Source organism: Bacillus sp. PK3-067, from assembly GCF_056738645.1.
Window position 1 is genome coordinate 4309433 of sequence record NZ_CP096490.1, and the last position, 57671, is coordinate 4367103.

Annotated in this window: 62 protein-coding genes and 2 other annotated features (2 of these 64 running past the window's edge); of the genes, 14 read left to right on the plus strand and 48 right to left on the minus strand. The window is 35.8% G+C overall.

Translation table 11 applies throughout. The features are described from left to right. The 10 genes from prmA to gpr form a co-directional block, all read right to left on the minus strand. Positions 1–677: the 5' portion of a 50S ribosomal protein L11 methyltransferase gene (gene prmA / locus M1D73_RS22180; RefSeq protein WP_000872097.1), read on the minus strand. It extends 262 nt beyond the left edge of the window; 677 of the gene's 939 nt are visible here — the first part of the coding sequence; it begins with the start codon at positions 675–677; its stop codon lies beyond the left edge, outside the window. 28 nt (positions 678–705) lie between these two features. Further along, positions 706–1821 carry a chaperone protein DnaJ gene (gene dnaJ / locus M1D73_RS22185; protein WP_000043946.1) on the minus strand — a complete coding sequence of 372 codons (1116 nt, stop codon included), beginning with the start codon at positions 1819–1821 and terminating at the stop codon, positions 706–708. Between the two features lie 204 nt (positions 1822–2025). Further along, positions 2026–3861: a chaperone protein DnaK gene (gene dnaK / locus M1D73_RS22190; RefSeq protein WP_000034700.1), complete on the minus strand. Its 1836-nt coding sequence runs from the start codon at positions 3859–3861 to the stop codon at positions 2026–2028. A 26-nt stretch (positions 3862–3887) separates the two neighbouring features. Continuing rightward, positions 3888–4454, minus strand: coding sequence for a nucleotide exchange factor GrpE (gene grpE / locus M1D73_RS22195; protein WP_000392711.1), 567 nt, complete (start codon positions 4452–4454; stop codon positions 3888–3890). Positions 4455–4568: 114 nt separating this feature from the next. Further along, on the minus strand, positions 4569–5585 hold the full coding sequence (hrcA, locus tag M1D73_RS22200; protein WP_000954941.1) for a heat-inducible transcriptional repressor HrcA: 1017 nt from the start codon (positions 5583–5585) through the stop codon (positions 4569–4571). Positions 5586–5718: 133 nt separating this feature from the next. Beyond that, positions 5719–6858, minus strand: a complete 1140-nt coding sequence (gene hemW, locus M1D73_RS22205; RefSeq protein WP_000249431.1) for a radical SAM family heme chaperone HemW — start codon at positions 6856–6858, stop codon at positions 5719–5721. A 51-nt stretch (positions 6859–6909) separates the two neighbouring features. Further along, the gene (locus M1D73_RS22210; protein ID WP_001293539.1) at positions 6910–7284 is read right to left on the minus strand and encodes a winged helix-turn-helix transcriptional regulator; all 375 of its coding nucleotides are present in this window, start codon (positions 7282–7284) and stop codon (positions 6910–6912) included. A 130-nt stretch (positions 7285–7414) separates the two neighbouring features. Continuing rightward, positions 7415–9238 (minus strand): elongation factor 4, encoded by a 1824-nt coding sequence (gene lepA / locus M1D73_RS22215; RefSeq protein ID WP_001030951.1) that lies wholly within the window; start codon positions 9236–9238, stop codon positions 7415–7417. A gap of 210 nt (positions 9239–9448) precedes the next feature. Next, positions 9449–9814: a YqxA family protein gene (locus M1D73_RS22220; RefSeq protein ID WP_001215037.1), complete on the minus strand. Its 366-nt coding sequence runs from the start codon at positions 9812–9814 to the stop codon at positions 9449–9451. After that, positions 9811–10914, minus strand: coding sequence for a GPR endopeptidase (gene gpr, locus M1D73_RS22225; RefSeq protein WP_000662620.1), 1104 nt, complete (start codon positions 10912–10914; stop codon positions 9811–9813). Before gpr ends, M1D73_RS22220 begins: the two co-directional genes overlap by 4 nt. Before the next feature lie 180 nt (positions 10915–11094). On the opposite strand from gpr, the gene rpsT reads away from it, so the two are divergent. Then, positions 11095–11352: a 30S ribosomal protein S20 gene (gene rpsT, locus M1D73_RS22230; RefSeq protein ID WP_001274011.1), complete on the plus strand. Its 258-nt coding sequence runs from the start codon at positions 11095–11097 to the stop codon at positions 11350–11352. Between the two features lie 83 nt (positions 11353–11435). On the opposite strand, the gene holA is transcribed toward rpsT, so the two are convergent. Next, the gene (holA, locus tag M1D73_RS22235) at positions 11436–12446 is read right to left on the minus strand and encodes a DNA polymerase III subunit delta (protein WP_001279916.1); all 1011 of its coding nucleotides are present in this window, start codon (positions 12444–12446) and stop codon (positions 11436–11438) included. Positions 12447–12792: 346 nt separating this feature from the next. Here holA and M1D73_RS22240 point away from each other — a divergent pair, with 346 nt between their 5' ends. Then, positions 12793–12927, plus strand: a complete 135-nt coding sequence (locus M1D73_RS22240) for a YqzM family protein (RefSeq protein WP_000997609.1) — start codon at positions 12793–12795, stop codon at positions 12925–12927. Positions 12928–12958: 31 nt separating this feature from the next. Here the strand turns inward: M1D73_RS22240 and M1D73_RS22245 are convergent, their stop codons facing one another. The 3 genes from M1D73_RS22245 to M1D73_RS22255 all read right to left on the minus strand — a co-directional run bounded on the left by M1D73_RS22245 (position 12959) and on the right by M1D73_RS22255 (position 16515). Continuing rightward, on the minus strand, positions 12959–15280 hold the full coding sequence (locus M1D73_RS22245; protein WP_121868075.1) for a DNA internalization-related competence protein ComEC/Rec2: 2322 nt from the start codon (positions 15278–15280) through the stop codon (positions 12959–12961). A gap of 14 nt (positions 15281–15294) precedes the next feature. Continuing rightward, positions 15295–15852 (minus strand): ComE operon protein 2, encoded by a 558-nt coding sequence (locus M1D73_RS22250; protein ID WP_000439770.1) that lies wholly within the window; start codon positions 15850–15852, stop codon positions 15295–15297. Between the two features lie 63 nt (positions 15853–15915). Continuing rightward, the gene (locus M1D73_RS22255; protein ID WP_121868076.1) at positions 15916–16515 is read right to left on the minus strand and encodes a helix-hairpin-helix domain-containing protein; all 600 of its coding nucleotides are present in this window, start codon (positions 16513–16515) and stop codon (positions 15916–15918) included. A 77-nt stretch (positions 16516–16592) separates the two neighbouring features. On the opposite strand from M1D73_RS22255, the gene comER reads away from it, so the two are divergent. Next, positions 16593–17420 carry a late competence protein ComER gene (gene comER, locus M1D73_RS22260; protein ID WP_001020554.1) on the plus strand — a complete coding sequence of 276 codons (828 nt, stop codon included), beginning with the start codon at positions 16593–16595 and terminating at the stop codon, positions 17418–17420. Positions 17421–17591: 171 nt separating this feature from the next. Here comER and M1D73_RS22265 read toward each other — a convergent pair whose 3' ends face one another. From M1D73_RS22265 to M1D73_RS22300, 8 genes are all read right to left on the minus strand, one after another. Next, the gene (locus tag M1D73_RS22265) at positions 17592–18341 is read right to left on the minus strand and encodes a class I SAM-dependent methyltransferase (RefSeq protein WP_000873069.1); all 750 of its coding nucleotides are present in this window, start codon (positions 18339–18341) and stop codon (positions 17592–17594) included. After that, entirely contained in the window at positions 18338–18694 is a 357-nt protein-coding gene (rsfS, locus tag M1D73_RS22270; protein WP_000998173.1) for a ribosome silencing factor, read from the minus strand. The genes M1D73_RS22265 and rsfS overlap by 4 nt, the downstream gene beginning before the upstream one ends. Then, the gene (yqeK, locus tag M1D73_RS22275; RefSeq protein WP_001078477.1) at positions 18691–19260 is read right to left on the minus strand and encodes a bis(5'-nucleosyl)-tetraphosphatase (symmetrical) YqeK; all 570 of its coding nucleotides are present in this window, start codon (positions 19258–19260) and stop codon (positions 18691–18693) included. The genes rsfS and yqeK overlap by 4 nt, the downstream gene beginning before the upstream one ends. Continuing rightward, the gene (gene nadD, locus M1D73_RS22280) at positions 19250–19819 is read right to left on the minus strand and encodes a nicotinate-nucleotide adenylyltransferase (protein WP_001226046.1); all 570 of its coding nucleotides are present in this window, start codon (positions 19817–19819) and stop codon (positions 19250–19252) included. Before nadD ends, yqeK begins: the two co-directional genes overlap by 11 nt. A 137-nt stretch (positions 19820–19956) precedes the next feature. After that, on the minus strand, positions 19957–20250 hold the full coding sequence (yhbY, locus tag M1D73_RS22285; protein ID WP_000955224.1) for a ribosome assembly RNA-binding protein YhbY: 294 nt from the start codon (positions 20248–20250) through the stop codon (positions 19957–19959). A gap of 5 nt (positions 20251–20255) precedes the next feature. Beyond that, positions 20256–21089 carry a shikimate dehydrogenase gene (aroE, locus tag M1D73_RS22290; RefSeq protein WP_121868077.1) on the minus strand — a complete coding sequence of 278 codons (834 nt, stop codon included), beginning with the start codon at positions 21087–21089 and terminating at the stop codon, positions 20256–20258. A gap of 15 nt (positions 21090–21104) precedes the next feature. Beyond that, the gene (yqeH, locus tag M1D73_RS22295) at positions 21105–22211 is read right to left on the minus strand and encodes a ribosome biogenesis GTPase YqeH (RefSeq protein WP_000140799.1); all 1107 of its coding nucleotides are present in this window, start codon (positions 22209–22211) and stop codon (positions 21105–21107) included. Positions 22212–22214: 3 nt separating this feature from the next. Continuing rightward, the gene (locus M1D73_RS22300; RefSeq protein ID WP_000765314.1) at positions 22215–22727 is read right to left on the minus strand and encodes a YqeG family HAD IIIA-type phosphatase; all 513 of its coding nucleotides are present in this window, start codon (positions 22725–22727) and stop codon (positions 22215–22217) included. A gap of 246 nt (positions 22728–22973) precedes the next feature. On the opposite strand from M1D73_RS22300, the gene sda reads away from it, so the two are divergent. After that, positions 22974–23129 (plus strand): sporulation histidine kinase inhibitor Sda, encoded by a 156-nt coding sequence (sda, locus tag M1D73_RS22305; protein ID WP_000850094.1) that lies wholly within the window; start codon positions 22974–22976, stop codon positions 23127–23129. Positions 23130–23314: 185 nt separating this feature from the next. Here sda and M1D73_RS22310 read toward each other — a convergent pair whose 3' ends face one another. Then, a complete protein-coding gene (locus M1D73_RS22310) occupies positions 23315–24103 on the minus strand; it encodes a phosphatidylserine decarboxylase (RefSeq protein WP_001255003.1) in 789 nt (262 codons plus the stop codon). A 289-nt stretch (positions 24104–24392) separates the two neighbouring features. Further along, positions 24393–25106 (minus strand): RNA polymerase sporulation sigma factor SigK, encoded by a 714-nt coding sequence (sigK, locus tag M1D73_RS22315; RefSeq protein WP_000051382.1) that lies wholly within the window; start codon positions 25104–25106, stop codon positions 24393–24395. 152 nt (positions 25107–25258) lie between these two features. On the opposite strand from sigK, the gene M1D73_RS22320 reads away from it, so the two are divergent. Beyond that, complete coding sequence (locus M1D73_RS22320) at positions 25259–26179, plus strand: hypothetical protein (protein WP_002041824.1); 921 nt, start codon at positions 25259–25261, stop codon at positions 26177–26179. Between the two features lie 43 nt (positions 26180–26222). Here M1D73_RS22320 and M1D73_RS22325 read toward each other — a convergent pair whose 3' ends face one another. The 3 genes from M1D73_RS22325 to M1D73_RS22335 all read right to left on the minus strand — a co-directional run bounded on the left by M1D73_RS22325 (position 26223) and on the right by M1D73_RS22335 (position 28776). Further along, on the minus strand, positions 26223–27719 hold the full coding sequence (locus M1D73_RS22325; protein ID WP_121868078.1) for a YcdB/YcdC domain-containing protein: 1497 nt from the start codon (positions 27717–27719) through the stop codon (positions 26223–26225). Positions 27720–27804: 85 nt separating this feature from the next. Then, the gene (gene rpmG, locus M1D73_RS22330; protein ID WP_001265617.1) at positions 27805–27954 is read right to left on the minus strand and encodes a 50S ribosomal protein L33; all 150 of its coding nucleotides are present in this window, start codon (positions 27952–27954) and stop codon (positions 27805–27807) included. A 195-nt stretch (positions 27955–28149) separates the two neighbouring features. Next, positions 28150–28776, minus strand: coding sequence for a nitroreductase family protein (locus M1D73_RS22335; protein WP_121868079.1), 627 nt, complete (start codon positions 28774–28776; stop codon positions 28150–28152). A gap of 349 nt (positions 28777–29125) precedes the next feature. Between M1D73_RS22335 and M1D73_RS22340 the strand changes: the two genes are divergently transcribed. Next, positions 29126–29776, plus strand: coding sequence for a GTP pyrophosphokinase (locus M1D73_RS22340; protein ID WP_000456230.1), 651 nt, complete (start codon positions 29126–29128; stop codon positions 29774–29776). A 77-nt stretch (positions 29777–29853) separates the two neighbouring features. Here M1D73_RS22340 and M1D73_RS22345 read toward each other — a convergent pair whose 3' ends face one another. Both M1D73_RS22345 and M1D73_RS22350 read right to left on the minus strand, forming a co-directional pair. Beyond that, positions 29854–30321: a hypothetical protein gene (locus M1D73_RS22345; protein WP_000792894.1), complete on the minus strand. Its 468-nt coding sequence runs from the start codon at positions 30319–30321 to the stop codon at positions 29854–29856. Positions 30322–30375: 54 nt separating this feature from the next. Further along, positions 30376–31761 carry an alkaline phosphatase gene (locus tag M1D73_RS22350; protein ID WP_000714912.1) on the minus strand — a complete coding sequence of 462 codons (1386 nt, stop codon included), beginning with the start codon at positions 31759–31761 and terminating at the stop codon, positions 30376–30378. A 261-nt stretch (positions 31762–32022) separates the two neighbouring features. Here M1D73_RS22350 and M1D73_RS22355 point away from each other — a divergent pair, with 261 nt between their 5' ends. Beyond that, positions 32023–32856: a GNAT family N-acetyltransferase gene (locus M1D73_RS22355; protein ID WP_000706687.1), complete on the plus strand. Its 834-nt coding sequence runs from the start codon at positions 32023–32025 to the stop codon at positions 32854–32856. A 15-nt stretch (positions 32857–32871) separates the two neighbouring features. After that, a complete protein-coding gene (locus M1D73_RS22360; protein ID WP_000819813.1) occupies positions 32872–33756 on the plus strand; it encodes an alpha/beta fold hydrolase in 885 nt (294 codons plus the stop codon). A gap of 41 nt (positions 33757–33797) precedes the next feature. Here M1D73_RS22360 and M1D73_RS22365 read toward each other — a convergent pair whose 3' ends face one another. The 3 genes from M1D73_RS22365 to M1D73_RS22375 form a co-directional block, all read right to left on the minus strand. Beyond that, positions 33798–34298, minus strand: a complete 501-nt coding sequence (locus tag M1D73_RS22365) for a DoxX family protein (protein ID WP_000236608.1) — start codon at positions 34296–34298, stop codon at positions 33798–33800. A gap of 264 nt (positions 34299–34562) precedes the next feature. Beyond that, positions 34563–35099 carry a hypothetical protein gene (locus M1D73_RS22370; RefSeq protein ID WP_000931925.1) on the minus strand — a complete coding sequence of 179 codons (537 nt, stop codon included), beginning with the start codon at positions 35097–35099 and terminating at the stop codon, positions 34563–34565. Positions 35100–35117: 18 nt separating this feature from the next. Then, a complete protein-coding gene (locus M1D73_RS22375; protein ID WP_000706238.1) occupies positions 35118–35720 on the minus strand; it encodes a histidine phosphatase family protein in 603 nt (200 codons plus the stop codon). A gap of 168 nt (positions 35721–35888) precedes the next feature. Between M1D73_RS22375 and M1D73_RS22380 the strand changes: the two genes are divergently transcribed. Both M1D73_RS22380 and M1D73_RS22385 read left to right on the plus strand, forming a co-directional pair. Next, positions 35889–36227: a hypothetical protein gene (locus M1D73_RS22380; RefSeq protein WP_000871150.1), complete on the plus strand. Its 339-nt coding sequence runs from the start codon at positions 35889–35891 to the stop codon at positions 36225–36227. 69 nt (positions 36228–36296) lie between these two features. Then, on the plus strand, positions 36297–36419 hold the full coding sequence (locus M1D73_RS22385; RefSeq protein WP_000071866.1) for a DUF4023 domain-containing protein: 123 nt from the start codon (positions 36297–36299) through the stop codon (positions 36417–36419). Between the two features lie 39 nt (positions 36420–36458). Here the strand turns inward: M1D73_RS22385 and M1D73_RS22390 are convergent, their stop codons facing one another. Further along, a complete protein-coding gene (locus M1D73_RS22390) occupies positions 36459–37697 on the minus strand; it encodes a TolB family protein (protein WP_000825730.1) in 1239 nt (412 codons plus the stop codon). A 228-nt stretch (positions 37698–37925) separates the two neighbouring features. Between M1D73_RS22390 and M1D73_RS22395 the strand changes: the two genes are divergently transcribed. From M1D73_RS22395 to M1D73_RS22405, 3 genes are all read left to right on the plus strand, one after another. Beyond that, on the plus strand, positions 37926–40679 hold the full coding sequence (locus tag M1D73_RS22395; protein WP_481157964.1) for a S8 family serine peptidase: 2754 nt from the start codon (positions 37926–37928) through the stop codon (positions 40677–40679). A 220-nt stretch (positions 40680–40899) separates the two neighbouring features. Beyond that, positions 40900–41128, plus strand: a binding site (T-box leader). A gap of 50 nt (positions 41129–41178) precedes the next feature. Beyond that, positions 41179–41406, plus strand: a binding site (T-box leader). A gap of 162 nt (positions 41407–41568) precedes the next feature. Further along, positions 41569–43323, plus strand: a complete 1755-nt coding sequence (locus tag M1D73_RS22400; RefSeq protein WP_000163213.1) for an aromatic amino acid hydroxylase — start codon at positions 41569–41571, stop codon at positions 43321–43323. Further along, complete coding sequence (locus M1D73_RS22405; RefSeq protein ID WP_000979537.1) at positions 43304–43618, plus strand: 4a-hydroxytetrahydrobiopterin dehydratase; 315 nt, start codon at positions 43304–43306, stop codon at positions 43616–43618. The genes M1D73_RS22400 and M1D73_RS22405 overlap by 20 nt, the downstream gene beginning before the upstream one ends. A 14-nt stretch (positions 43619–43632) precedes the next feature. Here M1D73_RS22405 and M1D73_RS22410 read toward each other — a convergent pair whose 3' ends face one another. Further along, positions 43633–44490 carry a VOC family protein gene (locus M1D73_RS22410; RefSeq protein ID WP_121868082.1) on the minus strand — a complete coding sequence of 286 codons (858 nt, stop codon included), beginning with the start codon at positions 44488–44490 and terminating at the stop codon, positions 43633–43635. A 22-nt stretch (positions 44491–44512) separates the two neighbouring features. Next, a complete protein-coding gene (locus M1D73_RS22415) occupies positions 44513–44917 on the minus strand; it encodes a DoxX family protein (protein ID WP_001071553.1) in 405 nt (134 codons plus the stop codon). Between the two features lie 156 nt (positions 44918–45073). Here M1D73_RS22415 and M1D73_RS22420 point away from each other — a divergent pair, with 156 nt between their 5' ends. Next, entirely contained in the window at positions 45074–45619 is a 546-nt protein-coding gene (locus tag M1D73_RS22420) for a helix-turn-helix domain-containing protein (protein WP_001020693.1), read from the plus strand. A gap of 38 nt (positions 45620–45657) precedes the next feature. Here M1D73_RS22420 and M1D73_RS22425 read toward each other — a convergent pair whose 3' ends face one another. The 13 genes from M1D73_RS22425 to M1D73_RS22485 all read right to left on the minus strand — a co-directional run. Then, positions 45658–46035, minus strand: a complete 378-nt coding sequence (locus M1D73_RS22425; RefSeq protein WP_000111564.1) for a hotdog family protein — start codon at positions 46033–46035, stop codon at positions 45658–45660. Between the two features lie 121 nt (positions 46036–46156). Further along, on the minus strand, positions 46157–46615 hold the full coding sequence (locus M1D73_RS22430) for a GNAT family N-acetyltransferase (RefSeq protein WP_000276126.1): 459 nt from the start codon (positions 46613–46615) through the stop codon (positions 46157–46159). A gap of 70 nt (positions 46616–46685) precedes the next feature. Then, positions 46686–47225, minus strand: a complete 540-nt coding sequence (locus tag M1D73_RS22435; protein ID WP_004408018.1) for a GNAT family N-acetyltransferase — start codon at positions 47223–47225, stop codon at positions 46686–46688. A 427-nt stretch (positions 47226–47652) separates the two neighbouring features. Further along, the gene (locus tag M1D73_RS22440) at positions 47653–48048 is read right to left on the minus strand and encodes an ankyrin repeat domain-containing protein (protein WP_001192766.1); all 396 of its coding nucleotides are present in this window, start codon (positions 48046–48048) and stop codon (positions 47653–47655) included. After that, entirely contained in the window at positions 48015–48833 is an 819-nt protein-coding gene (locus M1D73_RS22445) for an ABC transporter ATP-binding protein (protein ID WP_000626552.1), read from the minus strand. The genes M1D73_RS22440 and M1D73_RS22445 overlap by 34 nt, the downstream gene beginning before the upstream one ends. After that, positions 48820–49848: a FecCD family ABC transporter permease gene (locus tag M1D73_RS22450; protein WP_002026345.1), complete on the minus strand. Its 1029-nt coding sequence runs from the start codon at positions 49846–49848 to the stop codon at positions 48820–48822. Before M1D73_RS22450 ends, M1D73_RS22445 begins: the two co-directional genes overlap by 14 nt. Before the next feature lie 5 nt (positions 49849–49853). Further along, on the minus strand, positions 49854–50801 hold the full coding sequence (locus tag M1D73_RS22455; RefSeq protein WP_000748458.1) for an ABC transporter substrate-binding protein: 948 nt from the start codon (positions 50799–50801) through the stop codon (positions 49854–49856). A 157-nt stretch (positions 50802–50958) separates the two neighbouring features. After that, a complete protein-coding gene (locus M1D73_RS22460; RefSeq protein WP_000661263.1) occupies positions 50959–51186 on the minus strand; it encodes a YrhC family protein in 228 nt (75 codons plus the stop codon). A 126-nt stretch (positions 51187–51312) separates the two neighbouring features. After that, entirely contained in the window at positions 51313–53916 is a 2604-nt protein-coding gene (adhE, locus tag M1D73_RS22465) for a bifunctional acetaldehyde-CoA/alcohol dehydrogenase (protein ID WP_000260494.1), read from the minus strand. Positions 53917–54180: 264 nt separating this feature from the next. Next, positions 54181–55314 (minus strand): bifunctional cystathionine gamma-lyase/homocysteine desulfhydrase, encoded by a 1134-nt coding sequence (locus M1D73_RS22470; protein WP_001201917.1) that lies wholly within the window; start codon positions 55312–55314, stop codon positions 54181–54183. Positions 55315–55317: 3 nt separating this feature from the next. Beyond that, positions 55318–56241 (minus strand): O-acetylserine dependent cystathionine beta-synthase, encoded by a 924-nt coding sequence (locus M1D73_RS22475; protein ID WP_001103874.1) that lies wholly within the window; start codon positions 56239–56241, stop codon positions 55318–55320. A gap of 82 nt (positions 56242–56323) precedes the next feature. Further along, on the minus strand, positions 56324–57019 hold the full coding sequence (mtnN, locus tag M1D73_RS22480; protein ID WP_001217024.1) for a 5'-methylthioadenosine/S-adenosylhomocysteine nucleosidase: 696 nt from the start codon (positions 57017–57019) through the stop codon (positions 56324–56326). A gap of 14 nt (positions 57020–57033) precedes the next feature. Beyond that, positions 57034–57671: the 3' portion of a class I SAM-dependent DNA methyltransferase gene (locus M1D73_RS22485; protein WP_000536320.1), read on the minus strand. Its footprint extends 1 nt past the window's final position; only the last 638 of its 639 coding nucleotides appear in the window; its start codon straddles the right edge of the window (only 2 of its three bases are visible, at positions 57670–57671); it ends in the stop codon at positions 57034–57036.

Genomic DNA, 57671 nt, shown 5'->3' on the forward strand with positions numbered 1-57671 from the left:
ATATCATCTGTTTTATTTAAACGTACATTCATTTCTGCACTTTCAACCGCAACCGGATCTAAATCATACGCTTGAACAGAAGACGCACCTAATTTTGCTGCTGCAATACTAAGTACACCAGAACCTGTTCCTACATCAATAATAGCGTCACCTGGCTGTACTGTTTTTTCTAAAGCACGGATACACATCGTTGTTGTTGGATGAGTTCCTGTACCAAACGCCATACCCGGGTCTAATTCAATGATTTTTTCATCAGGAGAAGATGGTGTATATTCTTCCCAAGTCGGTACGATTGTGAATGTATCAGAAATTTGTACTGGATGGTAATATTTTTTCCAAGCAGTAGCCCAATCTTCTTCATTGACTTCGTTAACGGTAATATTTCCAGTACCAATTTCGATGTCGTAAGATGGAAGCACATCAATAGATGATTTTACACCTGCAATCGTTTCATGTAAAGAATCGGTTTGCGGGAAATATGCTTTTATTAATACACCTTCCGCCGGATATTCATCTGGATTCAATGCATAAATTTCACCATATTGTTGCTCGCGCTCTTTCGTTAACTCCGCTGGATCCTCAATCGCAACTCCGCTAGCACCAGCTTCATGTAAAATATGAGAGACAGCTTCTACTGCTTCTTCTGTTGTATGAATACTAATTTCTGACCATTTCACAATTTACCAACTCCATTTTTTATTTCCATTATTCCCCTTTGAAAGCACGTTTAAGCTTTCCGAATAAACTATCATCCTGCTCTTCTTGTCCTGCAAATTCACGTAATAAATCTTTTTGCTGTGAAGTCAATTTCGTCGGTACAACAACACGAACGACTACATATTGATCTCCTTGACCGTATCCACGTACGTTCGGAGCACCTTTTCCTTTTAAGCGGAACTCTGTTCCAGTTTGTGTTCCTGCTGGGATTTTCAGCTTCACTTTACCATGAACAGTAGGAACTTCCACTTCAGCACCAAGTGCCATTTGTGCAAATGTTAATGGCATTTCGCAAATAATGTGGTCTCCTTCACGCTCGAAGAATTCATGATTTCTTACATGAACAACAACATATAAGTCTCCTGCTGGTCCGCCATTTACGCCGGCTTCACCTTTTCCAGACACACGAATTTGTTGACCATTATCAATACCCGCTGGAATTTTAACATTAATTTTTTTACGTTTACGAACTTTACCTGAACCGTGACATGTCGTACATTTTTCTTTAATAATTTGTCCAGTTCCTGAACAATGACCACAAGCTTGACGGTTTACGATACGACCAAACGGTGTGTTTTGTTCAACACTCACTTGACCAGAACCTGAACAATGTTTACATGTTTCTTTTGAAGTTCCTGGTTTTGCTCCACTACCTTTACAAGTATCACATGGATCTTCTACTGGAATTTCCACATTTAATTCCTTACCAAAAATAGCTTCTTCAAAATCTAAAGTGACTTGATATTGTAAGTCAGCGCCTTGGCGCGGAGCATTTGGATCACGACGTCTGCCGCCGCCACCGCCAAAGAAAGAACTAAATATATCTTCAAAACCGAAGCCACCACCGAAGTCTCCTCCGCCGCCAAATCCACCGAATCCTTGATTTGCACCAGCATGACCAAATTGATCGTACTGCGCACGCTTTTGATCATCACTTAACACTTCGTATGCTTCTTGTACTTCTTTAAACTTTTCAATTGCATTTTCTTCTTTGCTTACGTCTGGATGGTATTTTTTAGCCAAACGACGATACGCTTTTTTTATTTCATCTGTTGAAGCGCCCTTGCTAAGTCCAAGGACCTCATAATAGTCTCGTTTACTCATAAATTTACAACCCCCGAATCTTTCACATAAACGTAATTTTAACACCGAAAGAAAGTGCTTTGCAACAAAGTTTCCTCACTTACAGTATGCAAAGCGAAAAACTTAAGATCCTCACACATCGCTTCTCATTCGTGAAAAAAGCCAAAGTCAAGGCACGCTTGACTTTGACTTTTTGTCATCTTACTTATTATGTTTACAGTTGAATTACTTGTCTTCTTTTACTTCTTCAAACTCAGCGTCAACTACATTGTCTTTCTTCGCGCCAGCGTCTTGTGCACCTTGCGCACCTTCTGCTTGACCAGCAGCTGCTTGAGCTTGCTCGTATAATTTAACAGTTAATTGTTGTACGATTTCTTGTAAAGCATCTTTTTTCGCACGAATTTCTTCAAGCTCGTTTTTCTCGATTGCAGCTTGTAATGCTTCTTTCGCTTCTGTTGCTTTTGCAACTTCAGCTGCATCTACTTTACCTTCTAAATCTTTTACAACTTTGTCTGTTTGGAATACAAGTTGGTCAGCTTCATTACGAAGTTCAACTTCTTCCTTACGTTTTTGGTCAGCGTCAGCATTTGCTTCCGCTTCTTGTACCATACGTTCTACTTCTTCATCAGAAAGACCTGAAGAAGATTGGATTGTAATAGCTTGCTCTTTGCTTGTTCCTAAGTCTTTCGCACGTACGTTAACGATACCGTTCGCATCAATATCGAATGTTACTTCGATTTGTGGAATACCACGTGGTGCTGGTGGAAGGTCAGTTAATTGGAAACGACCTAACGTTTTGTTGTCAGCTGACATCGGACGCTCACCTTGTAATACGTGAATGTCTACTGCTGGTTGATTATCAGCAGCTGTCGAGAATACTTGTGACTTACTTGTTGGAATTGTAGTGTTACGCTCGATTAATTTCGTGAACACGCCACCCATAGTTTCAATACCTAAAGAAAGTGGAGTTACGTCTAATAATAGAACGCCTTCTACATCACCAGTAAGTACGCCACCTTGAACTGCAGCACCTAATGCTACAACTTCATCAGGGTTTACACCTTTATATGGCTCTTTACCAGTTTCACGTTTAATAGCTTCTTGTACAGCTGGGATACGAGTAGATCCACCAACAAGAATAACTTTATCTAATTCGCTTGGAGCAAAACCAGCGTCTTTTAATGCACGACGAGTTGGCTCTAATGTTCTTTCAACAAGACCTGCTGAAAGCTCTTCGAATTTCGCTCTTGTTAACGTTAATTCTAAGTGTAATGGACCAGCAGCTCCCGCACTAATGAATGGTAATGAAATTTGAGTTTGTGTTACACCAGAAAGATCTTTTTTCGCTTTTTCAGCTGCATCTTTCAAGCGTTGAAGCGCCATTTTATCTTGGCTTAAATCAATGTTATTTTCTTTTTTGAACTCAGCTACTAAGTGATCGATGATAACTTGGTCAAAGTCATCGCCACCAAGACGGTTGTCACCAGCAGTTGAAATAACTTCGAATGTGCCGTCTGCTAACTCAAGGATAGATACGTCAAATGTACCGCCACCTAAGTCATATACTAAGATTTTTTGTTCTTCGTCTTGTTTTTCTAAACCGTAAGCAAGTGCTGCTGCTGTTGGCTCGTTAATGATACGCTCAACTTCTAAACCAGCGATACGACCAGCATCTTTCGTTGCTTGACGCTCTGCATCGTTGAAGTATGCAGGTACTGTAATAACAGCTTTCGTTACTGTTTCACCTAAGTATGCTTCAGCAGAAGCTTTTAAATTTTGTAAAATGATTGCAGAAATTTCTTGAGGTGTATAATCTTTACCTTCAACTTCTACTTTGTAGTCTGTACCCATATGACGTTTAACAGACATGATTGTATTTGGGTTTGTAATTGCTTGGCGCTTTGCAACTTCCCCAACTTGACGTTCTTCATTTTTGAAAGCTACAACAGAAGGTGTTGTACGGTTCCCTTCTGGATTTGGGATAACCTTTGGTTCTCCACCTTCCATAACAGCTACACAAGAGTTTGTTGTACCTAAGTCAATACCGATAATTTTACTCATGGCGAATCCTCCTAGTTTTATGTAAATTATTGATTTACTTTTACCATTGATGGGCGAATCACACGGTCTTTTAATTTATAACCTTTTTGGAATTCTTCCACAACCGCGTTTGATTCAAATTCACTATCTTCCACTTGCATAATAGCTTGGTGTTCATTAGGATCAAACTGTTTACCAACAGCTTCAATCACTTCCACACCTTCTTTAGTCAGCGCTTCTAACAATTGACGATGCACCATCTCCATACCTTGTAACAATGATTTCGTTTGCTCATCAGTCGCTTCCACTTGCATTGCTCTTTCAAAATTATCAAGAGCTGGCAAGATGTCTGAAACTAGACTTTGTGCTCTATATTTTTCAGCAGCCTGTTTATCCATTTGGACACGGCGCTTATAATTTTCAAAATCAGCTTGTAGACGTAATGTGCGACCTTCCGTTTCCGTTAGTTTCGCTTGTAACTCATCTACTTTTTCTTGTAAAAGAGCAGCCTCACTTTTTTCTTCTACAGTTTCTTCACTGTTTTCTGGCGTGACAGCTTCTTCAACTTGCGCTTCTTTTACTTCTTCTACCACTTGTTCGTTACGCTCTTCCACAATATTCACCTCCTTAAAAGGTATTAGGTATCATGCATAGCATGATTACCTAATCATTATATATTACACACAGCAATGAAAATTTCATCACTTGAGCGAATGTATTACTCTCATTTACTTTTTAAGCCCATCAGTAAATTGTCTCGTAAATAACTGTAACAAACTAATTACACGAGAATATTGCATTCTCGTAGGACCTAAAATAGCAATTGTTCCAAGTTGCTCTTCGCCGATCGAATATGTTGCAGAAATTAAACTACAATCCTCCATAGCCGTCGAAGAGTTTTCCCTACCAATTTTCACTTGAATCCCGACTTGTTTATGACGCAAAATGTCATAAAATTCGGCTTCATTATCAATCATGGTAAGTAAAGATCTAACCTTTTGAATGTCATGGAACTCTGGCTGCGAAAGCATATTTGCTTTTCCTCCAAAGTATATCTTTTCCGATAACGGAACTTGAAATGTACCATCCAACATTTTTATTGCACTATCGTAATTATGAACATACCCACGTAAAACTGTAACAATTTCCTTAAAGATTTTATTATGAAGTTCTTCCATCGGTACGCCAGATAGCTTTTCATTTAAAATATTAACCATTTTTTCTAAATCTGATAAATCAACAGATTCCGGAACGGTAATCGTTTTACTTTGTACATGCCCTGTATCGGTTACAATAATAGCGACTGCAGTTTGACGATCAAGCGGCACAATTTGTACATTTTTAAGTTTATTTGTACTTAACTTCGGTCCAAGAACAATTGCCGTATAATTCGTAAGTTCTGATAAAATTTGAGCAGATTGCTGTGCAATTTTTTCCGCTTCAAAAATTCTTTCAGCAAATAAATCTTTAATTTGTACAATTTCAGCGTTCGGTAAGTTTTGCGGCGCTAAAAGATGGTCTACATAAAATCGGTAGCCTTTCTCAGAAGGAACACGTCCAGAAGAACTGTGCGTTTTTTCAATAAAACCTAATTCTTCTAAGTCCGCCATTTCATTTCGAATAGTAGCTGAACTAAATGTGATTTCATCTTTTTTAGCCAACGTTCTAGACCCAACGGGCTGCGCTGATCCAATAAAGTCATCAATAATTGTTTGTAAAATTAAGAGCTGACGTTCCGTAAGCATCTCATCATCACCTCTGTTAGCACTCTTTGTCTTTGAGTGCTAAATCTATTAATAACTTACCAAAATTGACATTCAATTGTCAACGGAAACGTCACGAAATAATGAAACTTTTTCACGCCTATGGAACATTTAATTAGTCAATCAAAAATGATTGGAATACTTCATTCCCTAATAATTTTCCTTTTCGCGTTAAACGCACATGTCCATCTTCCTCTTCAAGCAATCCCTGCTCTTGGTTGCTTTGTAACTGCTTCGCGAAAACTTGATCCATCTCTATATTAAATTTATTGTGGAACGCCGTTTTAGAAACACCTTTTGTTTTTCGAAGCCCTAAGAACAGCTCTTCTTCCATTCTTTCTTTCTCCGTCACTTTGTGAACATCTAAATACGGAAATCCTGTTTCATCAATTTTATTAAAATATTGCTTCAGAGGACCAACATTTTGAATACGTTCTCCGTTCACATAACTATGAGCTCCAGCTCCAAATCCATAATACTCTTCATTATTCCAGTATGTGAGATTATGTCTACTTTTATTGTCACCTTTTGAGAAATTACTAATTTCATACTGGTTATAACCGTGTTTCTCCATTTCATCCATTACTATTTCATACATTTTCGCTTCATGGTCTTCACCCGGAAGACGTAATTTTCCTTTGTTCATTAAGTTATAAAACACTGTTTTTGGCTCCACAATTAATGAATATGCCGAGAAATGTTGTACACCAAGCGTAAAAGCAATATCTAATGTTTCTTTTACATCTTCTATCGTCTGTCCTGGCAAAGCATAAATAATATCTACATTAATATTTTTAAAGCCTACTTCCTGTGCCTCTCGAATCGCGAGGAATGCATCTTCCCTCGTATGCTTGCGCCCGATCTTCTCAAGAAGTTCATCACGGAACGTTTGCACACCAAAACTAATTCGATTTACTCCACCTTCTAGCAGTACATTTAGCTTCTCTTTCGGTAAATCTCCTGGATTCGCTTCAAATGTTAATTCACAATTCGGGGCGAACGGACGCAAATGACGATTAATAATCTCGAGTAATTTTTTTGTCTGTTCCATATTTAACGCTGTCGGAGTTCCCCCACCCACAAAAATCGTTTTCATACTATCAAATGGAACTTTTTGAACCGTATTTATTATTTCCTTCTCTAAATAATCTAAATATTGATCAACCGGTTGGCGTTCAATAAACACTTTATTAAAATCACAATAGTGACAAATGTGCTGACAAAACGGAATATGAATGTATGCAGCTTGTACCAAATATAACTCCTACCTTTCTAAAAAGAAAACCTCCGCACTCCGGAGGGTTCTCTACTTCTCTAACGTATTACGAATTTGTTCCATTCGCATTTTTCCCCAATCATACATCATTTCAACGATCGGTAAAAGTGACATGCCTAGTTCCGTCATATAATACTCAACGCGAGGAGGAATTTCGGGATATACTGTCCGATCAACAATCCCATCTTCCATTAACTCTTTTAATTGGTTCGACAAAACTTTATGAGAAATGCTTGGGAATAACCGTTGTAATTCACTGAAACGATGCGGCCCTTCCACACCAAGATGCCACAGTATCACAACTTTCCACTTTCCACTAATAATAGAAAGCGTCAATTCCTTTTCACAATTAAAATTACCATTTTGTATTTTATCTTGAATATCTTTTCGAATATTTTCGGACATTAACAATCTCCTAACTCTATATGAACTAAAAAGCTCTCTCATTATTGTAAATGAGAGCTGCTCAGATGTCTAAAAAGTAATTATACAGAAAAAAGAAGCCGCACAAACGACTTCTTTTTTATTTCAAATATTAGTTGTCATCCATTTTCAGTACAGCCATGAATGCCTCTTGCGGTACTTCTACAGAGCCAACAGACTTCATACGTTTTTTACCTTCTTTTTGCTTATCAAGAAGTTTACGCTTACGAGAAATGTCACCGCCGTAACATTTTGCAAGTACGTTTTTACGCATCGCTTTAATTGTAGAACGTGCTACAACTTTATTTCCGATAGTCGCCTGAATTGGCACTTCGAACTGTTGTCTCGGAATTAATTCTTTTAATTTCTCTACGATTACTTTACCACGGTCATACGCTGAATCACGGTGTACGATAAATGATAAAGCATCCACTTGTTCATTATTTAAAAGAATATCCATTTTCACAAGTTTAGATGGCTTATAGCCAATTAACTCGTAGTCAAATGATGCATACCCTTTCGTATTTGATTTCAATTGATCGAAGAAGTCATATACGATTTCTGATAACGGGATTTCATATGTTAATGTAACACGCGTTTCATCTAAATATTGCATATCAATAAACGTTCCACGTTTACCTTGGCAAATCTCCATTACAGCTCCAACATAGTCATTCGGAACCATAATTGAAGCCTTCACAAACGGCTCTTCTACACGATCGATAGACTGTGGATCTGGCATATTAGATGGGTTATCAACAATAACATCTTCACCGTTAGTTAAATAAACTTTATAAATAACGCTTGGCGCTGTTGTAATTAAGTCAATCTTAAATTCACGTTCAATACGTTCTTGAATGATTTCCATGTGAAGAAGCCCTAAGAAACCACAACGGAAACCAAATCCTAGCGCTTGAGATGTTTCTGGTTCAAACTCAAGAGCAGAATCGTTTAACTCTAATTTTTCTAATGCATCACGTAAATCGTTATAACGAGCAGAGTCAATTGGATACAGACCACAGAATACCATCGGGTTTAACTTACGGTAACCTGCTAACGGCTCTGCAGCTGGACGTTTCGCATGTGTAATCGTATCACCAACACGTGTGTCACCAACATTTTTAATCGATGCTGCTAAGAAACCTACATCACCTACTGTTAACTCGTCACGTTGCGTAGTTTTCGGTGTAAATACACCTACTTCTGTTACTTCAAATTCTTTACCCGTTGCCATCATACGTACTTTATCGCCAACTTTTACTGTTCCATTTACAACACGGATATAAGCAATTACACCGCGGTACGGATCATATAAAGAGTCGAAAATCATACATTGTAATGGCTCTTCTGAATCACCCGACGGAGCTGGTACTTTTTCAACGATTTGTTCTAAAATTTCTTCAATACCAATTCCAGCTTTCGCAGAAGCAAGTACCGCTTCTGATGCATCTAAACCAATTACATCTTCTACCTCTTGACGTACACGTTCTGGATCCGCACTCGGTAAGTCGATTTTATTAATAACTGGTAAAATTTCCAAATTATTATCAAGCGCTAAGTATACGTTTGCTAACGTTTGCGCTTCAATACCTTGCGCTGCATCTACTACAAGAATCGCGCCTTCACAAGCCGCTAAACTACGAGATACTTCGTACGTAAAGTCGACGTGTCCTGGTGTATCAATTAAATGAAGAATATACTCTTCACCATCTTTTGCTTTATAGTTTAATTGTACTGCGTTTAATTTGATTGTAATACCACGCTCACGCTCTAAATCCATAGAGTCAAGCAACTGAGCTTTCATTTCACGTTGTGTTAACGCGTTTGTTTTCTCTAAAATACGGTCTGCTAACGTTGATTTTCCGTGGTCAATATGAGCAATAATAGAGAAATTACGAATTTTGGACTGTCTTTTTGCTCTTTCTTCTTTATTCATCTATGTTCTCAACTCCTAATAGTCTCGCCAATATACACTAGCACTGATTATATCAATAGAGCAACAAAGATTCAATGAAAACTCGTGCTGCTTACGATACAAATCATTCTATCTATATCTTATGCGAATAAACCATAAGAGACAAACCCTTTTCAAATTTTAAAACGGCTGTCTTACAAACCAGTAAAACAACCGCCTCCCATGTTACTCTTAGCTAAAAATTCCTTTTATTTTCCCAACAACGATATCCGTTCCGAACTTCGTCATTTCATAAGCTACACTAGCTACTGCCATCCCAATTCCTTCTACAACATTAAAACTTCTTAAACGTTCTAACTGTTGTTGTTTTTCTGAGGCCGAAAACGAGCTACCCAAAATTTCTGATTCAGCACCTGTACTTTCTGTCCCTGTCATATGAGCTATTTGTTCATATGACAGTTGCTGATAGCCTTTCATACTTTTCAAACCATGATTAGCAAGTGCCACTCCTGCTATCATCATAAGTAAACATAAAGCCACACTACATATACACAAAAGCGTAAAGCGACTCAAACGATAATCATCTGTTCCCCTCAATGTGTATATGCTCCCGTATTATCTTGATCAATTTGATGATGCAGCGCCGCATTTAAACCACTCGCTATTACATTCGCCATATCCTCAATAAAAGTATCTACTTCTTTTGGGGTTACCATTAAATTATGACCAAGAGGAGATAGCACTTCATAAATCAGCCTTCTTTTTTCTTCTTCTTCCAACGTACCAACAGCACCTAAAAACATATTTCTGCTCTTTTCATCCGGCATATCTTCTTCCGTTAATTTTTTCTTTTCTCCAAATGAAAATCCCGCTGGTAACAAAGAGCGTGAAGGTTTATTTCCTTCTTTCATCTCTCGGCCGAAATGTTTCAAAATAAAATCAATCGTATCACTTGTAATCGAAACAGCATCGACCACAGTCGGAACACCAATCGCGATTACAGGGATACCTAATGTGTCTTTACTTAGTTCTTTACGTTTATTCCCAACCCCCGATCCGGGATGAATTCCAGTATCAGAAATTTGTATCGTGCTATTTACTCGTTCAATAGAACGGGCAGCTAATGCGTCAATCGCAATTACAAAGTCCGGGTTCGTCTGCTCAATAATCCCATAAATAACATCGCTCGTTTCGATTCCTGTAATTCCCATTACCCCCGGCCGAATTGCACTAACAGGCCTAAACCCTTCTTCTACACTTTCAGGCTGTAATTGAAACAAATGTCTCGTTACTAATACATTTTCTACAACTATCGGTCCAAGAGCATCTGGTGTTACATTCCAATTCCCAAGACCTACAATTAAACAGCTTGCTTCTTTTGTAACGCCAACCTCTTCTAAGAAATTAGAAAATTCTTTTGCAAAAATACGCTCCACTTTTTGTTGAAGTTCTGTATCTTGCTGACGTATACCTTGAACTTCAAGCGTTAAATAATTTCCAGGCTTTTTACCCATCGCTTCAGAGGCAGCTTCATCAATTGTTACTTTTGTAATTATAGTCCCCTCTTCTTCTCTCTCTTTTACAATAACTCCCTGTATCCCTTTTTGTTCCTCTTGGCTTTCTTGCAACATTTGATGGGCTTCTACAGCAAGGTCAGTTCTAATGCTATATTTACTTAAATCTAATGGTTCTTTCATCGTATCTCCTCCGTAATTCATAGTAAATATCGTTAGATTTCCCAAAGTTATATAAGGTCATTCTTTCCTTTACGTGAAATTTCATGGATATACTATTGCAATTCTCTTCACCGTTTGATAGAATATCACTTGTTCTATGTAAGAATCGAGTCATTCGATTGCACCAGGGAGGTGAAAAGTATGGCAAACATCAAATCTGCTATCAAACGCGCTAAACTTAGCGAAGAGCGTCGTGCACATAACGCTTCTATCAAGTCTGACATGCGTTCTGCTGTTAAAACTGTAGAAGCTTTAGTTACTAATAACGATCTTGAAAATGCTAAAGAAGCTTTCAAAACTGCTTCTAAAAAACTTGACAAAGCAGCTCGTAAAGGTCTTATCCACCAAAACGCTGCAGCTCGTCAAAAATCTCGCTTAGCGAAACAAGTAAACGCGTAAGGCGTTTAAAAAACGATCCATTTGGATCGTTTTTTTATACACAAAAAAGTTCATGTACTTAGTACATGAACTTTTTTGTGTCATCACATATGATTTAATCGCATTAAGAAAAACTCGAGCACAAGTTTCTTATCCATCTTTCCCGTCTTCATACTATAATCAGCTTCCGCTAATTCTATAATCACTTTTTTTAATTCTTCAAAAGAGAAAAACTTCGTTTGATTCATTGCCAACTTCACGCGATACGGATGTACACCAATATGAGACGCAATTTGATTTTGTCCATAACCACGTTGCTGTAGCTCTTTCACTTGATACAACAAGCGGAATTGACTCACTAATAACGCAAGCAATTTAATCGGCTCTTCCTGCTGCGTAAATAATCCATCCAAAATTTGCATTGCACCTGCAATATCTTTTTTCACCACTTTTTCTGTCAAAGCGAATACATTTTGCTCAACGGATTTTGGTACAAGCTCTGCAACAAGTTTCGTCGTAATCTCTCCGCCCATACCAACGTATAACGTTAACTTGTCCATTTCCTTCGCCAACATTGTTACATTACTTCCCACAAGCTCTAGCAACAAACTAACAGCCGCGTTATCAATATGCACATGCACTTCATCTGCACGAGCAACAATCCACTTCTGAACATCCTGTATTTGCATCGCATTTGCTTCTACTACATCTGCTGTTTTCTTTAATAGTTTTGTAATTTTTTTTCGCTCATCAAGTTTTTCGTAAGGCGCAACAAAAACAAGAATAGAAAATGGAGAAGGTTCACCAATGTATTCTTCTAAAATTTTTATATTTTGCTCTAACTTTTCTTTTTGCGAAGTCAAAAATAGCGGTGATTTTATTAACAGTACTTTCCGTTCTCCGAAGAAAGGAAGCGTACGCGCATCCTCAACCACATCTTCTAAATACGCTTCTTCTAAATCGTATGTCACAACATTAAACTCTCGATCTTCTTCTTCAAGTGCTTCTGTCGTAATAAGCTTTATCGTTTCATTTATAAAAAAAGCTTCCGTTCCATATAGTAAATATAACGGAGCAAACTGTTTCTTTTTAATTTTTTTATGTATATCACTCATACTTTTTCCTACTCCCTAACTTGGCAATATATATTTATACTAATGCCCTAGCTTTTGTTTTACAAGTACAAAGGAACAGGCTTTATAACCCGTCCCTTTATTTATATTAAACGCCACGCAATAAGCCCCGGGTTTCTTATTGGTGTGCGGTAATCACCTTCCCTTTATTATTCGCAATAAAAATTTGAGTATAAGTGCCAACTGTTAACATGCTTGGAAACGAAAAACTCACATTACTTCATGATTTAAAAGTAGCAAAAAAGCTCGTTTTCTCTTCATATGGAAATTGTAGATTTTTTTCTGACAATATTTTATACTAAAGTGGAATGTTGGGGAGGGATTCTAAATGAATGATTTTGAACAAAACGTTCAAAGTAAACGCAATGACGCTATTGATTCAGGGGTAGGATTTATCGTCTCATTTGGTTTTTTCGCAACACTTTTCATCATTGCAACTGTTATTAAATTTATCGGTTCTTAAAGACTGCCACTTCATGGCAGTCTTCTCTTTTTCATCTATTATGTGTTTTATCATATGTGATTTTACTTTTAAAGGTTCCATTTTCCCCTTTAAAAACATAGGAAATAGCACCTTGCTTGTCCGTGCGCCATATCGCACTCCCCATCTTCTCAAAACGCTCTATCACTTCTTTATGCGGGTGTCCATACCTATTCTGCTTACCAACAGATATAATCGCTACCCGAGGCTGTATGACGTTCAAAAAAGGCTCTATAGATGACGTATTACTCCCATGATGAGCAACTTTTAAAACATCCACTTGTAAATCTGGATATGCCTCTACTAAAATCTTTTCCCCTTCTTCTTCCAAATCGCCTGTAAATAGCCACTTCAACCCTCCAAATTTTGCCCATATTACAATTGAAGCGTTATTTTCGCTTTTTTCTTTTCCTTTTGGAGCTAAAACGAAAAATTCCGCTTCATTTACACTCCAACTCGCCCCTTCCCCCACTTCAGTTATTTTCATTTCCTTTTCTAATGCCTGTTTCTTGACTACTTTTTCTAATACTGCATCTTTTCCCTTTCGGCCAAATACCACTTCTTTTACAGGTATATGTGATAATAATTCTTGCGCAGCACCTATATGATCTGCATCTCCATGCGTTACGATTAATTTATCAATTGTTTTAATACCTTCTTTTTGTAAAAAGGGTATTAAAACATCATTCCCAACAGCAAATTCATGCTTTTTTTGTTGCCATTCTTCCTTATTCACACGAAGCGTTCCACCTGTATCAATAAGATAAATCCCTTTATCATACGGAAGGCGAATTAATATTGCATCACCTTGTCCAACATCAATAAATGTTACACTTCCGCTTCCCCTAAAATATGGATATACATAATGACATGTGCTAATAAAAATAAATACACTCGCAACTATACAAACCATTTTTTTCGGCGCTCTTCTTTCCCAAACCATCAATATACTGACAATACTCGCGCAATATACAGCTACAAGATTGAAGGGCGTTTCCCCGAAGATAAACTGGGTAAATGGTAAACTTTCACAATAACTTAGAAAATCATTAGACATACTCAAGCCTATTGATAATACATCCGCAAATCCTTTTGCGAGAAACGGGACAATTGGCATACACAGTAAAATAATAATGCTACATGGTAATACAATGATAGATAAAAACGGAACGTATAAGAGATTGAGGAGAATGCTATATGGAGAAAAATAACCAAAGTGATATAACAAAATCGGAGTACTAACGAGCTGTGAAATGATAGAAATATAAATAGAATTTCGGATTACTCCGTTGCTACTCCCTAACAATAACGGAGCAGACAAAAGTAAAGCGAAGCTACCTACAAAAGAAAACTGAAATCCAATATTAAAAACAAGATAAGGGTCATATATAAGCATACATATAGCTGTTACACTTAAAGCATCTAAACTAGATAAACGAATCGAGCACATAAAAGCAATCAACATCAAAACCCCTGTTATAGAAGCTCTTATAACAGAGGGTGAAGCCCCTGCTAAAACCATATACAAAGGAATACAAATGATAAGGCAAATTGTTGCTACCTCCCTCGTCGCACCGCTTCTTAGCAAAATAAAATATACTATCACCATCAACAATACAATGTGTGAACCTGAAATTGCTAACAAATGTACAAGACCAAATTGTTGATATTGCTCTTCCACTTCAAACGTCATTTGTTGTCTATCACCAAAGAGTAATGCATTCATAAAAGCACCTGATTGCTCTGGAAACATTTCTGTAACTTTCGAGATTGCTTGTTGCCTTAAAAGAAGACTCCATTGCGTGAGCGACAATGATGTTTTATAGCATTCAGAAATATATGTAGCCTCAAATGTGAAATGAATATGTTGCTTGTATAAATAATCACGGTAATTAAAACCATGAAAATTCCGAGCTGTTTCCGGTTCTTTCCTCTCACCCTCGAATACACATGATATCCCTGCGTATAATTGTTGCATTTTTTTCTTTTCCAAAGCTGATTTTATTCTATAACTTAACTGCACTATATTTTTATTCTGATCTTCAAATTGAAAAGATAGGCGATCCCCATTAACAAGCGGTGTGTTTTGTATAACCCCTCTTGTAACTGCATAGGGCTTCCCTAGAGGCTTATTCCATACTTGAACATAGGAAGTGTATATAACGCTACTAAAGCACGCTACAATACAAAAAATGAAGGTTTTACGCGAAGTGCGATATAAACAGAAGAAAACATTTAAAAAGAGGCAAAAAACTATCAATAAAAGTGACGAGGAAAAGGCAATTGCAATCCCTATTATAAACGAGATTGCAACATACCCCCATTGTTCTTGCAACTTATACTCACTCCTTATAGCATCATTTTTGCTTTCGTGAATACATGCTGTAATTCTTCCATTGATAAATTATCTTTTTCTAAAGACACAAATAATTCTTTCAACTCTGTATAACGTTTTTGATCCTCTAATGCAGCAATATCATATTCTAGCGGAACGTGTTTCACTGTTACATTCGCTTGTTCAAATAACTCTATGGCGTATGGATGATTTTTATAATCCTGCGCATAATAAACCGCTGTAATACCACTTTGAATAATTGCCTTACAACATTGTAAACAAGGGAAATGCGTAACGTAAATTTCTGCTTCCTCTGTTTTCGCACCAAACTTGGCACATTGTAATAAAGCATTCATTTCGGCATGAATTGTCCGAACACAATGATTATCGATTACGTAACAACCATCATCTATACAATGTACGCCACCTTTAATTGAACCATTATATCCACCAGCAATAATTCGTTTATCGCGAACGATTGTCGCTCCTACCGCAAGCCTTGTACATGTACTACGCAAAGATAGTAGATGGCTTTGCGTCATAAAATATTGATCCCATGAAATTCGTTCCATATTTTTCACCTACTTTTTTGTCTACTTGTAGTGTAGCGAAAGAAGAAAAACTTCGTCAATCTTTTACGGAATAATAATTTGATCTTTTATCTTTTCAAGAGACTTCGCACCAATCCCATCAATCTCTAATAAATCTTCTATTTTCTGAAACGGACCATGTTCTTCTCGATATTTCAAAATACTTTCTGCCTTTCGAGAGCCAATCCCTGTAATTTTTTCTAGTTGTTCTTTCGCCGCTGTATTTATTCGAATCTTGCCATCTTCCTTAGAAGAAGTAAGCACCCCTTGTTCTGATTCATTTTTACTCGGTATATAAAGAAGCATTTGATCTTGTACAATTTGTGCTAAATTCACTTTTTTCATATCTACTTCTGATAAAAAACCACCAGCCTTTTGAACCGCATCCTTTACGCGATCTCCTTCCTTCATTTCATATACCCCTTCTTTACTAACCGCTCCTTTCACATCAATTATAATTGTTCTTTTCTGTTCCTTTGTATCCGATATTTTCGGTTTACCCTTTTTTTCGATCTCCTTCTCTTGTACATTCATTGTAATAGGCATTCGTTCTACACTCTGATTCGTTTTCCAAAAAACAAGAAAAAGGAAAGTTCCAATAATAGCTACTAAACCTAACCACTTTTTCAGAAAATCCCACATCATTTTACACCTCTAATCATAAATTTATAACATCATTCATATTGTTTAGGAGAAAGCTGTTACGAAGGAGGGATGAAACTTTGAACATAGGAATTATAGGGACAGGAAACATGGGGAATATACTAATCGATGCATTTTTAGAAACCCGTGCTGTCAAACCTTCGTGCCTTACAATCATTAATCGGACGCCTGCAAAAGCATATCATATAAAAGAAAAATACCCTTCTGTTCATATAGCAAAAACAATCCCGGAAGTAATCGAACAATCACAACTTATTTTTATTTGTGTCAAGCCGATAGATATATACCCTATCCTAAAAAAATACGCTGAACATTTTTCTGATGAAACGTGCTTAGTTTCTATTACAAGTCCAATATCTCCATCACAATTAGAGACTCTCGTACCTTGCCACGTCGCGCGTATCATTCCAAGTATCACAAATCGCGCGCTCTCTGGCGCCTCACTATTTACATTTGGAGATAATTGCTCTGAAGAATGGCAACAAAAACTACTTCGTCTATTCAAAAACATTTCTACACCTCTTGTAATAGAAGAAGATATAACGCGCGTTTCATCTGATATAGCAAGTTGCGGTCCTGCTTTCTTTAGTTATTTACTACAATGCTTCATTAACGCTGCTGTAGATAAAACAAATATTACACACGAAGAGGCTACTACTTTAGTAAGTGAAATGGTCGTGGGGATGGGGAAATTACTTGAAAAAGAAATCTTCACATTACCTACCTTACAAGAAAAGGTTTGCGTGAAAGGCGGCGTTACTGGGGAGGGCATTCGGGTTTTAGAAGAGCACGTTGGAGATATGTTCCATAAGTTAATCGAGCGAACACATGAAAAATTTGATGAAGATTTAGAATGCGTTGATCAGCAATTCAATAAACACACATAATAAATACGTCATTTTCATTCCAAATCCTTTTTATAAATACTTACTTTTTTACAATACATTTTCACTTCAACTACTATTCCCACACTTTACGCATACAATCTTCAGATTATGCTAGAACTAAAAATACATCTTCTTTATAAAACAAAAGCAACCTTCTCGGTTGCTTTTGTTTTATCCGTTTTTCTTCGCCATGAAGAAAATACGCTCTGTTTGTTCTGTAACTTCAAGTCGCTCAAAATCACCTGTTACACGAAGCACTGTAAAACCTGCTTCTTCAAGCCATTTCGTTAACTCTTCCACTTGATATGCACGTTGCACGTGACATTCGTCAAACCGATGGTACACATCTTCTTCCGGATCTTGAACAAAGAATGTTAAATCATGCTCTACACTATTTGATTCTTCACCAGGGAAGCAATTCCAAATAAGAGATATTTCTTCTCCATTCACTGTATACGTTTCATTTTGAAATACATGATGTATTTTATATAAAGAATGTACATCAAATAAAAACAAACCATCTTGACGTAAATGATGAAATACTCTTCTAAATGTTTCTTGTACTCCATCTTCTTGCAATACATAATTTAATGAATCACAAAAGATGGTTACACAATCAAACTCACCTGGAACATCAAGCTCTCGCATGTCTTGTTGATAAAAAGGAATAAAGTATCCCTCTCCTCCTAGTTTTTGCTGAGCGACTGTTAACATTTCTTCTGAAAGATCGACACCTATTAAATCGTAACCCTTTTGCACAAGCGGCAGGGTTACATTACCTGTACCGCATGCTACATCAAGAATTTTTGCCTCTTTCATATCTGCCTGCTGTAAACTTTCCTCTGTAAATTCCACCCATTTATCATAAGGGACATCATTCATTAGTTCGTCGTACAACAATGCAAATTGTTCGTATTTCATTGGCCTAACTCTTCTGTAATATCTTCACGTGGCACATCGCCCCATAGACGCTCTAAATTATAGTGATTACGCTCATCTTTATGGAATACATGAGCAACTACATCTCCAAGATCAACTAATACCCAACGTGCTTCGTCAAACCCTTCCATACGTTGTACGTCGATTTGGAACTCATGTGCTTTTGATTTAATTTCACGTGCAATTGCTTGCACTTGTTTGTCTGAATTCCCGTGACAAATAATGAAATAATCTGCAATTGGTGAAATACCTTGCATATTTAGGACAACCATATCTTCTGCTCTCTTATCATCAGCTGCTTTTGCCGCTAATACTAATAAATCTTTATCGTTCATTTACTCATTTCCTCCTTGATAACTGCATTGTATGTTTGGAATGTTAATGGATAAATCGTCTGATCTTTTTCCATTAAAAATTGAATTGTTCTCTTTAACGCAAATAATAAAGCTTGATTTATATCCGTATATGCGAGTTTACGAGCCTCTTCCACTCCTGGAAACTTTCGCCCAGGTTCAATGTAATCAGCTACATAAATCACTTTATCTAACATCGTCATATTCTCATGACCACTTGTATGATATGTAATAGCTTGCAAAATTTCAGAATCCGTAATGCCTACTTCTTTTTCTACTAAGTATGCCCCAACAGGTGCATGCCATAACTCTTTGTTATAGCAAAGTAAATCTTTCGGCAAATCTTCACGTTTAATAATCTCTTCCATCTCTGAAATTGCTCTACATTTCGCATAATCATGGAATATAGCTGCCATCTCTGCTTTTTTTTCGTCCACACCGTATAACTTAGCAAGCTCAATCGCTGTCTCCATTACACCAATTGTGTGTATATAACGTTTTTCATGCATTTGTTGTTTGACAATATGCAGTGCATTCTCACGATTCATACAACCCATTCCTCTCGATATATACCTGTACTTTTTCGGGAAGTAAATATTTACACGTTTTCTTCTCCTTATATCTCTCACGTAATAAGGATGAAGAAACTGCAAATTCCGGAATTTCCACTGTAGTAATCTTATATGGTGTATGCAATGTATACCCAGGTCTTGCAACTCCAACAAACGTTACAAGATTAAATAAAGCTTCAATGTTATACCACTTCGGTAAATACTCAACCATATCCCCACCAATAATAAAGTGAAACTGCACATCCGGATACTTCTTCGTCAATTGTAACATAGTGTCATACGTATAAGATGGGCCCTTCCTACTTAGCTCTTCTAAACAAATAGAAAAGTGCTCTTCTGCCTCAGTCGCGAGCTCTAACATATGTAAACGACTTTCTACACTTGTAATATTCCGCCCTTGTTTATGTGGCGGAATCTGGTTTGGCAAGAACCATACTTCTTCCAAGTTCAAAGCGTGATATACTTCATTTGCAATTAGCAAATGTCCATAGTGAGGCGGATCAAATGTACCGCCAATGATGCCAATTTTTCTCAAAAGAAACGCCCCTTCCTTTTACATACAGCAACTCTCCTCGGTTAGGAATGAAGAGAGTTGCTATTAATAAAAGTTCAATTGGTTTCGCTCTCTACATCATTACGCATAAACGATAAAAATAGCGCATGCTAGTCTTTTTATCGAGGAAGCTTAATTTGTTTATTTTCTCTTGATTCTTTGTATAAAACGATTGTGCTTCCAATTACTTGAACGATTTCAGCACGTGCACCTTTTGCAAGTTCTTCCGCAACCTCACGGCGATCAAATTCACAGTTTTGTAATACACTTACTTTAAATAACTCACGAGCTTCTAAAGTATCTGCGATTTGTTTAATCATATTTTCATTTACTCCGCCTTTTCCTACTTGAAAAATTGGTGTTAAATGATGTGCTTGTGCACGTAAAAATCTTTTTTGTTTTCCTGTTAACATATATGTTAGCCTCCAAGCTTTTCTATAACTAATTGTTTCATTCTCTCAATATTTGGCGTGCGTCCTGTCCACATTTCAAATGCAAGTGCTCCTTGATAAACAAACATATCAATACCATTTTGAATGATTGCACCTTGCTCTTTTGCCTCACATAAAATTTTCGTTTCAAATGGATTATAAATTATATCTGATACAATCGTTCCTTTTTTTAACGAACAAATTTGTAATGGCGTATGTTCTACGTGTGGATGCATACCTATCGTTGTCGTCTGAATGATAATATCATAATTTCCTTGTTCTTCTGTCGCTTTTTCTAACGACAAAGCAACAGAATTAACATCGGCCGTACGTGCAGCAATAAGTTCCTTTGCCTTATCTACTGTACGATTGGCTACATCAATCTCTTTTACACCTACATCAGCAAGAGAAAAATAAATAGCTCGGCTAGCACCACCTGAACCAAGTAACAAAATACGTTTCCCTTGAAGTGGTTCATTACTAATTGACTGCAGCGCTCGAACAAAACCAATCCCGTCTGTGTTATAGCCAATTAATCTTCCATCCTTATGAACCACTGTATTTACTGCACCGATTTTCCTTGCCAATGGGTCAATCTCATCCAAATACTCCATAATAGCAACCTTGTGCGGAGTTGTTACATTAAATCCTGAAATACCTAATGCTTTTAAACCTCTTACTGCTTCCCCTAGCAATTCCTCTTCAACAAGGAACGCATGATAATGGGCATCCATATTCATGTGTTCAAATGCATCGTTATGCATAACGGGTGATAATGAATGTCCAATTGGATTTCCGATTACACCATATAATTGTTTCATAAATCCCTCTCCATATTAAATTAAAGATTTACGTAGTGAAACACTTACTCCTTTTGGTACGTGTGCAACAATTTTTGCTCCTGGTTCGTTCACAGTAACCCATCCTAATCCAGAGAATACAACATCCGTTTTAGGTTCACGAATATTAAATTCGTATTTCACTAGCTCAGGCATATTTGCTAATTCTTCTGGCGTTGGTGGGCTTAGTAAATCCCCGGCATGATTTTTATATAATTCATCTGCTTTCTCAAGCTTTGTACGATGGATTGTTAAGCGATTCGAGAAGTGACAAGTAAATGCACGACGACCACCACTTACATAATCAAAACGTGCCAATCCACTAAAGAATAACGTTTGTTCTTCATTTAATTGGAATACCATCGGCTTAATTTCTTTTGTTGGTGTAATAAGCTTTAAGCTTTGCTTTCCAACATAATGAGCCATTTGGTGGTGGTTAATAATACCTGGCGTATCATATAAAGAAGACTCTTCGTCCAATGGAATATCAATTAAATCAAGTGTTGTTCCTGGGAAATGAGATGTTGTAATTACATTTTCAGTCTCATCACTAAATTCTTTAATCATACGATTAATAAATGTCGATTTCCCTACATTCGTACATCCAACAACATAAACATCTTTGCCGCCGCGATAATACTCAATAGCATCTGCTAGTTCAGCGATTCCTTGTCCCTTCGCTGCACTAATTAAAAAGACATCTTCTGGTTTTAATCCTAGCTGCTTTGCACTATAGCGCATCCAATGTTTTACTTTATCATGTTTTACTGACTTTGGAATTAAATCAGCTTTATTTCCAACAAGTAATACTTTATTATTCCCTACGAAACGATGTAAGCCAGGTAACCAGCTACCATTAAAATCAAAAATATCTACAATTTTGACTACTAATGCATCTGATTTTCCAATTCCATTTAAAATGCGTAGGAAGTCATCATCTGTTAACGATACATCTTGAATTTCATTGTAATGCTTCAAGCGAAAACAACGTTGACAAATAACTTGTTCTTTCTCTAAAGATGAGGCAGGAGCATACCCCACTTCGTTTTTATTTTCTGTTTGAATTTCTACACCGCAACCAATACATTTAATTGTTTCAGTCAAACTTTATTCCTCCCAGTTAATTAAACCTTTTTTCTTCATATTTTTCATAATTCTTCGTTCAATTTTTCGATTAAAGCGCGTTACTAATCCGTCCGTTTGTGCTACCGGTACAACTAAAATTGTATGAAGGCCTACTCGGTTGCCACCAAGCACGTCCGTCAGTAACTGATCTCCAATTACTACAACTTCATCTGGCTGCAAACGCATCTCTTGTATCGCACGCTTAAATGCGCGAACAAATGGTTTACGTGCACTATGAATAAATGGAATACCTAATGGATCAGCAAAATCTTTTACACGTTGCTCATTATTATTTGAAACGACCGTTACTTGAATGCCTTGCTCTTTCATTTCCAAGAACCATTTTTCAAGTTGCGGTGTTGCATTGGGACGATCCCATTCAATTAAAGTGTTATCTAAGTCAGTAATAACGCCTTTAATCCCACGTTTTTTTAAATCTTCTGGTTGAACATGATATACATTTTTCACATATTCATTTGGTAAAAATAGTTTCAATTTCTTTCACCTCTTTGAGGATTTTTCATAAAATTTTTCGACAACATTTTTCGATATATAACCTGTGGATAAAATTGTACACATTTTCCACATTAATTTTTCAGTTAATTTGGAATTTACTAACAAACTATACACACTTTATCCACCTAGGTATGTGGATAACCACTCGTTTGTGACTGTCATATTTTTTTGGTACATTAAATGCATCAACGAATCAATCCTTATATTATTAGGAGGTGACTCACCTTGAAAACAAAACATATGGAACAGTTATCCACTGAGTTACTCACTGAGTCTTATTATAAAGCAAAAGAACTAAAATTAAATCCCGACTTCATTTTACTTATAAAACAAGAAATCATTAGACGCTCATTAGAGGACAAGCTTGTCAAATCATCTTGATTACATATAAAGTGAAAGTTTAATCGGCCCTTACCAATTAAACAGTTAAAGGATAATTTATTGGATGCCCTGTAAAAAGAGCCATCCTACGATGGCTCTCGAATAAACAAGTACTCCCATCTAGGGGATTTCATCATTAATTATCTTTGCCCATAACTCTTACTTACGGTTATAAAAGCTTTTCTTTATTTATGAGCTAAGCGAGTAGCTATTTTTTGACCAAGACGAAGCTCTTGTCCACTCTTTAATTCCTGCACTACTTCTATCATATCTTTTTCAAACAATAACACAACTGTTGAACCAAATGTAAAGTATGCCATTTCTTCACCTTTTTGAACAGTGTCTCTCTCATGCAAAAGCTCAATACTATTAACAAACATGGCACCTACTTTTACAAGAGCCATATGCTCGCCATCACTGCTTACTTCTGTAACAGAACGATAATTTTTTGACAGTGGTTCTTTCCCGTATTCCATACCAGCTGCATTTACCGGATATGATTTTCTACCGAGTACAAATCTTTCAGTCACAGAACCAGAAAGCGGACTATGAATGCGATGATAATGACTTGGACTCAAATAAATTACCATATATGTACCGCCTGCATATCGCGTTGCACGTTCTTCATTACCTAGCATATCCACAATCGAATAACGCTTTCCTTTAATATCAAATGTTTTTGTATCCTCAATAGGACCTTGATCTGCAAAAACACCATCAACAGGACTAACGATACTCGATGCATCTGTATCAATACTACGCTTTCCTTCTTTTAGCTTACGCGTAAATAATTCATGCAATGTTCTATATTCCTTCAAACCCTTTTCCATCTCATCTTGATTAATTTGAAAAACTTTCGCATACGATGGAATAATGATAGAGCTCAAACGAGATTGTGCAAATTTACGTAATATATAAGAAGTAAAGCGACCATTTGTAAGTTCTATCATAAGTCGATATAATGTACGTCGCAAATTGCGAAACCCCCTAATCAGTCTATAACTTTAGTTTTCCCTTCTTTTCTTTCTATATCATATGTAAAATTGGTTCTTATTCCCACATATCATATAAAGCAGCCTTATTATACATACAGAAAACTAAGTATGGTATTATTCTTAAATTATTTAGCACCTTCTAATATTACAGATAGAATCCGTCATTTTCAACAGTGAACATGTATTTCTTCTTAGCATAACGCGTTTTCTTTTCTTATTTACAATAAGAAAAGCAGCCCATTTTAAATATGGCTGCTTCTAATACACTTTACTCTTTCGCTTTTTTCTCTTTCTCTGCCCTTACAAACTCGTGGAACATTTTCATTAAAGCACGCTTTTCAATCCGTGATACGTAGCTTCTAGAAATACCAAGCGCCTTAGCGATTTCCCGCTGTGTTTTCTCCTTATCTAGCCCAAGTCCAAAACGTTTCACAATCACTTCTTTTTCTCTTTCGTCTAAAATATCGATATACTCTTTAATTTTTTCTAACTCCATACTAAGCTGAATCATATCAATTACATCTTCAGACTCTGATTTTAATATATCAATAAGCGATATTTCATTGCCCTCTTTATCTTGCCCGATCGGATCATGAAGTGAAACATCTTTTTTCGTTTTCTTTAGTACACGTAAATGCATCAAAATTTCATTTTCAATACAGCGTGCTGCATACGTCGCAAGCTTCGTTCCCTTTCCAGCAGAATAGCTCTCGATCGCTTTAATGAGCCCGATCGTACCAATTGAAATTAAATCTTCTGCATCTTCTCCTGTGTTCTCAAATTTTTTAACGATATGAGCTACAAGCCGTAAATTATGTTCAATTAAAAGATTTCTCGCTTGAGCATCACCTTGCTCCATTAACTCTAAGTACTTTCTCTCATCATCTGATGATAACGGCTGCGGGAACGCATTATTCTTCACATAAGAAACAAAGACAAACACTTCTCGAACCATATATCCAATTGCGGCGAATAGACTCAAACCTTTCACCTCCGCCAAAATAGTGGTCTTTATTATGTGTATGTGGGCGTGAGGTTGTTTGTGTCTGTACAGTTTATTTATAAAACTCAACACTTCCAACATTTAAAATAATTTATTGTTATATTATAATTATATAAAATTGTTATTTATATATGAATATGCTATTAAAGGGGACATTATTCATGATTACATTAGAACGATTATTAAATGTAACAATTTATTTAGGAGTATTTTTACTTTTCATTTCGTTCATTACTTTTGTTATTAAAAGAGGGCCTGATTTATTATTTTTTCAATTTGGAATTTCTTTATTTTTTGGAGCTCAAATTATAACTGGAATAAAATTTTTTCATAACTATGGTTTCTCGTTTCACTCAAAACTAGAACTACTTATCTTTATTTTCTATGTAATTGGAATTATTACATGTATACTATTGTTCTTTCATTTTCAAAATCTGTATCGAATTTTTTTATTAATTTGTAGTTTTTTATTTTTAACTGGATCCAATTATTACTTTAAAGAAACATTAAATTTTAGTAAAAAAACCCCAAAGCAACATAAAACTTTTTTAAGTACACAAGAAGACTCTTTTCCAAAAGAAGTCCGTAAATTTTCAGAGGATTACAATAACATAATAAGGAATGACTTTTATGAAATACCGATGATTCCTACTGAATTACAGATTACAAGCAAAAAAGATTCTTCCCATAGTACATCTTTCTTAGTTGAACTTCATAATAGCGAGAATGAAATTACTGATGACTCTGTACAATTAACTCCATCAGACCGTTTTTATGTGCTGTTAAATACACAAAAAACAAAAATATCAAAAATAGTATATGAAGGGCAGAATTTTTTCACATTTACAGTCACACTAAAGGCTCTTAATTTACAGCAAGAACCAGAAATTCATAATATGTTTTTAGAAATAGATAAACGTAGAGCGATAAATCTTCTTAATTTTGAAATTAAAGCCCATACTAAAGAATGGAAAGTAATATTTAAAAGTGATAGTTCTCATTCCAATCTTCCTATCACATTTACTTTTGAAAAGCGAACAGGCAAATTATAAAAATAAAAAGAGTTATTTTCTTTGAAAAATAACTCTTTTTATTTTACTTACTCCAAATCTTTCTCCCAGTTTGGGCATCAATATAACGAATTTCCCGACTACAATCAAAAGGTTCTTTATATTTTTCATCTGTCGTTTGTTTGTACAGTAGTTTGTATTTCGTTTCCTCTGCATCATGATCTACAAACCATTCTAATTTAACTCGGATAGCCTCTCTGTATATTTCTAACGCTTTTTCTTTTGTTACTTTTGGTGTTGTTTCATATGTAAGTAATTTTTTTATAAAGTTGCTAGACTCCCCCGAGTAGTGCATAACAGCACCATTTTCTGCATTGATGTTGATCATAAATTGGTTATACTCTGCTGGAATATCATTTATATATACAGAAAAGATAAATCTTTCAATCCCATCTTCTGCTTCTTCACGTTCCTCCCAAAGACGCAGATATTGTTTGATATCTGGAATAACTCGTTCTAAAAATTGAAGTGCTTTTTGTAAACATTCCTCTCTAGACAGTATTTGCTTTACTTCTTTATCATCTATCAGTTTTATAAAACCAGTTAATTCATTGGTTAATTTATCAATTGTAACGCTAACTAAATTATTATATTTCAACATCGGTAAATGCTTGTTAAAGAATTCATTCATTAAATACGGATTCTTTTCTTCTTTCTGTTTTTGTAATTCCTCTTTCGGAACAAATTTCATCCTTATTTCATCATCATTTTCCGTCTCATCTACTTTTGTAAAACCTTCTTTATTCCAGTCAAATAAATCGAATACATCATCTTGTTGGCTACCCCTTTTTTGTTTTCTAACAGCCACTGTTGGCGGTAATTTATAATGATCTGGTCCAAATAAATCTTTACCTGTACTTGCATCAATAAATACATGACTAGGTTCTGGTACATACACAAGGTGGTACCCTTTTACTTCTTCTCCATTTTCATATTTACATAAAGAATGTGTTAAATCTACAAATACAAGCCTCATATCTTGTTTAGCCTTTAAGTTGTCTAAAACGATATTCTCCTCAACAATCTCACTTGGCCATAACGGCTTTTCTTTTATGCTTTCTCGTCCGTTATAATGAAAATTCACAACATTCCCTGAAGGATGCACTTGCACCACACATCCTGTATCCGGTAATGGATATCCATTTACTTCTTGCATATAATTTATTTCTTTCCAGCCACGCCAATCATCCTGGATAGTTACATATGTATAAAACTCTAATCCTTCTTCCACGTGTTTTTTTATAAATACATTTGCAATCTCTCTTACCCTATTCTCCTCTATAACTTCCTTATCACTCGAAAAATAATTTCCATCATCTATCCTAAATTCAATTAAATTACCAGTATGTCTATTCAATGTAATTTGTATCGTTCTCTCCTGATCCTCTTTATGCTCCCACCATAATAGATGATACGGGTCATCAACCCCTTCTTGATCATCTACAACAAGACTATATTCATCTGGAATGTTAATAATATGAGCCACTCGCTCTTTTCTTTCTTTATCTTTTTGATTCATCATACCGCTCCCTTTATTACATTTTAAGGTAATTATAGCAAAAAAACCAAGTAACTATAAAAAAAAGACTAGAGATATCTCTAGTCTTTTACTTCGTCTCACGATGTAACGTTACTCGCTTTAATCGTGGACAATATTTTTTTAGTTCGATGCGTTCTGGATTGTTTCGTTTATTTTTCTTAGAAATGTAATTACGATCGCCGCACTCCGTACAAGCTAATGTAATATTTACACGCATATTTAATTCTCCTTTCTTTCAAAGATCGCAACTAAAACGTAATGATTACGATTTATATATTATAAAACTTCATTCTATTTGTCAATTGCAAAAACAAGAAGATTCCATTTAGAATCCCCTTGTTTTTATAGTTAAATCAATTTTCTCCCGCATTAACGGGCAGTAAGACCCCCACTAATTAAAAGTTTCACTTTATTAAAACGATTCGTATGTAACAAATTCACTAATCGGCTTTCGATATCCTCGTGGGCGAGTTTTATTCATATCACTTTTTCCTATCGTAATCATTAAAACAGGTACTATATGCTCCGGCATATTTAATTCACTTTGTACTGCTTTTTCATCGAAACCAATCATTGGACATGTATCATAGCCATAATATTTAGCTGCGTACATAAAAGTCATCGCGCTTAACGAAGCATTTCTAATCGCTTCATCCTCCATGAAACGCTCTCCTTTTCCTTCATATAAACCTTTCGTTTGCCTAATTGTATCTTCATATTCACATTCATCAATCATTTTTAAAACTTTCATACCGAAGTAAATATTTTCAACATTTTGGTATGCTTTTTTATCACCACAAACGAGCACTACCGCTGATGCACTCGATACTTTATATTGACCGAAAGCTAATTCTTTTAATCTTTCTTTTCGCTCTTGATCACGAATTACAACATAATGTGTGTGCTGCAAATTATAGCAAGATGGAGAAAGCTTAGTTAACTCAAATATTTTTTTAAAATCCTCATTAGGGATTTCTATACCTTGTATAAATTTCATTGCAGAACGTCTAGCGATTGCTAATTCTTCAAAGTTCACCATATATCCTCCTCAATAACTATAAATTCAAATATACATTAATTTATACAAATAGATAAATCAAATAAAAACACTTTAAATCCGAATAATAATTATGATTAACAGCAAAAAAGACAAAAAGCTGAAACAATTAGTTCATACGAAATTCACACGAATCTATTACTATAGAAACTGTACATAGTGAACTTATTAACAATCACGTTTATTTATATAAAATCTTACTCGAAAGGAGTTGAAAGTATGAAAACTAAATATCGCTTTATGATCTCATCATTTGCTGCTTGCGCTTATATGATTTGGTATTTAGTATAATAACGACCTCACTTGCAAATAGGAAAAGGTGTGTATATAAATGGAATATAATCAATCAACAGTTAACTACTGGAAAGCTTTTGTATTACCATATACATTTGCTTTAGAAGAGTTAAAAACTAAATTTGAAATTATGAACCGGGAAGCTCAATTTCTAGAGGATTACAACCCGTTTGAACATATAAAAACAAGACTAAAACAACCTGAAAGTATTATTAAAAAACTAGAGCGCAAAAGCTTATTACCAACAGTTGAAAACGCTCAAACACATTTACAAGATATTATTGGTATTCGTATTACATGTTGCTTCGTAGAAGATATCTATCATTTGAAAGAAGTCATTCAAAAACGCGAAGATATGGAAGTCATAGAAGTAAAAGATTATATCGCTAACCCAAAACGAAACGGATATAAAAGTTTACACATGATTATTAAATACCCTTTATCACTAAATTCTGGTACAAAAGATGTATTTGCAGAAATTCAGTTACGTACACTAGCAATGGACTTTTGGGCAAGTTTAGAACACAAACTTTATTATAAATATGAAGGGAAAATACCGGAGTATTTAAAAGATGAACTACATGATGCAGCAATGAAAGCTGAAGATCTTGATAATAAAATGGCCACAATCCGTCAAGATATTGATGATATTGAGGCATGCTCAAATCAAATTATGCTACCACTATAAAAAAAGGTTCTCGCCAATGAGAACCTTTTTTCTACCATTTTGGGAAGTACGACTCCTACACTTATTAAAGTTTCACGTTATTTTTTCTCTATTGTTCGAACCTCTTCAATCTTCCATTTATCCTCTTCTTTTCCAAGGGCATACTGTACTTTCTTTTGAAGAGTGATACTGTCGTCTACTTCCTTTTCTTTCGTTTCAACAATAACATACCCTACTTTACTAACTTTCATATCTATATGTTCCAATTCAATTTTCTTATTTCCCTTTTGAAATGCGGCTTCTTTTTGTGTTTTTAAGTCTTCAGCACTAGGCATCTTCTTTGAAAATAACTCCATATGTTCTGCAAGATTTTTTTCATTCGTCGTTCGCACAAATGTATGAATAACATCTTGAATAGATCTCTCTTCTTCTTTTGTTATTTGTACCTTTTCCTCAGTTTTTTTAGTAGTAGATTTTTGTTCTACATTATTCTCTTCTTGTTGACATCCAACTAGTAATACTACAAATACTAAAAGGAATCTTAATTTCCTAAATAAATTTTTCATATTCCCAACTCCTAAAAAGAAAAGTGAGGCATTTCGCCTCACTTTCGCTCTTAATTAGCGTCTTCCTTTATTCGGATCGCCGCCGCCAACAATATCAAAGACACGTTTCGCTATATTTGTATTCTCTTGAACGCCAGAGAACAAGTATTTACCTGGACCAAATGCATATACGTTCACATCTTCCCCTGTATGTCCACCCGTTGTCCAGCCTGTAACCGAGCGCTTATTGAAAATATCTTCAATTGCATTATCAATCTTTGTTACATCTTTTGAAGGAGCTATATCATTTACAGCTTGAATTTCTTCTGGAGTTAATTGTAAATCAATATACTTTTTCAATGTTTCTTCTACATTTGCACCTTTTGCAATCTCATTTGCCATAAAGTCTGGTGTACGCTTTGCAGCTTTAATTGGATCTACTTTAAAGTTATACTCACCATTGGCACCTAAAGATAATCCACCAGTAGCGTGATCTGCCGTTGCAACAACTAACGTATTTTTATCTTTTTTCGCAAACTCAATCGCTGCTTTGAAAGCTTTTTCGAAGTCTTCCATTTCACTCATTGCACCAACAATATCATTATCATGTCCAGCCCAGTCGATTTGACTTCCTTCCACCATTAAGAAGAAACCATTTTTATTTTTGTTCAAACGCTCAATTGCTGCATTAGTCATTTCTTCTAATGAAGGTGTTTTCTCATTACGGTCAATCATTTTATCTAATCCACCTGGTGCAAATAAACCAAGAATTTGATCATTTTTATCATTTAACAATTGATCTCGATCCGTTACATAGCTATAACCAGATTTCTTGAACTCTTCTGTAAGATTACGATCTTTTCTAACAAAGTTCTTTACGCCGCCGCCAAGCATAACATCTACTTTATGCTTCCCTTTAATTTTCTCATCAAAATAATCATTTGCAATTGCGTCCATATTTTTACGGCTAATGTCATGCGCACCGAAAGCAGCTGGTGTTGCATGTGTAATTTCAGAAGTTGCAACGAGTCCCGTTGATTTCCCTTTTTCTTTCGCTTGCTCAAGAACTGTTTTCACTTCCGCTTTATCATTATCAACTGCAATTGCAGCATTATATGTTTTAATCCCTGCTGACATAGCTGTTGCTGCCGATGCAGAGTCTGTAATATTTTCATGTTCATCTTCTGGGTATGTTTTTTGTGTTCCTACAAGATGCTTATCAAATTCTGTAGATTCCATTTCAAAGGTTTTTGGATTATCTTTCATATAACGGTGAGCCGTCATATATGAAGGGCCCATACCATCCCCAATTAATACGATAACATTTTTAATCTTTGCATTGCTTCCGTTCTCATCTGCATTAACCTCACTAGAACGAGTAAAATTCCATGTTGCTACCGAAGTAACTGCTAATGATGCCACAACTGCAAATGGCCATGCTTTTTTCACAAACTTTTTCACTGTCTTGTCCCCCTAATTAGGTTATTCATTTCCCACTATCAAATTTAATGGAAGACTATTAAGAGAAAATTAGCTGTATGTAAATTTTTTGTTAACTTATGTAAATATCAGTTATAATTTGTATAACTTTGTCTTTTTGTATCAATCATCTCGCCCTTTACAATTTAAATATAAACAAGTTGGATTTCATTTAACGTAAATCTCTTTTTTTACATTTTGACTCTATTTTTATGAAAATAAATAGAAATGCGGTGAGCCTTTATGAAAATAGTAAAGCTAAATGAGTCTTTTATTTTTGAATTACTTAATCTTTGCAAATCTGTTGGATGGTTACACGATGAAATTTTTATGAAAAAACAATTCGAAATGTATCTTTCTATCGGCACACTTGTAGGTTACATTCATGAAAACAAACTCATTGCGACTGGAGGAGTATTTCCCTTTCCAAGTAACTTCGCTTCCATTGGTATGTTAATCGTTCACCCTAATTTTCAAGGACGCGGATTAGGGCGCATGTTGCTAAATCATTGCTTGGAACAAATTCATCCAAAACAACCCATTGCACTTATTGCGACAAAAGCTGGCGAACCTCTATACACATCATGTGGATTTCAAACAGCAACAACGATTCATCGTTTTGAAAAGCAGACTATTAAGACGTATCCTTCTCACTTACAACAAGTACAAGAAGAAGACCTTATATCTCTTACTTCTCTGGATCAAATTGCAACTGGTATGAATCGTTCTCTACTTTACTCTTTGCTATTACCAAGGGCCGTATACTCTTTTAAAATTGAAAGAAATAACTGTATAGAAGCTTTTTCATTATGCATACAAAAGGGCAATATATTATGTATCAATCCACTTATCGCCAAGCAAGAAGAAGATGCTATCCAATTATTAAAAAAGATATGTGAATGTTGGAATGGTATAGTACGAATTGATGTTCCACACTCACAATTTACATTTCGTCAATTTCTTCAAACAGAAAATTTCCAAGAAACGCTCCTTTCACCTCTTATGATAAAAAATGGTAGCCAACTTCCTGGAAATCGTAATATGCTATTTGCTATGATAGATACAGCGTTATGTTAGAAAGGAGACACCTAATTGAAGCGATTTAGCTATTTTATGGTAGGTTGTCTTACTCTTACACTATTAGTAGGATGTAGTGCAGCAGAAAAGCCAGTAGAACAAGTAAAACAAGTTAAAAATACAATTACAGCGAAACTAGCTACCGAGGAAAAAATGGTAGAAATAGATGGTCAAACCATTTACTTTAAAAAGATTGGTAATGAAAAACCACCTTTACTTATGATTCATGGCTTTGGAGGGTCATCAGATGGTTTTCAAAAGATTTACTCCGATTTAGCAAAAGATCATACAATTATTTCTGTAGATGCTTTAGGATTCGGGCGCTCATCTAAGCCAATGGATTTTTATTATTCTTTTCCAACTCATGCAAATTTGTATTATAAATTAATGAAAAAACTAGGGTATGATTCATTCGCAATACTGGGGCATTCCATGGGGGGAGAAATTTCTCTAAATTTAACATATTTATATCCTGAAGCAGTTACTCACCTTATTTTAACTGATGCTACAGGTGGTCCTCATACATTCGTTACTAAACAAGGCTCACCAAAACCACAATTGCCGACTGATTTAAATGCCGTTTCTTCTATTACTGATTATGATGAGAGCAAAGTGAAATTCAAACGTAACGATGAAGAGCATTATAACAAAATGAAACTATGGCCTAGACGTCTTAAAATTAATGCGAATGAAATGAAACAGCCGACTTTAATTATATGGGGCAGAAATGATAGTAGCGTTTCTTGGAAAGAAGGAGAAACGTATCATCAATTCTTAAAAAATAGCACTTTACATATTATTGAAAAAGGTTATCATGCACCATTTCGCCAAGAACCACAAGAATTTGTCGGGTATGTACAAGACTTCTTTAAGAACAATCCGATCAAAGTTGAAAAATAACATAAACGGGTATCTCATTTTGAGATACCCGTTTTCATATATTAAGCAGCTTGCTTTTGGCGTTTTTGAGTTTTTGATCCTAATACTTTCGGGATAACAAAGCCATCCATTCCAAATTTCCCAGCGTTCATACCGGCAACAAGAACAAACATAGATAAGATAACCATCTCAGGGTTCACACCAATTGACCCACTAAACATATAGGAAAAGTTCATTACAAGACCAAAAAAGACCGCTGTTTTTGTTAAACAGCCTACAATTAAACCAATTCCGACTAAAATTTCTCCCCATGTTACAAGCGTATTAAACAAATCTACATTTGGAATTGCAAATTCTTGTAAGAATGATGCCCACCAAGATTGAACAGCCGGTTGTGCACCTTTAGATTTTTCAATTGCGCCTTGCAAATAACCTGTTGCATCGAATCCTTTTCCTTGTAGTTTACCGATTCCAGCCATTAACCATGTGTAACCAAGATATACTCGAATTACTGCTAATACAAAAGAAACTGCTTTGTTTTCTCTTAAAAATTGAATAACCATATCTTCCTCCTAAAGTTGTAATTAAGTTAGTTACAGTTAATATAATAACATTAGTTACTCATTTTTCAAACGTTAATTATGAATAATTCATGACATGTGTATGAAACATTAAAAACTAACGTTTATATAGTAACTTTTATTACCTGTAAAAACTTGAACATATCATACCACAGGTGATAATCATTTTCATTGAAAAAAATGTAAAAAAATTGTGAGTTAAATGTGAAACACGTTTATTCGAATATAGAATAAACGTGTTTCATACTAATTATAGAATCGAAATGTATGTGTCTCCTCATCAATTAAACTCGCTTCTTGAAAGGCTTCTTCTAACGTTTTCCCATGGTTAATAACCCCATAAAATAAGCGTATAGTAAACATAAGTGCTGCATTTCCATCTACATAATCAATCGATCCAATATATGATTTCGCACCACTATGTAAAAAAGATTTTGCTAGATTTTGCTCCCCTAACGTGCACCCGCTATTTACAATATGTGTATTATGCAATTTTGCATATTTATAAATTTCTTCTGTACCAAAATACCCTCTCGGTTCATCTTGTTCATATACTTCTTCGCCTAACTCTTCCATGACAAACTTCCCTTCTTCACCATGAAAGCAAAAAATAATATAATTAATATCGTTAAATAAGTTCTTTCCAGAAAGAACTTCCACAAAATCTTTCGGTCTACCAATCCAATATGTCACAACCCTTGCACCAAAATATTCAAGAGATGCTCGGATTGATTGCGCCTCTAAATCCGAATTAAAACCAACTACTAATGCAATATTCAACATACAACCCCCATCCTATAATCAGCCCTTATCAATCAGAATTTTATGGGATAAATCCATTTCATATATGCCCGTTTCTTTCAAAAAATCTGATCTAGTTAAAACGACTTTCTGTAAATATTGCCTATATGCTGTAATTGTTCCATCGTGAGATACAATGCAAATTCTTTCAGCACCCAGTTCATAACACCAAAGAAGAAATTTATCTACTATTTGCTGAAAACTATTCTCTGAAATAGTGTTTATACCTTCCTTCCATAACTGATTATTTGAGCTTTTCTCTATCGAAAAATGCGGAAATAACTTTGTTATCATTCCCTGATCTACTATATAATCGCACGGTAATGTTCTCGCTTCTTCTCGATAAGGAAAAATACGCGGAGATACATATGGATGAACGATTTTTTGACAAGCAACTTTCGCACTCCATATTGTCGCCGTTTGCAAAGTTCTAAGTGTAGGACTAGCAATTAATATATCCGCCTCTTGTAATGGCACATTGCATTGAAGTAATTTAGCCTGATTCCTTCCTTCATCCGTCAATGGCGGATGAAGCACTTTTAAACTTGATGGCAAATCCCTTGTATGTTCTCCTTCCCCGTGCCGAACAAAGACGATTTTCATCCCCTTCCTCCTCTCATTATGAAATCCTCTTACATATTTCTTCCCTATCTCATACTTTATTCCTGCTATATGAAAACCAATATGTAAAAAACATTTGACATGAAACTTTGTAAAATATTACAATATTATATGTAAAAAACTTTTTACATATAAAGGAGAATTACATATATGAAATGGATAATTGTCTTTATTGGAATGATTGTATGGGGATATATAAACGGCTTCTTTAGTAGTGATAAAACTGCTAATCCTTGGATTACAGATGATGAACGTGAAACAAAAATTAAGCAAAAAGCAATTACGGCAAGCTGGTCCGGTGTTTTTATGTTTTGTACCATTAGCCTCTTAAATAAATGGTTAGGTTTAAGCACAAACGATAAATCACCGTACTTACCAGACACTATCGCAGCTATTTTAAAAGAAAATGTAGAGTTACAAGTTTTACTCATGCTATTTGTTATGTATGGAATATTTTACTTACATTATCGAAGAAAATTAAGTGCCTAACTTCTAACTCATGATTATCCTCCTAAATGGTTATAGTAATCATGACAAAATGAAAGGAGAGATATAAACATGAGTAACTCGAATGAATTTTTAGATACACTACATGAAAAACAAGCAAAAGATGAACAAAATAGAAAACGTCAAGGGAACGGAAACCCAGCGAAAAAGAAGCCAAATAAAACACATAAATAACAGTAAAAAACTGCCTAAAACGATCTTTTAGGCAGTTTTTTATTCTTCTTTCACCGAGATAACATTTTCCCAATTCCATTTCTCATAATACCACTCTGGTATATCTACATTTTCAATCCACTTTTTTTCATGTTTTCCATCACTATGAGCTATCCATATATTAGCTTTCTTACGATCTGAACGTATCCATATTAATTGATTGCTCTTCTTCATGAAAATTGGATGATAATCGCCTTGCTTATTAGATGACTTTGTAATTTGATATTGTTTATCGCTTGTGCTATTTATCTCATATAAAGATGGGAATGGCCTTTTTTCTGGCAGAGTTTCAAACCCTGCCTCTTTTGCTCGTGAAACGATAATTACTCTATCGTTCTTCCATACAAAATCCCAATCAACATATCCTTTCGGCGTAAATATGTTCTGCTGAAGTGCTGGCAATTCCTTTACTTTTAAATGTTTATTTTCTAATGCAACTCTTCCGCTCCCTTCAATATAAGCTAATATATTTTTTGATGGTGCCCATTGAAACCATTGTGCGTTTAATAACATTTGATCTACTTTTTCAAACCGACTGCCGTCTGCACGAACTAAGCAAAGCGTATTACTATCAGCTGACCATGAAGCTGTCGGTACTGCTAAAAATGAAATCCACTTTTGATCTGGTGACCACTTAAAGCCACTTGCTACTAGCGCTAGGAAATCATCGTGTTCATTTGGCAATGCATACAAATGCTTCATTTTGTGAGGATTCATATGTGCATCTTTTTGCACTTCATATAGCTGAGCCCCTGTCCATCCTGTTGGAAGTAAGTGCGCTTCAGAGGATACAAGAAAGTTCTTTCCATCGGGGTACCATGCATAATCCCCTACACCAGCCGATACATTTTCAAAATCTGCATTCTTTTTTTCTACATCAAATGTATGTAATGTACCTGTAAATATAAATGCAATTATATTTTCTGTTGGTGACCATTGATAATTCGATGCTTCTGAGTGAAACGGCGTAACTTTCTTTCCATCTTTCAGCCGATATAACTCAAGAATATTTTGTTTCTCCCCTTTTACATATGCCAGCCATTCTCCATCATGTGACCACTTTGGTCCTGTTATGTTCTCTCCTTTTGTAAGTTGTTTTTCTTTCCCATCAACTTTAATCCAAAGGTTATGATGACGAATAAAAGCAACTTTCACACTATTATTTTCTGCGCTAGTAATAGCGATAGAACATAAAAACATAAACAACACTACACTACTACTTACTATTAGCCTTTTCATACCATCACTCCATTTCCCTCATAGCATTCCTCACTTTCTTCCTACAATATGTGAAAAATATCGATTCGACATAATCAGAAAAAATTCCCCAAGAAATTTTCAATTCATAGAGGATTGGTATGAATTATGTCGAAAGTATAGTTTAGCCAACATTTATATGTATAAGTTCTAACTAAAATGTAAGATTATATTTCTGAATATTGGCACTTTTTATTAGGGGGAGTATCAATGAAAAAAACTACATCTACACTATTAAGCATGGCGCTTGTCTTTTCTAGTTTTGGAGCTTTAAGCGCTCATGCTGAATCACTACAAAAGGAGAAGCAATTTAGTCCACAATTAAAAACAACGATTGAACAGTGGGGAGAACATAAAATTGCTCAAAATGTTGAAACGAAAACAACAAAAGAAATATCAGTAATTGTAGAATTGCAACATGCACCTCTCGCTGCTCAAAGTAATATTCAGCATGCTCCAGATTTACAAAATAGTAATGCGCAGTCTTATCATGCTGAGCTCAAAAAAGCACAAGAAGATACGACTAAGAAAATAAAAGAAAAAGCACCTGGTGCAAAAATTAAAGAAGTGTATAATACGTTATTTTCCGGATTCTCTATTTCAGTTCCTGGAGATCAAATTATCTCTCTTGCCTCTTTACCTGAAGTAAAAGCAGTCTATCCGAACTTAACATATAAATTGCATGAAACATCAAAAAGTACTACTAACGAAGAAGCACCAAATATCGGTGGACCGACAATTGGTGCACCTGAAGCGTGGAATTTAAAAGATCCATCTGGCAAACCGCTTGATGGAAAAGGCATGAAAGTAGCCATTATCGACTCTGGCGTAGACTATACACACCCTGACTTAAAGGCAAATTATATCGGTGGATATGACACGGTTGATGAAGATAGCGATCCAATGGATGGTAACGTACATGGTACTCATGTAGCTGGAATTATTGCTGGTAACGGAAAAATTAAAGGCGTTGCTCCAAACGCTTCTATTCTAGCCTATCGTGTAATGAATGACGGTGGAACTGGTACAACAGATGATATTATCCAAGGGATTGAGCGAGCGATTCAAGATGGTGCGGATGTGTTAAACCTCTCCCTTGGGCAGGATTTAAATGTACCTGATCAGCCTGTAACATTAACGTTAGAACGAGCAGCGAAACTTGGTGTTACTACTGTCGTTTCAAATGGAAATGACGGACCAAAACCTTGGTCTGTTGATGCTCCCGGTAACGCAAGTAGTGTCATTTCTGTTGGAGCATCTACGGTTTCTATCCCGTTTCCAACATTCCAAGTAGCTGGTTCCAGCAAAACATATCAAGGGTTACCGTTATCAAAATCCGATTTTCCAATAGGAAATGATTCCCCTCTTGTATACGTTGGTTATGGCAATCCAAGTGATTATGCAAAACAAGATGTGAAAGGGAAATTCGCACTTATTTTACAAGGTACTTCTAGTACATTAGTAAAAGCAGAACAAGCGAAGCAAGCTGGGGCACTTGGTGTGTTATTAATCTCTAGCGAAAAAGAAATTAATATGATGCCGGAATATTTTTCACGTGAACATCTAGCTGTCCCAGTAATGCAATTATCAAATACAAATGGGGAAGAATTAAAAACTTTAATTACAAAACGAAAGAAAAATATAAAAATTGGACAACCAAAGCAAACAGAACTTATCGGTAACTTTAGTTCAAGAGGACCATCACAAGGAAGTTGGCTAATAAAGCCTGATGTTGTTGCACCTGGAGTACAAATTACTAGTACAGTACCGCGAGGCGGCTATGAATCGCATAACGGAACAAGTATGGCTGCTCCGCAAGTAGCTGGAGCAGTTGCCCTCTTGCGTCAAATGCATCCTGATTGGACGACAGAACAATTGAAAGCGGCTCTTGCTAACAATGCAAAAACATTACATGATGTCAATGAAAATACATACCCTGTTATGGCACAAGGATCAGGTTTAATTAACATTCCGAAAGCAGCTCAAACAAATGTATTAGTAAAACCTAACAATGTCAGCTTTGGTCTTATTAAGCCAAATAGCGGAAAAGTAAAACTGACGCAAAATGTTACATTACAAAACCTTTCTAGTAAAAAGAAAAGTTTTTCAACTCGTGTGGAATTACTAGATGCAAACACAAACACAAAAGTAAGAGCTTCTGTCCCTTCATCGATTAGCATACAACCAAATAGTAGTACCGAAAAACCATTTACTATCAATGTAGATAGCTCACTACCACAAGGTGTGTATACTGGAAATGTATATGTAAAAGAACAAGGGGCAAAAGAAGAAATTCGAATTCCATTCACATTTAGTATCGATCCTAAAGATTATAAACGTATCGATGGACTTGAAATTATTAATTCTACTTTTAGCCCAAATGGCGACCACGTACTAGATGATAATCTCATCAACTACTATTTAGTTGCGCCTGTGGATGATGTCACATTGCATGCAAATTTAGTTACGAAAGAACGTGTAACGTATCAAGGGATTATCCATCAAGCTAAAAATGCAACTCCTGGATACAAACCTTTCAAATGGAATGGTACAAAAGCCGATGGCACTCCTTTAGCTGACGGGCTATATCAAATCGAAGCAATTGCTTCTAATTCTGGCGGAGAAACAAAACAAACAGCTGCTGTATTTCTTGATCGAACTGCACCTAAGTTAACATACGAAGTTGACCAAGAAAATCTCGTAATTAAAGGAAAGGTTGATGATATTCTACTAGATTGGATGTCAGAATCTGGTTGGATAGCACCTGGTATTCCAGTGAGAATGCAATATGAAATTAATGGAAATGGTGTATGGGACCAGGCATTCCTGAACCCTTGGGAGAAAAGCTATGACATTTATTTCGATCGTACTCAATTACAAGAAGGAAAAAATACTATTCACATTGTAGCAACTGATGCAGCTGGCAATACCTCTAATTTAACTGTTAATTTAGAAGTGAAATAAAGTGAAACTTTAATCAGTGGAGATTTCGTTCATCCCCACTGATTATTAGCCTTCACCAATCGGGAGTTACGGGCAGTTAATCTCCCCTCTCACTTCTTTACTCCAACCGAATTTTGAGGTAGGAATTTTACTGCTCATTAACACGGGATAAAAAATTTTTGTTGACAATTTTTTTAATATAGTTTTATAATACAAAACATAGTTTAGTTGAACGAATTATATATCGGCTTTGAAGGAATACTAGTAGCGACTTATATCACTGTCTCAGAGAACTGATGGTTGGTGCGAATCAGTACATATACAAGCGTGAATTACAATTCTGGAGCTTCTTTCCCGTAATGCTTTTTATGCATGAAGAGAAAGACGGATCTTTCCGTTATCGTAAAGTGAGTGGTAAACAATTAGTTGTTTACAAATAGGGTGGTACCGCGATTTTTATCGTCCCTATCGGATTTTCCGATAGGGACTTTTTTGCGTCCATCCTCTTACACAATTTCATATATACGCGTTGAAAGAATCGCAGTAGTATCTTATATCCCTGTTACAGAGAGCTAATGGTCGGTGGAAATTAGCACATATATAAGTATGAATTACAATTCTGGAGCTTCTTTTTCGTAGTGCTTTTATGCATGAAGGAAAAGACGGAATTTTTCCGTTATCATTAATTGAGATATAAGTATATTTTCACTTACAAATAGGGTGGTACCGCGATTCTTTCGCCCCTATCGGACTTTCCGATAGGGGCTTTTTCTATTTCTCACAGAAACAGATGTTAAATAATTCCGAATCTTATGATAAAATTTTATAAGCGCTTACAAAAATGAAAGGAGGTGATACAAGCTATACGAAATCGATATTCAATTTTATTGAAAAAAAGGAGGATGTCTAAATGACAAAGAAAACAGAAATTCCATCACATTTAAAACCATTCGTATCCACACAACATTATGATCAATACACACCGGTGAATCACGCTGTGTGGCGTTATATTATGAGACAAAATCATAGCTTCTTAAAAGACGTTGCTCATCCAGCCTATGTGAACGGACTACAATCATCTGGTATTAATATAGATTCAATTCCAAAAGTAGAAGAAATGAATGAGTGTTTGGCACCAAGTGGCTGGGGTGCTGTAACGATTGACGGACTTATTCCCGGCGTAGCATTCTTCGATTTCCAAGGACACGGATTACTACCAATCGCAACAGATATTCGGAAAGTAGAAAATATCGAGTACACACCAGCGCCAGATATCGTACACGAAGCCGCAGGACACGCACCGATTTTACTTGATCCTACATATGCAAAATATGTGAAACGTTTTGGGCAAATTGGTGCAAAAGCTTTCTCTACAAAAGAAGAACATGATGCATTTGAAGCTGTTCGTACATTAACGATAGTAAAAGAAAGCCCTACTTCTACTCCTGATGAAGTTAAGGCTGCTGAAAATGCTGTAATTGAAAAACAAAACTTAGTTTCTGGTTTATCAGAAGCTGAACAAATTTCACGTCTTTTCTGGTGGACAGTAGAATATGGATTGATTGGAAATATAGATGATCCAAAAATATATGGTGCTGGTCTCCTTTCTTCTGTTGGCGAAAGCAAACATTGCTTAACAGACGCTGTAGAAAAAGTTCCATTTTCTATCGAAGCATGTACAGGGACAACTTATGACGTAACAAAAATGCAACCACAACTATTCGTTTGCAAGTCCTTTGAAGAATTAACAGATGCGCTTGAAACATTTTCTAAAACAATGGCCTTTAAAACAGGTGGAAAAGAAGGTTTAGAAAAAGCAATTCGCTCTGAGAACTATGCAACAGCTGAGCTAAATAGCGGATTACAAATTACAGGTACATTTAGCGAGACAATTGAAAACGATGCAGGTGAATTAATTTACATGCGAACAAATTCGCCAACGGCATTAGCACTTCATAATAAACAGTTAGCGAATCATTCTACTTCTGTACACAGTGACGGATTTGGAACACCAATTGGATTACTCACTGAAAATATTGCATTAGAAAATTGTACAGACGAACAACTACAATCATTAGGAATTACAATTGGAACTATCGCTGAGTTTACTTTTGCAAGTGGTATTCATGTAAAAGGAACAGTAACAGATATTGTAAAAAACGATAAGAAAATTGCTCTTATTTCCTTTATCGATTGCACAGTTACTTATAACGCCCGCGTTTTATTTGATGCTTCATGGGGCGCATTTGATATGGCTGTTGGCTCACAAATCACTTCAGTATTCCCAGGTGCCGCAGATGCAGCAGCATTTTTCCCAATGGATGAAGAAGTTCAAGAAATTCCTGCTCCACTTGTACTGAATGAACTTGAACGTATGTATCAAACAGTTCGAGATATTCGAAGTGAGGGGATTTTACACGAAGCGCATATCGATCAATTAGTAGCAATTCAAGAAGTATTAAATAAATTTTATGCGAAAGAATGGTTGCTGCGCCTTGAAGTATTAGAGTTACTTTTAGAGCATAACAAAGGGCATGAAACATCTGCAGCATTACTACATCAACTTTCTACTTTCACAACTGACGAAGCTGTAACACGCCTTATTAACAATGGTCTTGCGTTACTTCCAGTAAAGGATGTGAAAAATGATGCTAAGATTAACTGAAGAAGAAGTTCACGAGGAATTATTGAAGGTAGATAAATGGATGGTAAAAGATGAGAAATGGATTGAACGAAAATATATGTTTTCCGACTACTTAAAAGGAGTCGAATTTGTCTCTGAAGCCGCCAAACTATCAGAAGAACATAATCACCATCCATTTATCCTTATCCAGTATAAAGCAGTTATTATTACTTTGTCATCTTGGAATGCAAAAGGTTTAACGAAACTAGATTTTGAGCTTGCAAAACAATTTGATGAACTATTTTTACAAAACGAAAAAGCAATTATAAGAAAATAAAAGGAGAAGCCTTTTTAGGCTTCTCCTTTTATTTTGAAATGGATACAATGTCCAAATGGATCCTCGACTTGTAATATTCCATCTTTGTACGTAGCAATCTTGCCAATATTTTTTAAGCTTTCACATACTTGCTCTTTTTGTTTTTCATTCGCTAGTACAACTGTGAAATATTTCAAACCAACAGAACCTGGCATTTGCGGTGGTACCCCTTCACCTTGCCATGTATTTAAACCGATATGATGATGATAACCACCTGCAGATACGAACAATGCTCCATTACGAGCTGGAATCGTTACTTCAAAACCAAGACCATCAACATAGAAACGTTTCGCTTCCTCTAAATCAGCTACATGAAAATGAATATGCCCCATCACAGTACCAGCTGGAAAGCCATTCCATGTACTTCCTTGCTGTAATAATTCTTCACCAGCTAACGGGTTACTAACAAATGGGAGTTCTCCATTCTTATCACGCCAAACTTCTTTTTGTCGATCATGATAAATTTCAATCCCGTTTCCATCTGGATCAGCTAAATAAAGAGCTTCACTAAAGTAATGATCGGCTCCGCCATGTAGTGGATATACCATCTCTACAAGATGACGAAGAACATTCGCTAAATCCTGTCTACTTGGTAATAAAATTGCATAATGATATAACCCTGTTCTTCCTCTTTGCTTCGGAAAAGCTTCTTTCTTTTCTTCAATGATAAGAAGTGGTTCATCATTTTCATTCCCAAATGTAACGACTGCTTCTTCTTCTCTTAGCACCTTCATACTTAGTACTTCCGTATAAAACTCTAGTGATTTCTTTACATTAGATACGTATAAATGAACAACATCAAGTGTTGTATCGGGATGAAGTTGAAAACTCATCTTGTTAGCCCCCCCATTTAAATTAGTTCTTTTTTGACATTTTTTCTTTTAAGAAATTATCTACAAAACCATCAGCTTTTGCAACAAATAAGTATGCACCCATTGCTAATAATGCAAGTTCTAATTCGAAACCAGGATTTTTTCCATCTCCCAATAAACCAGCTGACCATTTCACTTTTACGATTGCTCCAACCATAACAAGTGCAAATAATAATCCAATATATCTTACACCTAAACCTAGAATTAATAATAGACCTCCAACTAATTCAAACGTTGCTACACCGTATGCAAGTCCTCCTGGTAAACCAATACTTGTAAACCATCCTGCAATATTGTCAATTCCTGATTGGAATTTTGTTAAACCGTGCATGAAGAATGTTACCCCTAACACGATACGAATAATTAAGTTACCAATATGTTGATTCATTTCATTCTCTCCTTTATAGTTTTCTTATACAAAACTTTTATTCACATTACAAAACATACACTAATTTTTTTTATTCGTCAATTCATTTTCACTGGGAAAATATATATTTTTTTTGCTATGATACAAATAGTTGTTTACAAAAAGGAGCTTGATTTTATGAATATTGGTTCTGCAATACGTGAAATTCGTCAACGTAGAGGCATAACAATTGCACAAATTTGCGAGGGAACAGGTCTTTCTAAAGGATTTATGAGTCAGGTTGAAAATAATAAAACATCACCATCTATCTCAACTTTAGAAACAATCTCCAATTTTTTAAACGTTCCCCTTCCCTATTTATTGTTAGAGCAAAAAGATCGATTAAAAATTGTCAAAAAAGAAGAACGGAAATACAGTGTATACGGCAAAGATGAGCAAAGAATTGAACATGTTGCGGAGCAAGGGGGCCTTCGCCTATCTTTAGTAGAAATCCCTACTGGATTCCCGAAAGAAAATTCACCAAATGCCCATGAAGGGGAAGAATGTCACCTTGTATTACGCGGAAAACTAGAAGTTCAGCACGGTGAAGATATTGCAATTGTAGAAGAAGGTGATTCTTTCTCATGGAATGCATGCGTTCCTCATATTGTTCGTAATATAGGAGAAGAAACTGCATTATTACTCATCTCTAGTTATGCGGAAAATCGAAAACGTGTTTATTAAATAATAAAAAAAAGAAGCCTGTTAAACAGGCTTCTTTTTTATCCCCTTATAATTCCATAACTTGTCCCAACTAGTACAGTCTTTTCATGCTGATTGCGATAAACTGACTCGATTGAAACTTTTTTATAGCCTTCCATTTGCTCAACATTTGTTAAAGTTAGTTCACAAGTGATCGTATCTCCTGTGAAAACTGGTCTAATAAACTCACTTACTAATTCTCTTGCTATGTAATGTAACTCTTCCCCCACTTTCGTTCCAATGCTAGCAGTCAATAAACCATGAACCATTAATCTTCCATTTTCATCGTATTCCACATGGTGTCTACCTTTATCACCGGTAATATTTGCAAATTCAAAAACTTCTTCCTCAGTAAATCTTCTTTCATATTTAAATACATCCCCAGCTTTTACACTCATTTTTATCCCCCTAATAATAAACAGAATTTTCTTTTATTTTATCATAAAACGAGCCTCAATCCATTCTCTATTATCAAAAGTCTCAAAATTACCTCGCTATACTTTTTTACTTTCCATTCATTTATCGGTGACCATCTCTTTTCGCGACTTGGTATCCATAATACGCACATGTTCCATTTCTCGATAGCTCTCTAACTTCAAATCCACAGCTTCTATAAAAATCAAAATTGTTCGCTGATGTATGCGCAAACCAATCACCGTGGGGAAGTTTTTGCAGGCAAAGAGCTACAAGCTTCTTACCTAATCCTTTCCCTCTATATTCACACTTCACAACTAAATTTACTATGTTCGCAATCATAATTCCATCAGAAATGACTCTAACCATCGCAATCATCTCTTCCTCATCCCAAATTGTGAAAGCCCATGTTGAATTTTCGAATGCTATCGTAAATTTTTCAATTTGCCAAGAAGGGATATTATCATTACTCCAACCGGCATCTTCAAATAAAGCTTTAATTGCATATGCTGGTACACTACTCGTTCCCTCACGAATAATAAGTCCATTATGATAAATGTACATGTAACCCCTCCCTTTATTTTCATATACCATTCTTCAAAAAATGCAATTTACCTTTAAAAAAGTAATTTTTTCATCCAACACGCTTAATAGAATAAACTAGAGCATCGATTCCATGAAATGACGTTGTTTTCTCGTAGCTGAGCCCAGTTTTTCTAGCAACAAATATTGAGGCAGGATGATTCGGATTAATAAGAGAAATTAATTTATTCATTCGTAATGCTTGGAAGCCATAGTCACGAAATGCTGCCGCCGCTTCTTTTGCATACCCTTTTCCCCAATACTGAGGAAGTAACCAATAACCAATTTCAATTTCCTCTTTTCCATCTATTTTCTGCTTTACCAGCCCTGCATGACCAATTCTTGTTCCCGTTTCCTTTTCAATCAATACAAATAAACCGAGACCGTTTTTATAGCTAGGAATCACCCATTCCTCCAGACTTTTTTTACACTGCATATATGTTTTTAATGTCCCATTTCCAATATAACGCATTACCTTCTCGTTCCCCCATAGTGAAGCGTAGAACTGTAAATCATCCATTGTATATTTGCGAATTTGTAAACGTTCTGTATGAAACATGCTGGCACTCCTTTCCACTAATTTATTCTTCATTTCACGATCATGTTTTGTATGTATACGGTATGTTACTATTTATTATAAAGTGAAACTTTAATCAGTGGGGAATTTTGTTCACCCCACTGATTATTAGCCTTTACCAATCGGACGTTTACGGGCAGTGGATCTCCCGTCTAACTTCTTTGCTTTAACTGAATTTTTAGGCAAGAGTCTTACTGCCTGGAAAATAGCGGGATAAATGAACCAACGATAAAATACACAATATTCATTCCAAATAACTAAAAAAAGCAGTAGACAAATATTGTCCACTGCATCCATATCATAACTAGCATAAAGAAAACTACAATTGAGGGGGGTGTAGGATTTTCAAATATACTAGATACTTATCCCGTTCTAACGGGCGGTAAACTTTCCAATTGTTTCAAGTGAAAAGTTTACCGCTCATAAGAACTTCCTTCGTTCATTAAGATAGTATTGCTAGATAATCATATACACGCTTAGATTTCTCTCCACCCATTCGTGCATGTTGAAGAAGAGAAATACCATGAGGGCCAGATGCACGCAATGCTTCTGGTTGAGCTACTAAAATAGCTTGTACAACTTCTAATTCACCAAGCATAGCTGCTGCAAAAATATCCATCCGAGCACCCTTTTCTAGTAAATAAAGAGCAATATCTTTACGACCTACATGTGCCGATGCGCCTAACGCACTTTCCCAATCTGATCCACCCCAATTATAAGAAGCGTGAAGTAAGCTTGGTGATTCAACCAATAGCTCTTGTACTTTCTCTAAATCCCCGTGAGCTGCCATAACAAATTCTCTTACTAATTCAGTGGTAATACGCTCTTCTGTTTGCATCGCTCTTCTCCCCTTTTAGAAATTCGTTTCGGTGTAAAAAAAGGCTTGTCACTTCCCTGAAAAATATCTACATCTATGCCAAATACATGTTGAAACATTTCATGGCATAGTACTTCTTCTGGTATACCATCATACTGAATCTTTCCTCGCTTTAATACAAGTAAACGATCACTATATTGAGCAGCTTGGTTAATGTCATGTAAAACCATTATAATTGTCATTCCAAACTCCTCATTTAATCGTTTCACAAGTTCCATTACTTCCAACTGGTGAACGATATCTAAAAAGGTTGTTGGTTCATCCAATAATAAGACATTTGTACGTTGCGCTAGCGTCATCGCAATCCAAGCACGTTGCCGTTCCCCTCCTGATAAAGAATGTAAAAGACGATATTCATACCCTTCAAGATTTGTAACAGACAATGCCCAATCAACAATTTCTTCATCTTCTTTATTTAAGCGGCTACTCCATGATTTATGTGGACCTCTTCCGAACTCAATTAGTTCTTTCACTGTTAAGTCTAATTGATGATCATGCATTTGTGGTAACATTGCTAATTGCTTCGCTACATCAGCACTCTTCATCATATGAATATTTTTCCCATCTAAAATGATGTCCCCTTCGCTTTGTTTCAGTAGCCTTGCTATTAAACGAAGCAAAGTAGATTTTCCCGATCCATTCGGACCAATTAAACTAACGATTTCTCCAACCTTAATATGTACATTCATATTTTGCATTTGAAATCTTTCAGAGTGTGCGTAAAACACTTTGTTAACGGAAATCACTTTGTTTTCCTCCTCTATGAATTAAATATAAGAAGAACGGACCACCTAAGAAGGACAGTAAAATACCAACAGGCAATTCGATTGGGTCAAACCAACTTCGAGCTATTGCATCCGCAAAAACAAGTAATACCCCGCCGCCAAGGCATGATAAAGGTAGCAAATATCTATAATCATTTCCAACTAATAAACGTAGCATATGCGGTACGACAAGACCGACAAATCCAATAAGACCAGACACACTTACTGCAATTCCAGCTAATAATGTACTTACTACGATTAAATAAAACCGACTTTTTTCCACATTATGTCCTAATAACTTTGCCATTTCATCTCCAAGCATTAACACTCGAATATGCTTAATACCAAAGAAAGCTAATATAATGGCGAATATTGCATAATAAATAATCATGTTTAAATGTGCCCAACTTACACCACCAATACCGCCCGCTAACCACGGTAACACCGATTGTACTTTGTCACTATGTAATAACATTAATGCTGACGTTGCTGCACCAATTAATGCATTGATCGACACCCCTACTAAGACGATTCTTGAAGGTGGTGCCCCTTTTTGCCATGATAAAGCATAAATAACCATCGCTGTTATGAAAGCTCCTAAAAACGCCCCTAGTGGTAAAAAAGCTAGATGCTGTGGGAATAAAATCATGATGACAATTGCTACAAAGCCTGCTCCAGATGAAACTCCGATAATACCAGGATCTGCAAGAGGGTTTCTCATAACCCCTTGTAGCAGTGTACCAGATGCAGCTAAACATGTTCCTACTATAAACCCAATAAGCACTCTCGGTATGCGAAGATCCCATACAATTCGATGAACTGTCGAACCTTCCTCTTGTATACCTGTTAAAATATCTCGTATAGAAAAGGATAAACTTCCTGCGAAAAGACCGTACAAGAGACCTAGGATTGTTAATATAACTAAAGTAACTGCTATTATCCATCTTTTTTTCGCAAAAGGATGTTCCTTTTCTCTTACTACTTCACTACTTTCCATACGTATCATTTCCTTACATCTTGTATACTTTTATACATAAAGTCCATTGCTTCTGTAACTTTTGTACCAGGATTAGATCCAAATAAATTAGGTGGCAAAATAACTACGCGGTTTTGTTTTACTGCCTCTAAATTTTTCCACGCTTCATTTTTCATCATTTCGCCTTCGAATGCTTTTTTCACACTTTTTGGATCTCCGTGTGTAATTAAATAAATCACATCTGGATTCGCCTCAATAATACGTTCTACACTTAGCTGTGCATATTGCGGATATTCTTTCGTTTCTGGAAAATCAGAAGCAATATTTTTTCCGCCTGTTTTTTCTAAAATATCACCTGATAAAGATGTTGGTAATGCCGCTAAATAAGTACCTGGTGCGCCATACACTAGCAATGCTTTCACATCGCTCTTTTTCTCATATTTCTTCATTTGATCATTCATTTTTTGATTAATTTCTTTTGCTTTATCTTCTTTCTTCATTACCGTTCCATATAATTCAATATTCTTTTGAATATCTTGTACAGAATTCGCAGAAGAAATGATAACTTGCGTTCCTTGTCCTTCAACCGTTGGCACATTCTTTTGGAATCCATTGTTAGCAACAAGTACATCGGGCTTTAAACTAGCAATTTGCTCAAAATTCGGTTGATGTGCATTCCCAATTACTTGTGCTTTCTTTAACTCCTCTGGAAGAGTTAATTTCGTATCCGGGCGACCTACTATTTTTCCACCTAAAGCATGAATAATATCCATGTCCCCCATACTTAATGTTGCAAAACTTTCTGGCACTTTATCGAATGTTACCTTTCTTCCTGATAGGTCGGTAATTTCGATTTTCTCTTTTCCTTTTTCTGTTTTGGTTGCAGACGCTTTTTCGTCCCCTTTGGCACTGCAACCTATTAACAAGAAAAAAATAGATAAAATCGCTGTAAATAGCGTAATAGATTTTTTCATTCCTTCACCTCTAATTGATAATGATAATCATTAACTACTATTCTACTTTAATTGATAAGGATTATCATTGTCAACACGAAACGCATACATTTTTCTACAAAAAACAAAAAGCGTGACAAAAAGATTTTTTCTTTTCGCCGCGCTCTAGTTAACAATATTATTCACATTCATTTTCCTCTAGCTGGTCACGCATCACTTTCACACGCTGAAAGAAAAAGAACGATAAACTTAAAAATATAACGATGCTCCCCATCATAACAAAAAATTGGATTGTCTCTTTTGCTCCATTCGGAATCAGCAAGCCAACCATTAACAATGTACTTACAGCGAGAAGAATTTGTCCGAACCGAGTATAGTCTTCTATTTTTCCTTTTAATTCTTTCATTATATTCTCACTCCTCCATTTCACTGTATCATATTCTATGAAACTGAAAGACCAGTAAATACAGGCATTCTGGGAGATGTTTTCCAATAAAAAAAGAGCCGCTTTACTGCGGCTCTTTTTTAATCATTATTCACCTTTATATGCTTCCATATAAATTTCTTTCAGTTCTGAAATAAGCGGCAACTTTGGATTAGCAGTTGTACATTGATCTTCAAAAGCTCTTTCTGCTAATACTCCAACAACCTCTTCAAATTGCTCTTTATCTACTCCTTGTCCTGCAATACTCATATTAATATTTAAGCTTTTTCCAAGCTCAATAATTGCTTTGACGAGTGATTCCACCCCTTCTGCTGCCGAGCTTGCTGGAAGCCCGAGCATTCTCGCTATATGTGCATATCTTTCATCTGCCACAAAGTGCTCATATTTTGGGAACAATGCGTGTTTTCTTGGCTTAATAGCATTATAGCGGACTACATGCGGCATTAGAATGGCATTTGCGCGTCCGTGCGGAATATGGAATTCTGGTCCAATTTTATGTGCTAAGCTGTGATTAATACCGAGGAAAGCATTTGCAAATGCCATACCTGCAATTGCAGAAGCGTTATGCATTTTTTCTCTTGCTTCTTCATCATTTCCATCTTTATATGCTCTCGGTAAATATTTGAATACGAGATCAATAGCTTTTAATGCTAATCCATCTGTATAGTCATTTGCCATAACAGACACATACGCCTCAATTGCATGTGTTAAAACATCCATACCAGTATCTGCTGTTACATGTGGTGGAACTGTCATTACAAATTGCGGATCAACAATTGCTACATCTGGTGTTAATTCATAATCTGCAAGCGGATACTTTATATTATTTTTCTTATCTGTAATAACCGCAAATGGTGTCACTTCTGATCCCGTTCCTGATGTCGTTGGAATCGCAACAAACTGCGCCTTATTTCCTAATTCCGGATATTTACATGTACGTTTTCTTATATCTAAAAACTTCTGTTTAATGCCATAGAATGTCGTTTCTGGATGCTCATAGAATAACCACATTCCTTTTGCTGCATCCATAGCTGAACCACCACCAAGTGCGATAATTACATCTGGCTTAAAGCTTCTCATCATTTCCGCACCTTTAAAAACAGTTTCATCTGATGGATCTGGTTCGACCTCAAAGAAAACTTCAACTTTCACATCATTTGCATGCTTGTTTAAATAGTGCGCGACTGTATCGACATAGCCATGTTCAACCATTCCAGGGTCCGTTACAATAAATGCACGTGAAATGTTAGGCATATTTGCTAAATAAGCTGTAGCATGTTTTTCAAAATAAATTTTTGGTGGCAATTTGAACCACTGCATATTCTTTTTTCTATTTGCCAGCCTTTTTATATTTAATAAATGAGTGGCTGTTACATTTTGGGAAACTGAATTCTTTCCGTATGAACCACAACCAAGTGTAAGTGATGGAATAAATCCATTATATATATCCCCTATTCCACCTTGTGATGAAGGTGCATTTACAATGAGACGGCAAGCTTTCATACGTAACCCAAATTGCTTTTGCACATCTTTATTTGTAGAATGGATAACTGCTGAATGTCCTAAACCACCTAGGTTCAACATTTCTTCGCAATATGTAAATCCTTCTTCTAATGAATTCGCCTTCACACAAGCTAATACTGGACTCAGTTTCTCACGAGATAACGGATATGCTGCTCCGATACCTTGAATTTCAGCTACAAGCATTTTTGTATGTTCAGGAACAGTAATCCCAACTAAATCGGCAATATACTGTGCTGATTTCCCTACAATATCACTATTTACTGCACATGTATTTTCATTTATAACAAGCTTTTCTAATTTTTTTCTTTCTTCTTCTGTTACAAAGTAACAATTGTTTTCAATCATTTCTGTTTTAACATCATCATAGATTTCTTTATCGACAATGATTGCTTGTTCCGATGCACAAATCATACCGTTATCAAATGTTTTCGATAAAATTAAATCATTAACAGCTCGTTTTACATGTGCTGATTTTTCTATATAACACGGTACATTACCAGGCCCAACACCTAACGCTGGTTTTCCAGTAGAGTAAGCTGATTTCACCATACCAGCGCCTCCAGTTGCTAGAACGAGTGCTACACCATCATGGTTCATTAATTGTTTCGTCGCTTCAACAGACGGTCTTTCAATCCATTGAATACAGTGTTTTGGTGCACCAGCTTTCATCGCTGCATCATATACTGTTTTCGCCGCTGCCACAGAACATTTTTGTGCGGAAGGATGAAATGCGAAAATAATTGGATTTCTTGTTTTTATCGCAATTAACGCTTTAAACATTGTTGTCGACGTTGGATTCGTTACTGGCGTTACCCCAGCTACTACACCGACAGGTTCCGCGATTTCTATTATTTCTTCATGAGAATCTTCGTGAATAATTCCTACCGTTTTATCTTGCTTTATACTATGCCAAATATATTCAGTGGCAAAAACATTTTTAATGCATTTGTCTTCATATACACCACGGCCAGTTTCTTCAACTGCCAATTTTGCTAGCGGCATATGTTGATCAACACCTGCTAATGCCATTTCATGAACAATGTTGTCAATTTCCTCTTGTGTAAAACTTTCTAATGCTTGTAAAGCTTGTTGACCATTATTTACTAGCGTATCAATTATCTTTTTTACTTCCTGCATTTCATTTACAACTTTCTCTTTGACTACCATGTAAATTTCCTCCTATTCTACTATCACGGTCCTTATATGTCCCTATAGGTCAAAATAAGTCCCAATTAACATAAAAAAATAGAGATGCTTTCCTACATGAATTTCATTGTTTGTGAAATGTTTCACAAGTTTGTTCGTGAGTAACATTTCCTGAATTCAATATACATGAAATCATTTCGTTTGTGTATGTCTATTTTGTGAAATATTTCACAAAATGATGTAATAAAAAAACGCACTGCTCTATATTAGCAGTGCGTTTTTTTATTATGCTAGCGCTTGTGCTAAATCTTCAATTAAATCTTCACCATCTTCAATACCGACAGAAATACGAATTAATGTATCTGTAATTCCTAATTCTTTGCGGCGATCAGCTGGGATTGATGCATGTGTCATTTGAGATGGAATAGAAATTAAACTTTCTACTGCTCCTAAACTTTCAGCAAGTGTAAAGTACTGCAATTTCTCAAGTACTTTATTTAATGTCTCTTCACTATCTACATCAAATGAGATAATAGCACCAAATCCATTTGCTTGTTCTGTTGCTAATTCGTGGTTTTGATGTGATTCAAGACCTGGGTAATATACTTTATTTACTTTTGGATGATTATTTAAGAACTCAGCAATAGCGCGTGAATTCGTTTCATGTTCTTCCATACGAATTCCTAATGTTTTTAAACCACGAAGTAGTAAGAAGCTATCTTGCGGCCCAAGAATACCTCCTGTTGAGTTTTGTACAAAGTGAAGATCTTCTGCTAGTTGTGGGCTATTTACAACTACTAGACCTGCAACTACGTCACTATGACCTCCTAAATATTTCGTTGCACTATGAAGCACAATATCTGCTCCTAAAGAAATCGGCGACTGCCAATATGGCGTCATGAATGTGTTATCAATAATTGTTAATAAGTCTTTCTCTTTAGCAAGAGTAGATATTTTCTTAATATCAGTAATTTTTAGTAGTGGGTTCGTTGGTGTTTCCACATAAATTGCTTTCGTATTTGGACGAATCGCTTCTTTAACTTCCTCTAAGTTTGTTGTATCTACAAATGTATGCTCAATACCGAAACGGTTTAATACTTTTGTAATAACGCGGTATGTTCCGCCATAAACATCATCTGTTAAAATAACGTGGTCACCTTTTGAGAACAACATAATTGTCGCTGTAATAGCAGCCATTCCTGAACCAAATGCAAATCCAGCATGCCCATTTTCTAATACAGCAATCATTTCTTCTAAAGCTGCACGTGTTGGGTTACCTGTACGTGAATATTCATATCCTTGATGCTTACCAACTGCTTCTTGTTTGTACGTACTTGTTTGATAAATCGGTACGTTTACAGATCCAGTTGAAGGTTCTCCTATGCGAATACCATGAATTAACTTTGTCTTTGCTCTCATTTTTTATTCCCATCCTTTGTATATGTCTTTACTTAAATAGCGCTCACTGCTATCAGGAAAAATGGTTACAATATTTGTACCTGGTGCTGCCTTCTCTGCCTCAAGTAAGCTCGCATGAAATGCTGCTCCTGAAGAGCTCCCAACGAGAAGTCCTTCTTTTTGCGCTAATTCTTTCACTCGTAAAAATGCATTTCGATCAGAAATCGTATGAATTTCATCAAAATAAGATGTCTTCAAAAATGGCGGGATAAATTCCAGTCCAATTCCTTCGGTCTCATGTGAACCAGCCTTACCACCATTTAAAATAGATCCTTCTGGCTCTACGATAACTGTTTTAATATCTATATTTTTTTCTTTCAAATAAGATGCAGTCCCCATAAATGTACCGCCAGTTCCTGCTCCAGCAACAAATATGTTAATCTCTCCATTCAATGCGTCCCACAGTTCAGGTCCTAATGTTTTAAAATATGCACGAGGATTTGCCTCATTTGCGAACTGACTTGGAGAGTATGAATTCGGTATTTCATTTACTAACTCTTTTGCTTTGGCAATTGCACCGGTCATTCCTTGCTCAGTCGGTGTATGCACGACAGTTGCACCTAGTGCTTTCATTAATTCTTGTTTTTCAATACTAAATTTCTCTGGTACACAAACAATAACACGTAAATCATGTTCTAATGCTGCAAGTGCCAGTCCAATACCAGTATTCCCAGCAGTCGGTTCAATAATTGTTCCACCCTGGGTAACAAGCCCTTTTTCTAGCGCATCTTCGATTAATTCTCTTCCTAAACGATCCTTAACGCTTCCGCCTGGATTATAAAATTCAAGCTTTGCAAATAAACGGACCCCTATTGGAAGTGAAAAACGAGTAATTTCTACAATTGGTGTATGACCAATTAACTCATGAACTCCACGATATACATTCATCGTGTTCTCCCCCTTGTTTGCCAATAAAGAAAAGGCAACTGTATGTATTTTCTTTATATGAGACAGTTGCCTTTTTGTTACATTACTTTAACTCTTCTAACACTTTTACGATAAAGTTTGTAGAATGAAGAGCTGCTTGATCTAAAAACTGATCAAATGAAACATTTGATTCTTTACCAGCAATATCAGAAAGTGCGCGAATGATAACAAACGGAATTTCATATTGGTGGCATACTTGTGCAACAGCTGCTGCTTCCATTTCTACCGCATAAAGATTTTCAAATTTATCACGGATGGCTGCAACGCGGTTCGGATCACTCATAAATGAATCACCTGTTGCAATCATACCTTTTACAACTTGAATATTTTCTTCAGCCTGCATACATTTCTCAGCTAATGCAACTAACGCCTCATCAGCTTTAAATCCAGGCGGCATTCCTGGTACTTGACCATATTCATAGTTAAATGCTGTTACATCTACGTCATGGTGACGAACTTCAGTGGAAATAACTACATCACCAACGTTTAGAGAATGATGGAATCCACCAGCTGAACCAGTATTAATTACTTTTTCAGGCTTATATTTTTCTAATAAAATTGTCGTTGACATCGCTGCGTTTACTTTACCAATACCAGACTTTAACAAGATTACTTCATGCCCTGCTAATAGCCCTTTCGTAAATTCACAACCAGCAACCGTTTCTGTTTCTGCTTGTTCTAATTTGTCACGTAAAATACGTACTTCTTCTTCCATTGCTCCAATTACAGCAATTCTCAATCTAATCCCTCTTTCTATTGCTTAGTTGCCTCCATTACCCAAACGAAATGATTTAATCTCGTGAAAGTTACATGGAAGCCATTGTTTTCAAAAATAGTCTGCATAACTGGAATACGTGTATAGTATTCCGTTTGCAAATCGTTTGCTAACTGGTGGAAACCTCTTTCTTTTGCTGTTTCAACAGTTTTATCATATGCATCTTGATCTGCAAATATCGTATCAGCAAACACTATTTTACCACCTTTGTTTAGCAATTGACTATACTTCGCAATCGCTACATTTTTTTCATCATCTGTTAAATGATGAAATGCATAGGTGCTTACAATGGTATCAATTGAATTTGGAACTTCAAACGAAAGAAAATCACCCTCTGTAATTGAAAATTCTTTTGGCAATTTCTCTTTTGCAATCATGCGCATTTCACGCGACGGTTCTATACCGTAAACTGTGCGGCCAGCAAGTAATAATTTATTTGTTAAATTACCTGTACCGACACCAAATTCTAATACATTACCAAATGACTTGTTAACTACATCCTCTAGAATGTCCTCATAATGAGCGAAAACTTCTTTATATTGTATATCTTCGCCTTGTACAAATGAGTCGTACGTATGAGCCCACTCATCAAATAAACCATTAAATTCTGTACCCA

Bases quoted from the DNA above. Each gene is read 5' to 3' on its own strand.
- M1D73_RS22240 (WP_000997609.1), top strand. From the start codon at position 12,793: ATGAATGATTTTGAACAAAACGTTCAAAGTAAACGCAATGACGCTATT.
- M1D73_RS22425 (WP_000111564.1), bottom strand. From the start codon at position 46,035: ATGAGTGTAAAAGCTGGGGATGTATTTAAATATGAAAGAAGATTTACT.
- M1D73_RS22210 (WP_001293539.1), bottom strand. From the start codon at position 7,284: ATGTCCGAAAATATTCGAAAAGATATTCAAGATAAAATACAAAATGGT.
- M1D73_RS22380 (WP_000871150.1), top strand. From the start codon at position 35,889: ATGAAATGGATAATTGTCTTTATTGGAATGATTGTATGGGGATATATA.
- adhE (WP_000260494.1), bottom strand. From the start codon at position 53,916: ATGGTAGTCAAAGAGAAAGTTGTAAATGAAATGCAGGAAGTAAAAAAG.
- rpsT (WP_001274011.1), top strand. From the start codon at position 11,095: ATGGCAAACATCAAATCTGCTATCAAACGCGCTAAACTTAGCGAAGAG.
- rsfS (WP_000998173.1), bottom strand. From the start codon at position 18,694: ATGAACGATAAAGATTTATTAGTATTAGCGGCAAAAGCAGCTGATGAT.
- M1D73_RS22365 (WP_000236608.1), bottom strand. From the start codon at position 34,298: ATGGTTATTCAATTTTTAAGAGAAAACAAAGCAGTTTCTTTTGTATTA.
- M1D73_RS22435 (WP_004408018.1), bottom strand. From the start codon at position 47,225: ATGAAGAATAAATTAGTGGAAAGGAGTGCCAGCATGTTTCATACAGAA.
- M1D73_RS22320 (WP_002041824.1), top strand. From the start codon at position 25,259: ATGAATATGCTATTAAAGGGGACATTATTCATGATTACATTAGAACGA.
- M1D73_RS22475 (WP_001103874.1), bottom strand. From the start codon at position 56,241: ATGAATGTATATCGTGGAGTTCATGAGTTAATTGGTCATACACCAATT.
- aroE (WP_121868077.1), bottom strand. From the start codon at position 21,089: ATGAAACAATTATATGGTGTAATCGGAAATCCAATTGGACATTCATTA.
- M1D73_RS22440 (WP_001192766.1), bottom strand. From the start codon at position 48,048: ATGCAAACAGAAGAGCGTATTACCACTGAATTAGTAAGAGAATTTGTT.
- M1D73_RS22335 (WP_121868079.1), bottom strand. From the start codon at position 28,776: ATGGTGAACTTTGAAGAATTAGCAATCGCTAGACGTTCTGCAATGAAA.
- yqeK (WP_001078477.1), bottom strand. From the start codon at position 19,260: ATGAATCGTGAGAATGCACTGCATATTGTCAAACAACAAATGCATGAA.
- M1D73_RS22250 (WP_000439770.1), bottom strand. From the start codon at position 15,852: ATGGAACGAATTTCATGGGATCAATATTTTATGACGCAAAGCCATCTA.
- yhbY (WP_000955224.1), bottom strand. From the start codon at position 20,250: ATGTTAACAGGAAAACAAAAAAGATTTTTACGTGCACAAGCACATCAT.
- M1D73_RS22410 (WP_121868082.1), bottom strand. From the start codon at position 44,490: ATGAGTTTTCAACTTCATCCCGATACAACACTTGATGTTGTTCATTTA.
- dnaK (WP_000034700.1), bottom strand. From the start codon at position 3,861: ATGAGTAAAATTATCGGTATTGACTTAGGTACAACAAACTCTTGTGTA.
- M1D73_RS22390 (WP_000825730.1), bottom strand. From the start codon at position 37,697: ATGAAAAGGCTAATAGTAAGTAGTAGTGTAGTGTTGTTTATGTTTTTA.
- rpmG (WP_001265617.1), bottom strand. From the start codon at position 27,954: ATGCGTGTAAATATTACATTAGCTTGTACGGAGTGCGGCGATCGTAAT.
- M1D73_RS22430 (WP_000276126.1), bottom strand. From the start codon at position 46,615: ATGTACATTTATCATAATGGACTTATTATTCGTGAGGGAACGAGTAGT.
- gpr (WP_000662620.1), bottom strand. From the start codon at position 10,914: ATGAAAGAACCATTAGATTTAAGTAAATATAGCATTAGAACTGACCTT.
- M1D73_RS22370 (WP_000931925.1), bottom strand. From the start codon at position 35,099: ATGTTGAATATTGCATTAGTAGTTGGTTTTAATTCGGATTTAGAGGCG.
- M1D73_RS22395 (WP_481157964.1), top strand. From the start codon at position 37,926: ATGAAAAAAACTACATCTACACTATTAAGCATGGCGCTTGTCTTTTCT.
- dnaJ (WP_000043946.1), bottom strand. From the start codon at position 1,821: ATGAGTAAACGAGACTATTATGAGGTCCTTGGACTTAGCAAGGGCGCT.
- M1D73_RS22255 (WP_121868076.1), bottom strand. From the start codon at position 16,515: ATGATGTGGGATTTTCTGAAAAAGTGGTTAGGTTTAGTAGCTATTATT.
- lepA (WP_001030951.1), bottom strand. From the start codon at position 9,238: ATGAATAAAGAAGAAAGAGCAAAAAGACAGTCCAAAATTCGTAATTTC.
- M1D73_RS22385 (WP_000071866.1), top strand. From the start codon at position 36,297: ATGAGTAACTCGAATGAATTTTTAGATACACTACATGAAAAACAAGCA.
- M1D73_RS22450 (WP_002026345.1), bottom strand. From the start codon at position 49,848: ATGGAAAGTAGTGAAGTAGTAAGAGAAAAGGAACATCCTTTTGCGAAA.
- M1D73_RS22375 (WP_000706238.1), bottom strand. From the start codon at position 35,720: ATGAAAATCGTCTTTGTTCGGCACGGGGAAGGAGAACATACAAGGGAT.
- M1D73_RS22355 (WP_000706687.1), top strand. From the start codon at position 32,023: ATGAAAATAGTAAAGCTAAATGAGTCTTTTATTTTTGAATTACTTAAT.
- M1D73_RS22405 (WP_000979537.1), top strand. From the start codon at position 43,304: ATGATGCTAAGATTAACTGAAGAAGAAGTTCACGAGGAATTATTGAAG.
- M1D73_RS22460 (WP_000661263.1), bottom strand. From the start codon at position 51,186: ATGAAAGAATTAAAAGGAAAAATAGAAGACTATACTCGGTTCGGACAA.
- M1D73_RS22345 (WP_000792894.1), bottom strand. From the start codon at position 30,321: ATGAAAAATTTATTTAGGAAATTAAGATTCCTTTTAGTATTTGTAGTA.
- M1D73_RS22265 (WP_000873069.1), bottom strand. From the start codon at position 18,341: ATGAAATACGAACAATTTGCATTGTTGTACGACGAACTAATGAATGAT.
- M1D73_RS22415 (WP_001071553.1), bottom strand. From the start codon at position 44,917: ATGAATCAACATATTGGTAACTTAATTATTCGTATCGTGTTAGGGGTA.
- M1D73_RS22470 (WP_001201917.1), bottom strand. From the start codon at position 55,314: ATGAGAGCAAAGACAAAGTTAATTCATGGTATTCGCATAGGAGAACCT.
- M1D73_RS22455 (WP_000748458.1), bottom strand. From the start codon at position 50,801: ATGAAAAAATCTATTACGCTATTTACAGCGATTTTATCTATTTTTTTC.
- M1D73_RS22420 (WP_001020693.1), top strand. From the start codon at position 45,074: ATGAATATTGGTTCTGCAATACGTGAAATTCGTCAACGTAGAGGCATA.
- M1D73_RS22325 (WP_121868078.1), bottom strand. From the start codon at position 27,719: ATGATGAATCAAAAAGATAAAGAAAGAAAAGAGCGAGTGGCTCATATT.
- hrcA (WP_000954941.1), bottom strand. From the start codon at position 5,585: ATGCTTACGGAACGTCAGCTCTTAATTTTACAAACAATTATTGATGAC.
- M1D73_RS22340 (WP_000456230.1), top strand. From the start codon at position 29,126: ATGGAATATAATCAATCAACAGTTAACTACTGGAAAGCTTTTGTATTA.
- holA (WP_001279916.1), bottom strand. From the start codon at position 12,446: ATGAGTGATATACATAAAAAAATTAAAAAGAAACAGTTTGCTCCGTTA.
- M1D73_RS22400 (WP_000163213.1), top strand. From the start codon at position 41,569: ATGACAAAGAAAACAGAAATTCCATCACATTTAAAACCATTCGTATCC.